This window comes from Enterococcus sp. S22(2020), assembly GCF_020295385.1.
In the GTDB taxonomy this organism is placed as follows: Bacteria; Bacillota; Bacilli; order Lactobacillales; family Enterococcaceae; genus Enterococcus_L; species Enterococcus_L dunnyi.
In genome coordinates this window covers 57,672-115,342 of the sequence record NZ_JACFUD010000003.1, presented here as the reverse complement: position 1 = coordinate 115,342, position 57,671 = coordinate 57,672, and the positions used below count along the sequence as shown (strand labels likewise).

At 37.0% G+C, this 57,671-nt stretch carries 58 protein-coding genes, 1 other RNA gene, 1 riboswitch and 1 other annotated feature (2 of these 61 cut by a window edge); of the genes, 15 read left to right on the top strand and 44 right to left on the bottom strand.

The window, feature by feature from the left end; translation table 11 throughout:
* The 6 genes in view from purM to purC are tightly spaced (at most 34 nt apart) and all read right to left on the bottom strand, a layout consistent with a single transcriptional unit that may run on beyond the window.
* A protein-coding gene (gene purM, locus H3T55_RS06335; protein WP_225533816.1) for a phosphoribosylformylglycinamidine cyclo-ligase crosses the window boundary here: on the bottom strand, positions 1–268 show its 5' portion. The gene continues 773 nt to the left of window position 1, outside the view; the window shows 268 of its 1,041 coding nt (coding positions 1–268); it begins with the start codon at positions 266–268; its stop codon lies off the left edge, out of view.
* A gap of 34 nt (positions 269–302) precedes the next feature.
* Positions 303–1,742 (bottom strand): amidophosphoribosyltransferase, encoded by a 1,440-nt coding sequence (purF, locus tag H3T55_RS06330; protein WP_225533815.1) that lies wholly within the window; start codon positions 1,740–1,742, stop codon positions 303–305.
* A complete protein-coding gene (gene purL / locus H3T55_RS06325; RefSeq protein WP_225533814.1) occupies positions 1,727–3,949 on the bottom strand; it encodes a phosphoribosylformylglycinamidine synthase subunit PurL in 2,223 nt (740 codons plus the stop codon). Before purL ends, purF begins: the two co-directional genes overlap by 16 nt.
* A complete protein-coding gene (purQ, locus tag H3T55_RS06320; RefSeq protein ID WP_318652965.1) occupies positions 3,946–4,653 on the bottom strand; it encodes a phosphoribosylformylglycinamidine synthase subunit PurQ in 708 nt (235 codons plus the stop codon). Before purQ ends, purL begins: the two co-directional genes overlap by 4 nt.
* The gene (gene purS / locus H3T55_RS06315) at positions 4,631–4,882 is read right to left on the bottom strand and encodes a phosphoribosylformylglycinamidine synthase subunit PurS (protein WP_087640277.1); all 252 of its coding nucleotides are present in this window, start codon (positions 4,880–4,882) and stop codon (positions 4,631–4,633) included. The genes purQ and purS overlap by 23 nt, the downstream gene beginning before the upstream one ends.
* Positions 4,883–4,904: 22 nt before the next feature.
* A complete protein-coding gene (gene purC / locus H3T55_RS06310) occupies positions 4,905–5,618 on the bottom strand; it encodes a phosphoribosylaminoimidazolesuccinocarboxamide synthase (RefSeq protein WP_225533812.1) in 714 nt (237 codons plus the stop codon).
* A gap of 301 nt (positions 5,619–5,919) precedes the next feature.
* Between purC and H3T55_RS06305 the strand changes: the two genes are divergently transcribed.
* A complete protein-coding gene (locus H3T55_RS06305) occupies positions 5,920–6,306 on the top strand; it encodes a hypothetical protein (protein WP_087640279.1) in 387 nt (128 codons plus the stop codon).
* 58 nt (positions 6,307–6,364) lie between these two features.
* The gene (locus tag H3T55_RS06300; RefSeq protein WP_225533811.1) at positions 6,365–6,688 is read left to right on the top strand and encodes an inorganic pyrophosphatase; all 324 of its coding nucleotides are present in this window, start codon (positions 6,365–6,367) and stop codon (positions 6,686–6,688) included.
* A gap of 61 nt (positions 6,689–6,749) precedes the next feature.
* Here the strand turns inward: H3T55_RS06300 and purB are convergent, their stop codons facing one another.
* The 10 genes from purB to H3T55_RS06245 all read right to left on the bottom strand — a co-directional run bounded on the left by purB (position 6,750) and on the right by H3T55_RS06245 (position 15,388).
* Positions 6,750–8,045 (bottom strand): adenylosuccinate lyase, encoded by a 1,296-nt coding sequence (purB, locus tag H3T55_RS06295; protein ID WP_225533810.1) that lies wholly within the window; start codon positions 8,043–8,045, stop codon positions 6,750–6,752.
* 18 nt (positions 8,046–8,063) lie between these two features.
* Positions 8,064–9,185: a 5-(carboxyamino)imidazole ribonucleotide synthase gene (purK, locus tag H3T55_RS06290; protein WP_225534140.1), complete on the bottom strand. Its 1,122-nt coding sequence runs from the start codon at positions 9,183–9,185 to the stop codon at positions 8,064–8,066.
* The gene (gene purE, locus H3T55_RS06285) at positions 9,178–9,666 is read right to left on the bottom strand and encodes a 5-(carboxyamino)imidazole ribonucleotide mutase (protein ID WP_225533809.1); all 489 of its coding nucleotides are present in this window, start codon (positions 9,664–9,666) and stop codon (positions 9,178–9,180) included. Before purE ends, purK begins: the two co-directional genes overlap by 8 nt.
* 163 nt (positions 9,667–9,829) lie before the next feature.
* Positions 9,830–11,143 (bottom strand): nucleobase:cation symporter-2 family protein, encoded by a 1,314-nt coding sequence (locus tag H3T55_RS06280; protein ID WP_225533808.1) that lies wholly within the window; start codon positions 11,141–11,143, stop codon positions 9,830–9,832.
* Positions 11,144–11,145: 2 nt separating this feature from the next.
* The gene (locus tag H3T55_RS06275; protein WP_087640284.1) at positions 11,146–11,727 is read right to left on the bottom strand and encodes a xanthine phosphoribosyltransferase; all 582 of its coding nucleotides are present in this window, start codon (positions 11,725–11,727) and stop codon (positions 11,146–11,148) included.
* A gap of 72 nt (positions 11,728–11,799) precedes the next feature.
* Positions 11,800–11,897, bottom strand: a riboswitch (purine riboswitch).
* A 90-nt stretch (positions 11,898–11,987) separates the two neighbouring features.
* Positions 11,988–13,046: an NlpC/P60 family protein gene (locus H3T55_RS16755; RefSeq protein ID WP_412523565.1), complete on the bottom strand. Its 1,059-nt coding sequence runs from the start codon at positions 13,044–13,046 to the stop codon at positions 11,988–11,990.
* 196 nt (positions 13,047–13,242) lie between these two features.
* Positions 13,243–13,926, bottom strand: a complete 684-nt coding sequence (locus H3T55_RS06260) for a hydrolase (protein WP_087640286.1) — start codon at positions 13,924–13,926, stop codon at positions 13,243–13,245.
* 17 nt (positions 13,927–13,943) lie between these two features.
* Entirely contained in the window at positions 13,944–14,564 is a 621-nt protein-coding gene (locus tag H3T55_RS06255; RefSeq protein ID WP_087640287.1) for a glycoside hydrolase family 73 protein, read from the bottom strand.
* A gap of 82 nt (positions 14,565–14,646) precedes the next feature.
* A complete protein-coding gene (locus H3T55_RS06250) occupies positions 14,647–14,847 on the bottom strand; it encodes a hypothetical protein (RefSeq protein ID WP_087640288.1) in 201 nt (66 codons plus the stop codon).
* A 19-nt stretch (positions 14,848–14,866) separates the two neighbouring features.
* Entirely contained in the window at positions 14,867–15,388 is a 522-nt protein-coding gene (locus H3T55_RS06245; RefSeq protein WP_225533807.1) for a hypothetical protein, read from the bottom strand.
* Positions 15,389–15,587: 199 nt separating this feature from the next.
* Here H3T55_RS06245 and H3T55_RS06240 point away from each other — a divergent pair, with 199 nt between their 5' ends.
* Positions 15,588–16,541 (top strand): Gfo/Idh/MocA family protein, encoded by a 954-nt coding sequence (locus H3T55_RS06240; protein ID WP_225533806.1) that lies wholly within the window; start codon positions 15,588–15,590, stop codon positions 16,539–16,541.
* A 76-nt stretch (positions 16,542–16,617) separates the two neighbouring features.
* Here the strand turns inward: H3T55_RS06240 and argS are convergent, their stop codons facing one another.
* The 7 genes from argS to H3T55_RS06210 all read right to left on the bottom strand — a co-directional run bounded on the left by argS (position 16,618) and on the right by H3T55_RS06210 (position 24,132).
* Positions 16,618–18,309 carry an arginine--tRNA ligase gene (gene argS / locus H3T55_RS06235; RefSeq protein WP_225533805.1) on the bottom strand — a complete coding sequence of 564 codons (1,692 nt, stop codon included), beginning with the start codon at positions 18,307–18,309 and terminating at the stop codon, positions 16,618–16,620.
* Between the two features lie 183 nt (positions 18,310–18,492).
* Entirely contained in the window at positions 18,493–18,621 is a 129-nt protein-coding gene (locus H3T55_RS16620; protein WP_263866778.1) for a hypothetical protein, read from the bottom strand.
* A 41-nt stretch (positions 18,622–18,662) separates the two neighbouring features.
* Positions 18,663–18,863, bottom strand: a binding site (T-box leader).
* A gap of 51 nt (positions 18,864–18,914) precedes the next feature.
* Positions 18,915–19,955: a tRNA (adenosine(37)-N6)-threonylcarbamoyltransferase complex transferase subunit TsaD gene (gene tsaD / locus H3T55_RS06230; RefSeq protein WP_225533804.1), complete on the bottom strand. Its 1,041-nt coding sequence runs from the start codon at positions 19,953–19,955 to the stop codon at positions 18,915–18,917.
* Positions 19,952–20,416, bottom strand: a complete 465-nt coding sequence (gene rimI, locus H3T55_RS06225) for a ribosomal protein S18-alanine N-acetyltransferase (protein WP_225533803.1) — start codon at positions 20,414–20,416, stop codon at positions 19,952–19,954. The genes tsaD and rimI (H3T55_RS06225) overlap by 4 nt, the downstream gene beginning before the upstream one ends.
* Positions 20,417–20,420: 4 nt before the next feature.
* A complete protein-coding gene (gene rimI / locus H3T55_RS06220; RefSeq protein WP_225533802.1) occupies positions 20,421–20,969 on the bottom strand; it encodes a ribosomal protein S18-alanine N-acetyltransferase in 549 nt (182 codons plus the stop codon).
* Positions 20,953–21,672, bottom strand: coding sequence for a tRNA (adenosine(37)-N6)-threonylcarbamoyltransferase complex dimerization subunit type 1 TsaB (gene tsaB / locus H3T55_RS06215; RefSeq protein WP_225533801.1), 720 nt, complete (start codon positions 21,670–21,672; stop codon positions 20,953–20,955). Before tsaB ends, rimI (H3T55_RS06220) begins: the two co-directional genes overlap by 17 nt.
* Positions 21,673–22,095: 423 nt before the next feature.
* Positions 22,096–24,132: a penicillin-binding transpeptidase domain-containing protein gene (locus H3T55_RS06210; RefSeq protein ID WP_225533800.1), complete on the bottom strand. Its 2,037-nt coding sequence runs from the start codon at positions 24,130–24,132 to the stop codon at positions 22,096–22,098.
* A gap of 190 nt (positions 24,133–24,322) precedes the next feature.
* Here H3T55_RS06210 and H3T55_RS06205 point away from each other — a divergent pair, with 190 nt between their 5' ends.
* The 4 genes from H3T55_RS06205 to H3T55_RS06190 all read left to right on the top strand — a co-directional run bounded on the left by H3T55_RS06205 (position 24,323) and on the right by H3T55_RS06190 (position 28,373).
* Positions 24,323–25,555, top strand: a complete 1,233-nt coding sequence (locus H3T55_RS06205; protein WP_087640295.1) for an SPFH domain-containing protein — start codon at positions 24,323–24,325, stop codon at positions 25,553–25,555.
* A gap of 126 nt (positions 25,556–25,681) precedes the next feature.
* Positions 25,682–26,824: a TFIIB-type zinc ribbon-containing protein gene (locus H3T55_RS06200; RefSeq protein WP_225533799.1), complete on the top strand. Its 1,143-nt coding sequence runs from the start codon at positions 25,682–25,684 to the stop codon at positions 26,822–26,824.
* Positions 26,824–27,630 carry a TPM domain-containing protein gene (locus H3T55_RS06195; RefSeq protein ID WP_225534138.1) on the top strand — a complete coding sequence of 269 codons (807 nt, stop codon included), beginning with the start codon at positions 26,824–26,826 and terminating at the stop codon, positions 27,628–27,630. The genes H3T55_RS06200 and H3T55_RS06195 overlap by 1 nt, the downstream gene beginning before the upstream one ends.
* A gap of 200 nt (positions 27,631–27,830) precedes the next feature.
* Positions 27,831–28,373, top strand: a complete 543-nt coding sequence (locus H3T55_RS06190) for a DUF5067 domain-containing protein (RefSeq protein ID WP_225533798.1) — start codon at positions 27,831–27,833, stop codon at positions 28,371–28,373.
* Positions 28,374–28,469: 96 nt separating this feature from the next.
* On the opposite strand, the gene H3T55_RS06185 is transcribed toward H3T55_RS06190, so the two are convergent.
* From H3T55_RS06185 to tadA, 3 genes are all read right to left on the bottom strand, one after another.
* Positions 28,470–29,462 (bottom strand): hypothetical protein, encoded by a 993-nt coding sequence (locus tag H3T55_RS06185; protein WP_225533797.1) that lies wholly within the window; start codon positions 29,460–29,462, stop codon positions 28,470–28,472.
* Positions 29,463–29,682: 220 nt separating this feature from the next.
* Positions 29,683–29,767, bottom strand: an RNA gene (gene ffs, locus H3T55_RS06180) — signal recognition particle sRNA small type.
* A 40-nt stretch (positions 29,768–29,807) separates the two neighbouring features.
* Complete coding sequence (tadA, locus tag H3T55_RS06175) at positions 29,808–30,320, bottom strand: tRNA adenosine(34) deaminase TadA (protein WP_225533796.1); 513 nt, start codon at positions 30,318–30,320, stop codon at positions 29,808–29,810.
* An 80-nt stretch (positions 30,321–30,400) separates the two neighbouring features.
* On the opposite strand from tadA, the gene H3T55_RS06170 reads away from it, so the two are divergent.
* Positions 30,401–31,255 (top strand): helix-turn-helix domain-containing protein, encoded by an 855-nt coding sequence (locus tag H3T55_RS06170; RefSeq protein WP_225533795.1) that lies wholly within the window; start codon positions 30,401–30,403, stop codon positions 31,253–31,255.
* Between the two features lie 144 nt (positions 31,256–31,399).
* On the opposite strand, the gene H3T55_RS06165 is transcribed toward H3T55_RS06170, so the two are convergent.
* Complete coding sequence (locus H3T55_RS06165) at positions 31,400–31,735, bottom strand: hypothetical protein (RefSeq protein WP_087640302.1); 336 nt, start codon at positions 31,733–31,735, stop codon at positions 31,400–31,402.
* 74 nt (positions 31,736–31,809) lie between these two features.
* Positions 31,810–32,514, bottom strand: coding sequence for a zinc metallopeptidase (locus H3T55_RS06160; protein WP_087640303.1), 705 nt, complete (start codon positions 32,512–32,514; stop codon positions 31,810–31,812).
* Between the two features lie 182 nt (positions 32,515–32,696).
* Here H3T55_RS06160 and H3T55_RS06155 point away from each other — a divergent pair, with 182 nt between their 5' ends.
* Positions 32,697–33,053, top strand: coding sequence for a YxeA family protein (locus H3T55_RS06155; protein ID WP_087640304.1), 357 nt, complete (start codon positions 32,697–32,699; stop codon positions 33,051–33,053).
* Positions 33,054–33,118: 65 nt separating this feature from the next.
* On the opposite strand, the gene H3T55_RS06150 is transcribed toward H3T55_RS06155, so the two are convergent.
* Positions 33,119–34,123: a nucleoid-associated protein gene (locus H3T55_RS06150; RefSeq protein WP_225533794.1), complete on the bottom strand. Its 1,005-nt coding sequence runs from the start codon at positions 34,121–34,123 to the stop codon at positions 33,119–33,121.
* 160 nt (positions 34,124–34,283) lie between these two features.
* Positions 34,284–35,753 carry a PTS system trehalose-specific EIIBC component gene (gene treP, locus H3T55_RS06145; RefSeq protein ID WP_225533793.1) on the bottom strand — a complete coding sequence of 490 codons (1,470 nt, stop codon included), beginning with the start codon at positions 35,751–35,753 and terminating at the stop codon, positions 34,284–34,286.
* Between the two features lie 256 nt (positions 35,754–36,009).
* On the opposite strand from treP, the gene H3T55_RS06140 reads away from it, so the two are divergent.
* Positions 36,010–37,374, top strand: coding sequence for a TrkH family potassium uptake protein (locus tag H3T55_RS06140; protein WP_225533792.1), 1,365 nt, complete (start codon positions 36,010–36,012; stop codon positions 37,372–37,374).
* Between the two features lie 581 nt (positions 37,375–37,955).
* Here the strand turns inward: H3T55_RS06140 and H3T55_RS06135 are convergent.
* The 3 genes from H3T55_RS06135 to H3T55_RS06125 form a co-directional block, all read right to left on the bottom strand.
* Positions 37,956–38,606 (bottom strand): DUF1266 domain-containing protein, encoded by a 651-nt coding sequence (locus H3T55_RS06135; protein WP_225533791.1) that lies wholly within the window; start codon positions 38,604–38,606, stop codon positions 37,956–37,958.
* Between the two features lie 144 nt (positions 38,607–38,750).
* Positions 38,751–39,254: an LURP-one-related/scramblase family protein gene (locus H3T55_RS06130; protein WP_225533789.1), complete on the bottom strand. Its 504-nt coding sequence runs from the start codon at positions 39,252–39,254 to the stop codon at positions 38,751–38,753.
* A 27-nt stretch (positions 39,255–39,281) separates the two neighbouring features.
* Positions 39,282–40,166 carry a DUF5067 domain-containing protein gene (locus tag H3T55_RS06125; protein ID WP_225533788.1) on the bottom strand — a complete coding sequence of 295 codons (885 nt, stop codon included), beginning with the start codon at positions 40,164–40,166 and terminating at the stop codon, positions 39,282–39,284.
* A 191-nt stretch (positions 40,167–40,357) separates the two neighbouring features.
* On the opposite strand from H3T55_RS06125, the gene H3T55_RS06120 reads away from it, so the two are divergent.
* Together H3T55_RS06120 and H3T55_RS06115 are read left to right on the top strand one after the other, a co-directional pair.
* Positions 40,358–40,732 carry a BlaI/MecI/CopY family transcriptional regulator gene (locus tag H3T55_RS06120; RefSeq protein WP_225533787.1) on the top strand — a complete coding sequence of 125 codons (375 nt, stop codon included), beginning with the start codon at positions 40,358–40,360 and terminating at the stop codon, positions 40,730–40,732.
* Positions 40,729–41,850, top strand: coding sequence for a M56 family metallopeptidase (locus H3T55_RS06115; protein WP_225533786.1), 1,122 nt, complete (start codon positions 40,729–40,731; stop codon positions 41,848–41,850). Before H3T55_RS06120 ends, H3T55_RS06115 begins: the two co-directional genes overlap by 4 nt.
* A gap of 24 nt (positions 41,851–41,874) precedes the next feature.
* On the opposite strand, the gene H3T55_RS06110 is transcribed toward H3T55_RS06115, so the two are convergent.
* The 4 genes from H3T55_RS06110 to H3T55_RS06095 form a co-directional block, all read right to left on the bottom strand.
* Entirely contained in the window at positions 41,875–42,204 is a 330-nt protein-coding gene (locus tag H3T55_RS06110; RefSeq protein WP_225533785.1) for a hypothetical protein, read from the bottom strand.
* Between the two features lie 33 nt (positions 42,205–42,237).
* Positions 42,238–42,903, bottom strand: coding sequence for a hypothetical protein (locus tag H3T55_RS06105; RefSeq protein ID WP_225533783.1), 666 nt, complete (start codon positions 42,901–42,903; stop codon positions 42,238–42,240).
* 107 nt (positions 42,904–43,010) lie between these two features.
* The gene (locus tag H3T55_RS06100) at positions 43,011–43,526 is read right to left on the bottom strand and encodes a hypothetical protein (RefSeq protein WP_225533782.1); all 516 of its coding nucleotides are present in this window, start codon (positions 43,524–43,526) and stop codon (positions 43,011–43,013) included.
* A gap of 2 nt (positions 43,527–43,528) precedes the next feature.
* Positions 43,529–46,240: a BspA family leucine-rich repeat surface protein gene (locus tag H3T55_RS06095; RefSeq protein ID WP_225533781.1), complete on the bottom strand. Its 2,712-nt coding sequence runs from the start codon at positions 46,238–46,240 to the stop codon at positions 43,529–43,531.
* A 392-nt stretch (positions 46,241–46,632) separates the two neighbouring features.
* Between H3T55_RS06095 and H3T55_RS06090 the strand changes: the two genes are divergently transcribed.
* Positions 46,633–48,078, top strand: coding sequence for a helix-turn-helix domain-containing protein (locus tag H3T55_RS06090; protein ID WP_225550128.1), 1,446 nt, complete (start codon positions 46,633–46,635; stop codon positions 48,076–48,078).
* A gap of 258 nt (positions 48,079–48,336) precedes the next feature.
* Here H3T55_RS06090 and H3T55_RS06085 read toward each other — a convergent pair whose 3' ends face one another.
* Both H3T55_RS06085 and H3T55_RS06080 read right to left on the bottom strand, forming a co-directional pair.
* Entirely contained in the window at positions 48,337–48,741 is a 405-nt protein-coding gene (locus tag H3T55_RS06085) for a DUF7006 family protein (RefSeq protein ID WP_225533779.1), read from the bottom strand.
* 221 nt (positions 48,742–48,962) lie between these two features.
* On the bottom strand, positions 48,963–51,899 hold the full coding sequence (locus tag H3T55_RS06080; RefSeq protein ID WP_225533778.1) for a bacterial Ig-like domain-containing protein: 2,937 nt from the start codon (positions 51,897–51,899) through the stop codon (positions 48,963–48,965).
* 368 nt (positions 51,900–52,267) lie between these two features.
* On the opposite strand from H3T55_RS06080, the gene H3T55_RS06075 reads away from it, so the two are divergent.
* Both H3T55_RS06075 and H3T55_RS06070 read left to right on the top strand, forming a co-directional pair.
* Entirely contained in the window at positions 52,268–52,876 is a 609-nt protein-coding gene (locus H3T55_RS06075; protein ID WP_225533777.1) for a TetR/AcrR family transcriptional regulator, read from the top strand.
* Positions 52,877–53,154: 278 nt separating this feature from the next.
* Positions 53,155–54,033, top strand: coding sequence for a helix-turn-helix domain-containing protein (locus H3T55_RS06070; protein WP_225533776.1), 879 nt, complete (start codon positions 53,155–53,157; stop codon positions 54,031–54,033).
* A gap of 168 nt (positions 54,034–54,201) precedes the next feature.
* On the opposite strand, the gene rplS is transcribed toward H3T55_RS06070, so the two are convergent.
* From rplS to H3T55_RS06045, 5 genes are all read right to left on the bottom strand, one after another.
* On the bottom strand, positions 54,202–54,549 hold the full coding sequence (gene rplS, locus H3T55_RS06065) for a 50S ribosomal protein L19 (protein WP_010772344.1): 348 nt from the start codon (positions 54,547–54,549) through the stop codon (positions 54,202–54,204).
* A gap of 138 nt (positions 54,550–54,687) precedes the next feature.
* Positions 54,688–55,335 (bottom strand): chloramphenicol acetyltransferase, encoded by a 648-nt coding sequence (locus tag H3T55_RS06060; RefSeq protein ID WP_225533775.1) that lies wholly within the window; start codon positions 55,333–55,335, stop codon positions 54,688–54,690.
* A 20-nt stretch (positions 55,336–55,355) separates the two neighbouring features.
* Entirely contained in the window at positions 55,356–56,093 is a 738-nt protein-coding gene (trmD, locus tag H3T55_RS06055) for a tRNA (guanosine(37)-N1)-methyltransferase TrmD (RefSeq protein WP_176372805.1), read from the bottom strand.
* Positions 56,083–56,607 (bottom strand): ribosome maturation factor RimM, encoded by a 525-nt coding sequence (rimM, locus tag H3T55_RS06050; RefSeq protein WP_225533774.1) that lies wholly within the window; start codon positions 56,605–56,607, stop codon positions 56,083–56,085. The genes trmD and rimM overlap by 11 nt, the downstream gene beginning before the upstream one ends.
* Positions 56,608–56,701: 94 nt before the next feature.
* Positions 56,702–57,671 carry the 3' portion of an Nramp family divalent metal transporter gene (locus H3T55_RS06045; protein ID WP_087640319.1) on the bottom strand. The gene runs 398 nt beyond the window's last position, so only the last 970 of its 1,368 coding nucleotides appear in the window; its start codon lies off the right edge, out of view; its stop codon occupies positions 56,702–56,704.

Here is a 57,671-nt window from a genome sequence, read left to right as displayed (position 1 = left end):
TCACGCACATTGCCACACAATCGATCCCGATCGTATCATGTCGATCCGCCTCAAGTGCGACCATCAACTTTGTTCCTACCCCGTCTGTTCCCGAAATCAAGACAGGCTCCTTCACATCCACCATACTCAAGTCAAAACATCCGCCAAAGCCTCCAAGAGCACCCATCACACCAGCGCGTTCGGTTCGTTTCACATGTTTTTTTATTCTTTCAACTACTTCATAACCAGCCTCAACATCTACACCAGCTTTTGCATAGGCATTTGCCATCTGTGTTCCTCCTGTCATTTGAGTTACAGTTGCTTTAAACAAAACTAATTTTGTCCTTTAAAGATTTTCGATAAGTCGTTTCATAATCATATAAAGGCGTTGGATAATCACCATTGAAATAAGCCATGCACAGTCCTGAATACGGTGCATCATAGTTTAAACCGATTGCATCGATCAAGCCCTGTTCACTCAAAAAACTCAAAGAATCTGCAGTGATCAATTGTTCGATTTCAGAGACTGAATGATTGGCTGCAATCAATTCTTTTCTTGTTTGTATATCTATCCCATAAAAACAAGGGAATTTTAACGGCGGTGATGCAATTCGAACATGAACTTCTTTTGCCCCTGCATCTTTTAATAGTTGAACGATACGGCGGCTCGTCGTTCCTCTCACGATCGAATCATCGACCATCACTACCCGCTTTCCTTCGACCACGCCTCTTACAGCCGAAAGCTTCATCCGAACACCCTGTTCTCTTAATTCCTGAGTCGGTTGAATAAATGTTCGTGCAATATATTGATTTTTGACTAAACCCATTTCATAAGGAATCCCGCTGGCTTCTGCATAGCCGCTCGCTGCAGAAAGCGATGAATTAGGAACACCGACGACCATATCTGCTGCAACTGGTGCTTCGATCGCTAAACGTTTTCCCATATTTTTTCTCGCTGTATGAACGTTCACACCGGCAATATTAGAATCCGGTCGGGCAAAGTAAATATACTCCATTGAACAAATCGAATATTGAGTGTCATCTGTATATGTCTCAACTTTATACCCGTTGTCATCAATGATGATCACTTCTCCTGGACCAACATCTCTGATAAAAGCAGCACCAATCACTTCTAATGCACAGGTCTCACTGGCGATCACATATGCACCGTTTTTCATTTGACCGATCGATAATGGTCGAAACGCATTTGGATCAAGTGCTGCAATCATTGCCGTTTCAGTCATCAGTAAGTAAGCAAAACCACCTTTGACTGTTCTCAGACCTTCTTTTAGCTGTTCGATAAACGTTTCTTTTTTACTACGACGAATCAGATGCATCAAAATTTCAGTATCTGAGTTAGAATGAAAAATCGCACCATCTTTTTCTAATTCTTTTCGCAAACTCTTGGCGTTGGTTAGATTTCCATTATGAGCAAGACCACACGAGCTATCGTAAAATTTGAATAAAAATGGCTGAATATTATCTACACTGCCATTTCCAGCAGTTGCATAGCGGACATGACCAATCGCAGATTCGCCACTCAATGCAGTTAGCGAGCGGTCATCTTTGAACACTTCAGATAATAGCCCCAACCCGCGATAACCATTTAATTTCCCCTCATGATTAGAAACGATGCCTGCACCTTCTTGTCCGCGATGCTGCAAACTATGAAGACCAAAATACGTTACTCGAGCAGCATCTGGATGTCCCCAAATCCCAAAAACTCCGCATTCTTCATTTAGACTTTTTACTTCATAAGACATGGAATAGCTTCCTCCCAGACTTCTCTCGCCTTTTGTGTCATCACTTCGATTTTTTGATCAGCAGTTTTAATCTTGAGCAATCCATTATTAGTAACTACACCGATTTTTTTAGCCGAATCTTTTACTAGTTGTTCAAAAGCAAATTGATTTTCAGGTTTCACTGAGACAACAAAACGGGATTGTGTTTCAGAAAACAATAGCGCAGTATCCATTGCTGTATCCACATCTATACCAACATTCTGTTTAAATGCAGATTCTGCTAAGGCGATTGCTAAACCGCCTTCTGAACAATCATGAGCACTTGCAACCAAGCCTGCTTCAATCGCTTTCGAAACTAACTGTTGATGTTCTTTTTCAATCATTAAATCAAAGTCCATCAATTTTCCTTCGATTCGACCTAAGTGCATTTTTTGGATTTCAGTACCATTAAAATCTGCATTTGTTTCCCCTATAACATAAATCAAATCGTTTGCTGCTTTAAAGTCTTGTGTCGTTATATTCTTCAAATCACTGATCAATCCAACCATACCAATAACAGGTGTAGGATAGATTGCTTTACCATCAGTCTCGTTATATAAAGAAACATTTCCGGAAATTACTGGCGTCTCTAAAACTTCACATGCTCTTGCTATTCCATCAGCAGATGTCCACAGCTCCCAAAATCCTTCCGGTTTATCCGGTGAGCCATAATTTAAGCAGTCAGTGATCGCTAAAGGCTGACCGCCGCTGGCAACAATATTTCTTGCAGCTTCTGCCACTGCTATTTGTCCGCCAACTTCCGGATCCAAATAAAGATAACGCGCATTACAATCTGTCGTCATCGCTAGCGCTTTATTCGTTCCCCGAACGCGTAAAACAGCTGCATCACTACCAGGTAATACGACCGTATTCGTTCGCACTTGGGCGTCGTAGGTTTCATAAATGACTTTCTTAGAAGCGATAGTCGGCTGTTGCAGCAAAGCAAGCAATGTTTGAGTTCCGTCGATTACTTCCGGATAGAAATCATCCATTGAAGCAAAAGCACTGATTCTAGCTGGCTCTTGTTTTTCCTTTTGATACACTGGTGCATCTTCTGCCAATGCATCCACAGGTAAATTAGCAACTTCTATGCCGTTATGATTCAAACGATAAAGCCCATCATCTGTCACTTTCCCAATCGTCACAGCGTCCAAATCATATTTTTGAAACAAGTCAATCACTGTTTGTTCATGTCCTTTTTCAACACAGATCAACATACGTTCCTGCGATTCAGATAACATCATCTCATAAGGTGTCATGCCTATTTCACGCTGCGGTACATCATCTAGATCTAAAATCAAACCAGAACCAGCTTTTGAAGCCATTTCAGCACTAGAAGAAACCAAACCAGCTGCTCCCATATCTTGAATGCCCACCAAAATATCTGAGTGGTTCAAGATCAATTCTAAACAAGCTTCCAGTAAAAGTTTTTCCATAAAAGGATCACCAACCTGAACAGCAGAACGCTGCTGTTCTTCACCCTCAACAAATTCTTCAGAAGCAAATGTCGCACCATGAATGCCGTCGCGTCCTGTTTTCGCTCCGACATACATGATGGCATTCCCGACTCCTTTGGCTTGTCCTTTTTGAATATCTTTATGATCGATCAAACCGACACACATCGCATTTACTAAAGGATTGCCTTCGTAGCAAGGATCAAAAGCAACTTCACCGCCGACAGTTGGGATTCCAATACAATTTCCGTAGCCGCTAATACCAGCAACCACTTCTTCTAAAAGATATTTTGTCCGATCATTTGTCAGCTCACCAAACCGTAAAGAATCCAACAATGCAATTGGTCTTGCTCCCATACTGAAAATATCTCTAATGATCCCACCAACACCGGTTGCTGCACCTTCATATGGTTCAACCGCTGAGGGATGATTATGACTTTCCGCTTTGAATACCACTGCTTGACCATCACCGATATCGACGATCCCCGCACCTTCACCTGGTCCTTGTAATACTTGCGGTCCTGAGGTAGGAAATTTTCGTAAAACTGGCTTCGAATTTTTATACGAACAATGCTCGCTCCACATCACTGAGAATAAACCTGTTTCTGTGTAATTCGGCATCCGGCCTAAAATATCCTCTTCGATCATTCGATACTCTTCATCTGTTAAGCCCCAGTCAGAATAGATTCGTTGGTTTTTGATGTCTTCTGGCGTTGGTTCCGTTACTTTCATCATACGTTTATCCGTTCCTTTTCATAGTTTTTAACAATCGATTTAAAAAAGCGCAGACCATCATCAGAGCCTAAAAGACTTTCTACAGCTCGTTCCGGATGCGGCATCATACCTAAAACATTCCCTTTTTCATTGATGATCCCAGCAATATTTTCAATACTTCCATTAGGATTTTCATCTGCATACGTAAAAACGATTTGCTGGTTTTTTTTCAGTGTTTCGAGCGTTTCTTCATCACAATAATAATTTCCCTCGCCGTGTGCTACCGGTATTCGAATGCATTCTCCAGCTTTGTACTCGGAAGTGAAATTCGTTTGATTATTCACCACTTTCAACGACACAGTTTTACAAACAAAATGAAGCGATTCATTGCGAATCAACGCTCCCGGCAACAACCCAGCTTCTGTCAAAATCTGAAAGCCATTACAGGTGCCAAAAACTGGTTTTCCTTCATCCGCAAACCGAACAACTTCATCAATGATTTTAGAAAAACGGGCAATCGCCCCGCATCTAAGGTAATCACCATATGAAAAGCCGCCAGGTATCAATATCCCATCAAATCCTTCTAAACTCTCTGCATCATGGCGAACGTATTCTGCCTCTTCACCTAAAATGTCTCTAACAGCCCATAAAAGATCCATATCACAATTCGATCCGGGAAAAACAATGACCGCAAATTTCATTTTAGAGCTCCTCCGTGATTTCATAACGATAGGTTTCCATATTGACATTTGCTAGTAATTTATCACAAATTTCTTCGATCACAGTTTCAACAGTCCGATCACTTTGTGCCACTTTGATTTCAAAGTATTTTCCTATCCGAATTTCTTCGATTTCATTGAATCCTAAGCGATGAACCGCTCCTTTGACCGCTTCTCCTTGAGGATCTAATACAGAATCTTTGTACGTAACATAGACTTTTGCTAAGTAATTCATTGACTATTCTCCTTTTTTATCGTTAATTGAATCTTTTTTCCAAACGAGTTAATACTTCTTGATACACAGGTACGATTTCACCTAAATTTTTACGATAGACATCTTTATCTAGAGGTTGATTCGTTTTAAAATCCCATAAACGGCACGTATCAGGGGTAATTTCATCAGCTAATAAAATCGTTCCGTCAGAGCATCTGCCAAATTCGATTTTAAAATCAACTAATCGTAGATCGATTTCTCTGAAAATCTCAATCAACAGTTGATTTATTTTATGCGCTTCGTCTTTGATTTTTTTGATTTCCTCTTCATTTGCAATTCCAAGAACCTTGACATGGTCATCATTGATCAATGGATCATCCAATGAATCTTCTTTAAAGTAAAATTCCAAAATCGGCTGTGCTAATTCTACTCCTTCTTCAAAAGCTAATCGCTTAGCAAAACTGCCAGCAGAAATGTTTCTGATCACAACTTCTAAAGGTATGATCGCTAAAGGACGCACTAATTGTTCGTGTTTTGATATTTTTTTGATAAAATGGCTCGACATTCCTTTTTGTGCGAGCTGCTCAAAAATCAATGCAGTTATTTGATTGTTGAGCATTCCTTTCCCCTGAACGATATCTTTCCTAGCTCCATTCAAAGCAGTTGCCTGATCTAAGTATTCCACTCGCAATTGCTCAGGATCATCTGTTTTAAATAGTTTTTTTGCTTTCCCTTCATATAACAACATATCTTCCATCGCAGTCCAGCACTCTCTTTCCGTACGTTTTTTATTATAGAAACGAATATCATTCGTATAATATCTTTGTTTACATTTTAACAAGCATTATTCTGGGCGTCAACAAAATCATTAACGATAATAAAACATTTATCATAATCGTTCGTGTTTATCAAAATGATACTTTTTCTTCATTCCTCAAACAACAGAAAAACAGCTGTAAGCATTTACAATAGATAGTAAAAATGGTATGCTAATAAAAAATAACTTGCTTAACGTGTTCACTATTCTTTAGTGATGATTTTTAGGAGGGACCTCAAGAATGACTAGCGATTATGACCATTTGACTCAGGAATTTTTGGCAGGATTAGTGCTTGAAGAACGAACGAAATTGTATAATGACTTATTAGCCTTAGAAGAAGTTCATAAGTTGAATCAGCACAGCTCTTACTACACATTTAGAAATTTGAAGCGTATTTTTCAACGACATTCTGAACGAAGAAAGCGTACGTTTCGTTATATAAATAGCCATAACAACGAACTGTTGATCCATCAGATTCACGAACAACATTTCTGTAAAAATAAATATTGTATTCAGATTTACTTTAATTCAAAAGAGTGCAATTATTTGTTTATCGATCAACTACTTACTGCGCTAAAAGCGCCTTCTACTTCACCATTAAGAAACTTAAGAGAAATAGCCATTTAAAAGACAGAAACTCTTAGAGATACAGCTAAGAGTTTTTTTGGTCACTTGAGGAGAGATTATGGAAAAACTAAAAGTTAAAGTAACAGTCGATCGTCCTGTTGGTTATCTAGATTCCTTTAATAATCGTTACCCAGTAAATTATGGTTACATCGAAGGAGTGATAGGCGGAGACGGCGAAGAACAAGATGCATATATTTTAAATGTACCAGCAAAAAAGTTAGATACATTTATTGGCATCGTCACAGCCGTGATCCATCGAAATGACGATATCGAAACGAAGTGGATCGTTATACCAGAAGGTTCAACGATCTCAGTGGATGAAATCACAAAACAAACTTATTTTATTGAACAACACTTTGATAGTCATATTGAACTTCTTTAGATAAGAAGAGAGTATCAACCAAAAGTAACGATTTCTTTTGGTTGATACTCTCTTTTTTCTATTACGCTAGTCCGACACGCTCAAAAATAATGTCAACATTTTTTAAATGATAATTATAATCAAATGCATCATCAAGCTCTTCTTTAGATAACACCGAGGTGATCTTTTCGTCAGCTTCAAGTAATGGTCTGAACGCCGTTTGATGATCCCAAGCATAAGCCGTTTTCGGCTGAACTAAATCGTAAGCTGCCTCTCTTGTCATACCGTGATCGATCAATTTTAATAATACTCGCTGGCTATATATCAGTCCAAAGGTTGCCTCCATATTGCGTTTCATATTCTCTGGAAAAACAGTTAGATTTTTCACGATCGTCGAGAAGCGATTCAACATATAATTCAATAAAATCGTTGTATCTGGAATAATGATTCGTTCTGCTGATGAGTGGGAAATATCTCTTTCATGCCATAAAGTGACATTTTCATAGGCTGTCACCATATGTCCGCGAATCACACGAGCAAGCCCCGTCATATTTTCCGAACCAATTGGGTTTCGTTTATGCGGCATCGCAGATGAACCTTTTTGACCTTTTGCAAAAAACTCTTCCACTTCTCGTGTTTCAGATTTTTGCAGTCCGCGAATCTCTGTTGCAAATTTTTCGATACTTGTTGCAATCAGCGCCATTGCAGAAACGTATTCAGCATGCAGATCCCGCGGTAAAACTTGAGTAGAAATTTCCTGCGCTCTGATGCCTAAATGCTCACAAACATATTCTTCAACAAAAGGAGGAATATTCGCGAATGTTCCAACCGCACCACTGATCTTCCCAGCCTCTACGCCTTTAGCTGCATGATCAAAACGCTCAATATTTCGTTTCATTTCTGAATACCATAAAGCTAGCTTCAACCCAAAAGTAGTTGGTTCAGCATGAACACCATGTGTACGACCCATCATGACTGTATCTTTATGTTCTTTAGCTTTTTCACCAACGATTTCTGTAAAACGTGCGAGATCTGCTCTTAAAATATCATTGGCCTGCTTCAATTGATAGCCATAAGCTGTATCAACGACATCTGTACTCGTCAAACCATAATGTACCCATTTACGTTCTTCACCTAACGTTTCAGATACAGCTCTGGTAAATGCCACAACATCATGACGCGTTTCTTCTTCAATCTCTAAAATTCGAGCAACATCAAATGAAGCATTGTCACGAATTTTCTGCACATCTTCTTTTGGTATTTCACCTAGTTCTGCCCAAGCTTCATCAGCTAAAATCTCAACTTCCAACCAAGCTTTATAGCGATTCTCATCTGTCCAAATAGCACCCATCTCTGGTCGTGTATAACGATCAATCATTCGTTTATCTGCTCCTTTTTAATCCCAAATAGTTGTTTGATAAATTTCTTCTAAGGTTTCGTATATATCCTCTGTCAAAATCGTGATATGCCCCATTTTGCGGCCTTTCTTTGCTTCTGCTTTACCATAATAATGAAAATGCCACTCTGGTTTTTCAGCAATCACATCCATCGTTTCATACATTTCATCACCTAAAATATTGACCATCACCGCTTCTGATAATAGTTCAACTTCGGCCAACGGCCAGCCGCAAATCCCCCGAATGTGGGCATCAAATTGACTCATCGAGCACGCTTCGATCGAATAATGTCCTGAATTGTGCGGTCTTGGTGCCAACTCATTTACATAAATACCACCATCATTGGTCAAAAACATTTCAACAGCTAGTGTTCCAGCTAAATCGACCGATTCGGCAATGACACGAGCGATGCGTTGCGCCTCAGCAACAACGTCATCATTGACTCTAGCTGGCGCAATCGTTTCATGCAAAATATTGTTACGATGAATATTTTCTACGACAGGGAAAACAGTATATTGTCCCTGCCCATTTCCGCTCACTAGGACGGATATCTCTTTTTCATAAGGAATCCAAGCTTCTAAGACACAGGTTCCCTCTCTTAATAGATGCATCGCAGAAGAAACATCGGAAGTACTGTATAAGACAAATTGCCCTTTGCCATCATAACCGCCTCTAGTTGTCTTCAGCACACATGGGTAACCGATACCGTCGATCGCATCTTGAATATCTGTTGGGCTAACGATCGTTGCATATGGCGCAATCACGATATTATTTTCTTCAAGGAACGACTTCTCTAATAAGCGGTCTTGAGTTATCGCTAAAAGATCGGAACCTTGAGGGATCTCTGTCAACTCTTGTACCTGCATCAACGCCTCAACATCGACATTTTCAAATTCGTAAGTCAACACTTGGGAACGACTAGCTAATTCTTTTAGCGCTTCAACATCATCATATTCAGCCAGTAAATGCCAATCAGCCACCTGTGCTGCCGGACAGTCAACAGTCGGATCTAAAACGCCTATACGAAAGCCCATCTCCCTAGCGCTAAGCGCCATCATTCTGCCTAATTGTCCGCCACCAATGATCCCGATCATTTGACCCGGCAATAATGGTTTATTCAAGTTCATCACTACTTTCCATCACTGTTTGTTCAAGAAATTTACGCTCAGCGTCTAATTTCCCTGCTAACTCTACATCATACATGGAAAGCATCTGAACTGCAAGCAATCCTGCATTGACTGCTCCTGCACGACCGATCGCAGTCGTTGCTACAGGGACGCCTCCTGGCATTTGAACGATCGATAACAATGAATCCAATCCATTTAATGCCTTCGACTGAACAGGCACTCCTATCACCGGTAATGTCGTTTTAGCAGCTATCATCCCTGGTAAGTGGGCAGCACCGCCAGCTCCTGCGATAATCACTTTAATGCCACGGGCTCTTGCTTCTTCAGCAAAATTAAACATATAGTCCGGCGTTCGATGAGCAGATACGACTTTTTTTTCATAAGGAACACCAAAAGCTTCTAAACGATCACACGCTTCTTTCATTGTCGGCCAATCCGATGTACTTCCCATTACTACTGAAACCACGACAGACATAAGATTCCCCTTTCTCTATTCCCCTTCATTTTAGCAAGGCTCAAGCAAGGTGTCAAAATAAAATCGAATATTATAGTGATTTTTAATCTTATTGTTCGTATATACAGATAAAATAAAGAAAAACCAAACGAACATTCAGTTTTTCTTTATTTTGTTTATTCAATTATTCCTCTGATTTCAAACCATTGAAAAGTAGATTCAAAATGATAGCAGTCAGACTGCTCATTACAATTCCGTTTCCAGTAAACATACGTAAAGTTTCAGGCATTTGCTGGAATAAAGTCGGCATCATATTGAATCCAAGGCCAAAACCAATTGATATCGCAATGATCAACAAATTCTTATCGTTCGTATAATCGACTTTAGATAACATCCGCATTCCTTGAACAGCTACCATACCAAACATAACCAGCATTCCCCCACCTAAAACAGGTTCAGGAATAATTTGAGCTATAGCACCAACTTTCGGCAATAGTCCTAAAGCGATCAAGAAAAATGCTGAGTAGTAGATCGGGCGGCGGGTTTTGATTCCTGAAAGCTGGACCAAACCGACATTTTGAGAAAAGCCAGTATAAGGGAACGTATTGAAGATTCCACCTAGAATAACTGCCAATCCTTCTGCCCTATATCCTTTTTTAAGCTCTTCTTCTCCGATATGTTTTCCTGTAATATCCCCTAAAGCAAAATAGACACCTGTCGATTCGACCATACTGACAATTGAAATGATCACCATCAAGACGATAGATGAAAGATCAAATGTCGGTGCGCCAAAATAAAAAGGTTGCGGGAAATGGAACCAAGTAGCCTCACCGACGGGAGCTAGATCGACTTGACCTAAGACTGCCGCTAAAGTCGTTCCACCGACTAATCCAACAAGAACCGCAATCGATTTGATAAAGCCTCGACCCCAAACTTGAACAACAATAATCAAAGCGATCGTTATAAATGCTAATAATAAATTCGTGCCATTACCGAAATCTTTTGCAGAAGCCATTCCTCCGCCCATTTTTTCAACAGCTACTGGAATCAAGGTCAATCCAATCACCGTGATCACCGTTCCTGTGACCAATGGAGGAAACAATTTTTTGATTTTCGAAAATATTCCTGAAACTAACACAACAAAAATCCCAGAAGCAATGATCGAACCGTAGATCGCGCCGATCCCCTTATCGTTTCCAATCATGATCAATGGAGCAACGGCTTGAATCGCACATCCTAATACAACAGGCAACCCTATGCCGAAAAATCGATTGACCGTCAATTGTAGTAAAGTAGCTATTCCGCACATAAAAATATCAATAGAAATCAAATAAGTCATCTGTTCTGAATTAAAATTCAGTCCTGTACCGATCAATAATGGAACAGCTACCGCACCAGCATACATTGCTAATAAATGCTGCAACCCTAAAACAGCTGCTTTGCCGTTTTCAGGATTTTGTTGATTCAATTCTTTGTTTTGATTTTCTTCATTTGCCAACTTTATGCATCCCCCTCAAGAAATTCGACTTCACCATTTTGCAGAGAAGCAATTCGAGCTAAAGATACGACTTTCATCCCCATTTCCTCTAACAGCGAGCGACCATCTTGAAACGACTTTTCGATCACGATGCCAATGCCATCCACGTCAGCACCAGCCTGTTGACATAATTCGATCAGTCCTTTTGCTGCTTGACCATTTGCTAAGAAGTCATCAATGATCAATACTTTATCTTCACTGGATAAAAATTTTCTAGAAATTGAAATCTGACTCGTTACTTGTTTCGTAAAAGAGTATACAGAAGAGGTCAATAACTCTTCGTCCATTGTTAAGCTTTTTGCTTTACGAGCAAAAATCATTGGTACGTTCAATTTTTTGGCTGCAAAAAGAGCTGGAGCAATCCCCGAAGCCTCGATCGTAACAACTTTTGTAATTCCCGCATTTGCAAATACCTCTGCAAAACGATAACCGATCGCTTCCATCAAGATAGGATCGACCTGATGGGTAACAAAGCTGTCTACTTTTAATACGCCATCCCCCAAAACTCTCCCGTCTTCTTTGATTCGGTTTACTAGTTCTTCCATTACTTCCGACTCCTTCATCCTATTTTTTATAAAAACAAAAAAAGCCTTCCCCTGCAAAAAGCAAAAAAGGCCCTCAGACTCTTTTTCGCTTATAGACCGACATTTACGGTGTCGGGTAGAGACAGTCATCCATATTATGACCATATATAAGCTCTTGTATTACTATACAATAGTACAAAACTCTGAAAATTTCAATGAAAAGAATAAATTTTCATTGAAATCTTACAGAGCTTTATTTACAACTATTATTTATTTGTTCCTCATTTTTTGATGAATGCGGCTTTTCCGCCTGTAGGTAATGCAGTATTTTTAGGTACCACTCTGATTTCGATTGCTTCCAGACGTTTAGACAATCCTTGTGTTCCCGAAGATTGTCCATTTTTAGTCCACGCTTGCCAGCCATAATCTTGGGAGTGGACTCGGTATTGCACATCATATTGTGTGGCTGCAGTTCCGGTCAATTGGATTTGAATCGCTTCTAACCGTTTCTTTTGTCCTGTGGTTCCACTCAACGCATTATTTGCTTTCCAACCTTGCCAGCCAATATCTTGAATATGTGTTTTGTATTGGATTCCTCCGTTAACAGATGAGTCAAGCTTGATTTGAATACCTTCTAATCGTTTCTTTTGTCCAGTACTTCCACTTGATTGGCCTGCTGCTACATAACCGCCCCAACCAAAATCTTGGACATGCGTACGATAGCTCACTAGATTAGGAATCGCAGGTGCACTATTTTTAATCACTCGTACAGCGAAATCCGGTTTAAAATAGGTAGTCGAATTGATTTTGACCACTTCATTCACATTTGGTGCGTGGATATATTGGTTATTTCCTATTGCAATCGCTACATGATAAGTGTTTCCTTTAGCACCCCAAAAATAAAGATCCCCAGGTTCTGCTTGAGCAGCACTGATTTGCTCGCCTGATTTTTCTTGTGGCACTGTGTAATCACCAATGTTTTTCCCTGTCACTTGTAAGTATACATAACGAGTCAATCCAGAACAGTCAAACACATTCGGACCTTTTCCGCCCCAAGCATAAGGTTTCCCTAGATGTCTTCTGGCTTCGTTTACAATTTGTGTTTTCTGTGAAGCTGCTGCAAATGTAACCGCACTTCTGGCTGCTGGTTGTTCTTCGATCGTTTCTAACGAAAAATCAGGCATCTCCTGAATTTTCTGGATTTGTTCAGCTGTATATCCAGCATCAAGCGCTTCCTGATAGCTTTCATCTCCAAACACCTCTGTCGCTTCCGCCGACTGGGTCGATCCAAGCGCAAAGAGCATCAGAGCAGCCCCAACTATGTAACAATACTTTTTCATTATTTTCCCAACTCCTACTCTCTCATTCGATTTAATTTAATGATAACATAAAAATAAAATAATTATAGACTAGTAAAGCTAGCTTATTTAATTTTTCATCGTTTTGTAATATAACCTGATTTTTGTAATCATCAAAAAAAGTGATCATAAGGAAATTTTTACCCTCATTAATCACTTAGTATGTTGTTCATCGATCCTACTGATCGTTTTCTTTTTCTAAATTTCTATACTTATCCATTTTATGACTAAAAAGCTCACCATTGCTAGGCGGAGTATAGGTAATGGCATTTGCACCAGCTGCGATCGTTTCAGTGATCGATTCATCTGTCGGTCCTCCTGTTGCAATGATCGGCAACGTAGGGTATTTCTTTCTGAAATAGCGAACGGTTTCTGCAGTATTTTTTCCAGCGCTAATGTTAATCATCGTCACTCCAGCAGCTATTTTTTCATCGATTGGCGTATGGATCGATGTCACCGTACTAACGACAGGAATATCGACAACCTCACAAACCATCTCAACTGTTTCAACTGGTGTCGGCCCATTTAATACAACCCCGATCGATCCCTGAGCTTCTGCAAAAAGGCTCATATACGCAGAACGTTGTCCTTGCGTCAAACCTCCGCCCACTCCTGAAAATACAGGAATATCTGCTGCTTCTATAATACTTTTAGTGATTGCTGGATGCGGGGTAAATGGATAAACAGCAATGACTGCATTTGCATCCGTATTCCGAATGATCGCAATATCCGTAGTAAAAATGATCGACTTGATTTTCTTTCCAAAAATTCTGATCCCGCTTGCCTGTGCAATCACCTTCGGCACTTGTACAATATCCTGCTTCAGCGGTGTGACGATTTCCGGTACCCATTTTTCTTCCATCTAACTCCTCCTTTTTCTTAATGATCGTATTTGTTTAAATCATAGCTTTCGATCACATGAATAACTTTTTCAGCATAGGTTGGATCTGTTGCATAGCCTGCATCCTGTAAAGCTTGTGCAGCCTCTTTATAATTTTTCGCCAACAACACATTTTCATATAGACGAGGATTCCAAGTGACACCATTGACAAACAATCGAGTATGGTCATCCATTGATTCTTCCCAAGTATCATAAACTCTGAAATCACCTTGAATCACGATCCACTCTTCATTGATGTATTCCTTCGTTTCAAGATTCACTTTTTTCTGATCACCATACGCTTTGATTCCAAATAAATTATTATATTTAGAGGCAAGCGTGCTTTGCCCCCAGTTTGACTCTAAGATTCCTTGTCCAATAATAATACTAGGTAAAACGCCATAAGAAGACTGCAACTCTTGTGCGTGCGGGCTGATTCTATCGATAAACTCTTCTTTTGACACCTGTTCATTTTTCTGTGCCGTATTTTCTTCAGTTTTAGAACTATCTGATAACACATTGATGGAAAAGATAAATGCAACCCCAACAATCAATAGTCCCGCAAATAATGCCGGTAAGTTTGATTGTCTTCTTTTCTTTTTATACCTTTGACTATTCATACATTCCCTACTTTATCGTGTATTCATTCCGTTAAAAAAACGGACAATGGCTGACTGATTATATCAGTTTTTTTCATTACAATCAATCTACAGCTGTCGTAGTCATGGTTGTCGAAGTTTTCGTTGGTTCCTTAGATGTTGTCGTCATGGTCGTTTGGCTTACTTCTGTTGTTGTTTCAGTTGTGTTTTTTGTCTTGTCTTTTGCTGTATCATGTCCAAAAAATACATAGATCACAGCACCTAACATTATAATGACGGATAATATGCCTAAAATTTGTTTCACAAAAAAACTCCTCACTTACTTATTCACCAACGTAAGTTCCCATTAAATTTTCATTTACCCAATCTAATAGCTCTACTTTCGATCCTTCCAGCTGACCTTGTAAAGTGGCCGGCAAACGAAACGTAACGATATCATCAAAGCCCCATTCACCATACGAAACGGTAACTTTCAAATCGATATATGCTTGCTCTACATGTTCGGCCTTGTTTTTTGAAGGGATCAATTCAGCCACTCCTGCTCCAGACTGCAGCCATTTTTTGGCGATCAAGGTTTTTAATCGCTTATATTCAGACACAGCAACATTTCTTTTTTCTGGAAAAAGAATGGTTTGGCGCAGCACTTTTTGTGTCAGCATCCACTCATAATCAGTAAAAAGATTTTTCACCTTTTGCATTTCTTCGTTAGTCAAGCTAGTATGACCTTTTTTCCAGTTCTCCCAGTTTTCTTTCGACGTTTGGAGATAGTCGGTATAAAACGTCTCTTCTGTTTCAAACTCTTCTATAATTGCATCGATAAGAATATCTATATACATTTGGTGCATGACTTTCGCCTCCTTTCTTTATTTTACTGAAAATATCAAAAAAAAGCATCTCTTTGCTCCACTTATTTTCGTTTTTTTAAGAAACATTCACCTTTTTCTCTAATAATTTTTACGTTAACTTCCATTTGCTTAAATTTAACCACGATTTCATACTTCTCATGTATAATAGAAGTGATCTTTTAATTAGGAGGAACAAACAATGGCAAATTATAATTGGGGCATCATCGGACTTGGTGATATTGCAACAAGCTTTACAGAAACATTTCAGCATGAACACAGCAGCATCCATGCAGTTGCTTCACGTACATTGAGTAAGGCAGAGGAATTTGCTAAACAGCATAATATCCCTACTGCATATGGCTCATACGAGGAACTATTGTCAGATGATTCTATCGATATCATCTACGTTGCAGTACCAAACAGACAACATATCGACCACATCTTGAAAGCTCTGCACGCAGGGAAGCATGTTCTTTGCGAAAAAGCGATCACTATGAATAGCGCTGAACTAACTGAAGCGATGAAACTAGCTGAAGAAAAGAATCTAATTTTAGCTGAAGCTATGACGATTTTTAATATGCCTTTATATCATGAGCTAAAAAGCCAAATCGATTCTGGTCGTTTCGGCAAGCTAAAAATGATCCAGGCGCCTTTTGGCAGCTACAAAGAGCCCGATCCAACCAACCGCTTTTTTAATCCCGAATTAGCTGGCGGTGCTCTTTTGGATATTGGAACGTATGCTGTTTCTTTCGCCCGTTGGTTCTTGAGTGCACAGCCTAAAGTAGTCGCTTCTGTGATGCAGCCTTTCTCTACAGGAGTAGATGAACAATCGGCTACTATTTTACAAAACGATGCACAAGAAATAGCCACTGTTTCACTAAGTTTTCAGGCAAAGATGCCCAAACAAGGAGTTGTGGCTTTTGAAAATGCCTATTTGGTGATCAACGACTATCCTCGAGCGGATGAAGCAAAAATTTTCTTCAACGATGGCACAGTTGAAACGGTCGTCTCTGGTGATAGTTCTCAAGCACTGAATTATGAAATCGACAATATGATCCAAATGATCGAAGGAACCTTGTCAAATCGTTCTCTATTTTTGACAAAAGACGTGATCGATGTATTAGATCAAATGCAGCAAGAATGGCAAAAATAATCAAAAATAGTGTAAAAATCAAAAAAGCAGTTGACCCTAAATAAACAGGGACTAACTGCTTTTTTCTTTTTAATTATTACATTTCATTTGGTGCATGAAGACCTAATAAACGTAAATCTTCCTTGATGATCATAGCCATTGCATAAACTAAAGCCAAACGTGATTCTCTCTCAGGATCATCAGCTAAAATTTTCACATGGGCATAATACTTATTGAACGCTTGAGCAACTTGGATCGCATGTTTTGCAATCACTGAAGGCTCATATTTGTCAGCAGCTTGCAAAACGACATCTGGGAATTTTTGAAGTAATTTTACTACTTCCCAGCTTTCTTTATCGTTCAAAGCGTATTCTTTTGTTTCATCGATCGTGAAATCCGCTTTTCTTAAAATACTCATTGCGCGAGCGTGAGTGTATTGAACATACGGTCCTGTCTCACCTTCGAAACGCACAACTTCTTCTAGTACGAAATCAAAATTGTTCAAACGATCATTTTTCAAATCATGGAAAATCACTGAACCGATCCCTACTTGTCTTGCTACTTCTTCGCGATTTGGCAAGTCAGGATTTTTTTCCATGATTTGCTTATTCGCTAGCGAAACTGCTTCATTCAAGACTTCTTCTAGAAGAACGATTTTCCCTTTACGGGTAGATAGCTTCTTACCGCCTTGTGTAATCAATCCAAATGGTACGTGATGCATATCGTCCGACCACTCAAAACCTAATTCTTTCAACACAGCTTTTAGCTGTTTGAAGTGATTCGACTGCTCGTTACCAACGACATATATTGCTTTAGCAAAATCATACGTCCGTTTACGATAAACTGCTGCAGCTAAATCACGGGTGATATATAGTGTTGCCCCGTCTGATTTTTTGATCAACGCAGGGTTTAAATCATACGCAGATAGGTCAACGATTTCAGCACCTTGATTTTCTTGCAGTAGATGCTTTTCTTCCAGCATTGTAACGATTTCAGCCATCTTATCATTATAAAAAGCTTCCCCATTATAAGAATCAAACGACACTTCAAGCATACCATAGATTTTATCAAACTCTTTTAATGACTCTGTACGGAACCATTGCCATAAATCAGTAGCTTCTTGGTCCCCTTCTTCAAGTTTTTTAAACCACGCACGTGCTTCTTCTTCCAATTCAGGTTGTGTTTCCGCCTCTTCATGAAATTGCACATATAGGCGTAGTAATTCTGTAATTGGCGCATTTTTGACGCCTTCTTCTGATCCCCATTTTTTATAAGCAACGATCAGCTTTCCAAATTGAGTGCCCCAATCGCCCAAATGATTGATACGAACAGGCGAATAACCGATTTTTTCAAGAATAAAGGCAATTGAGTTACCAATGACCGTTGAACGTAAATGCCCCATTGAAATTGGTTTTGCAATGTTCGGCGATGACATATCGATCGGTACACTGCCCTTTCCGCCAATAGAACTATCCCCATAATGACCTTTTTCTTTGGCAATCTGAGTGATCACTGCATGACTGACCATCTTTTTATTCATGAAAAAGTTTAAATAAGGGCCAACCACTTCAATTTTTTCAAAATCTGAACCTTCGATTTTTTCGGCTAATTCTGCGGCAATTTGTTGTGGCGCTTTACGGTAGACCTTTGCTAATGAAAAAGCTGGAAAAGCCACATCACCATGGTCAACTGACTTAGGATTTTCTAATAATTGTGTGACTGTCTCTAAAGATAAATCATCTTTCACTACTGCATAAATAGCTTTTGCTACGATTTCTTTGTTATTCATCTTTCTCCTCCTATATATTAGGTTATTCATTTTTAGTTCATTTGCGCTCTCACAGTTAATGTTTCCTTTATTCTTACTCATCGTTACTTTTTACTTAAGAATATGGCTTTCTTTGACTACTGAAAACTTCTCAACAGATATGCAAGTTTCATCAATTGCGGTGTTTCCTTCGCTTTTGGTACTTCACTTCGTCCGTCGCCAACTACTTTTCAACATCTGCTCTGGCTTTGCCAGTCGCAGTGTTTCCTTCGCTTTGATACTTCGCTCCATCCGTCGCCAACTACTTTTCAACATCTGCTCTGGCTTTGCCAATCGCAGTGTTTCAAAGCAAAAAGTCCCTGGTGTTTAAAAACACCAGAGACGAGAATTTCCCGCGGTACCACTCTAATTGTCCATTCTACGATAGACCCACTTAATCTAATAACGGTAGATAGCCGTCTGCTTGTGCAGATCCTCTAAAGTGCGCTTCCTTTACTTGTCATTTTCGGCTTACACCGTCCCGAAATCGCTTGTGATGACCTTAGATAAAGTACTCTCTTTTTCAACGAATCAATATGAAACTGGATTTATTATAGCAAAATTTTACGAATATGCCTAGTCCTTAATTATTGACCGATCGTTTTAAAGCTCAAACTAGGTTCTGCATTTAGATGAGCATCAGCTAAATGGCCTTTTTCTGCTTCGACGAATGCTGCCGCACCAATCATCGCAGCGTTATCTCCACATAGTCTTAACGGAGGCACAATAAAAGTTGTTTCTGGTAATTCGTCAGCGATCTCCTGACTTAATCGTTCTCTTAATCCTTGATTTGCAGCAACTCCGCCGGCCATAACTAATTGTTTCACAGGATATTCTTTACAAGCACGTATTGTTTTGTCGACTAATACGTCGATCACACTCGCTTGAAAGCTAGCCGCCAGATTTTCGATACTAAGTGCTTCCTCCCGTTGTTGTGCATTATGAACAGTGTTGATAAACGAGCTTTTTAACCCGCTAAAACTAAAGTCATAATTATCCTCTTTCATCATCGCTCGTGGAAAATGATACGTATCTTGCCCTAAATGAGCCAGTGTATCAATTTCCTTACCGCTCGGATAACTTAATCCTAACACCCGTCCAACTTTATCGTACGCTTCACCAGCAGCATCATCTCTTGTTTCACCGATTATTTCAAAGGAACCTGTTTCTTTCATATACACTAACTCTGTGTGCCCTCCGCTGACGAGTAACGCCATCAAAGGAAATTGTAACGGCTCTACAAAGTGAGCCGCATAAATATGGCCAGCCATGTGGTTGACTGGAATCAACGGCAGATCATTAGCCCATGCAAAAGCCTTTGCAGCGGAAATTCCAATCAATAATGCGCCGACAAGGCCAGGTCCGTAAGTTACTGCCACTCCACTTAAATCAGCCGGTCCTACCTCAGCTTCCATCAATGCGTCTTCGATACACAGCGTGATTTCCTCCACATGATGACGACTCGCGACTTCCGGCACGACACCGCCAAATCGACGATGACTTTTTACTTGAGAAGCAACTATGTTGGATAAAATTTGATCGCCATTCTCAATTACTGCGACACTCGTTTCATCACAGCTGCTTTCGATCGCCAAGATCAGTTTTCTTTCTTTATAAAAAAAAGTCATTGTTCCACTTCCTTAATTTTTAAACACATTACAATTCCATCTTCTACTGGACGTGTGTAATATTTTTTTCGGCGACTAAGCGTCTCGAATTTTTTTTTCAGATATAACTGCTGAGCCGAATAATTGGATGCTCGGACTTCTAAAAAAACAGTCTTGATTCCCTGCTCTTTAAAAAGCTGAATAGCCTGATCCAACAATTGACTGCCTACGCCCATTCCCTGTAACTTCTTTTGGACAACGATATGAGATATATCGACCTCATCTAAAATTTGCTGGTAACTGATAAATCCCTGCCATTCGTCTTCTTCGATCTTTACAAGGTAATCCGTTACTTCTTGCTGCAGATCAACACTGAATTGCTCCAATGACCACGGAGAACCATGCTCATACGCGTTTTCACATAATTGCCATAACTTTTCAGCAGCAGACTCGATCGGCAGCTCTTCTTTTAAACAATACATTTGATCACTCTTCTTTTAAAGACAACACCATCTCAAGGGCGTCTTCTTTGTTTTCAGTATAGTACTCCGGCTTGATCGTACTTGATGTAAACCCTAATTTTCTATAGACTCTTTGAGCATTCTTATTACTGATCCTCACTTCTAATGAAATTGTTTCGCATTTATTCAAAACAGAAAACTGCTGAATTTCTTTGATCAAAAAACTACCGATCCCTTTTCCTTGATAGGCAGTAGAAACTGCGACATTTGTAATGTGCGCATCTTTCCCAAACAATCGACAACCAATAAAACCGATCGTTTTTCCTTCTTTTTGAATCAACAAATACAAATGAGGGTCTGTTGCCTGCAGCTCCATTAAAAAGGCTGTTTTCGTCCATGGCATTTCACCGGCATAGACTTCCCTTTCGATAGATAATAAATCCTTGATATCCTCAAATTTGATTGCCCGCACGAAATAATCTTCATTAGAAAGCTGAATCGTTTTTGCTTCATAAGGCCGATTTTTAAAAAGTAAGCCTGCAAGCTTATTGAAAGGATTAAATCTTTTCAACATATGTTTCTCCTTCAGGTTTATGTTCTTTTAGCCAATTTTCTTCCGCTTCTACTCGTTTCAGATAATCCGGTAAAAAATGATGAATATCCATTGATGATTCAGCTTTTCTTCCAAGTCCAGCAAGTACGGAAGCATTTGGGATCTGCCATTGAGGAATCGTATTGATCACAGCATCCGGCAAGATTTCTTTTATTTGTTCTTGAAATTTCACAGCATCCTCACCGACAAAATAGACATGTTCAAACTCCTTCAATTGCTTCAACCACTCTTCTAAAGAAATATGTTGATCTGCAATGATCGTCTGTAATTCACCATTTATGTATTCATAGGCCCCTGTATAAACATTATTTCTTCTAGCATCGAACAACGGAACGATCACACCTTTGATCGAAATACAGTTCGCCGCTACCGTTTTCAAACTAGAAATTCCAACTAATTCTTTATTCAGCGTGTATGCTAATGTTTTGGCAGTTGTTACACCTATTCTCAACCCCGTATATGAACCTGGACCTTGCGCAACGACAATTCGATCAAGCTCTTTAGGTTTCAAACCAATATCTTTCATCAATTGTGTGATTGCCGACATCAATGTCAAACTATGATTGCGTTTCACGGTTATAGTATATTGTCCTAAAATTTTTTCCTCATCACAAACTGCGATAGATAATGTCTGATTCGAGGTATCTATTGCTAAAATACGCACAAAAAAATCCCTTTCTTTCATTAGGTAGTTGTTTCATTGTAGCATATTTTTTCGAAGCAGTAAAAAAGTCCAAGTGTTCTTCTAAATAAATATAAAAAGCACAAGAAAACGTAGACTGAGGCAAAAACATTTAGCTCCAAAAAAATTAAGAAGAAGTTGCTTTTTTTTCTCCGTTTATTCGAAATTAATGAGGCTGAGACAAAAGCGTTTAGCTCCGAGAAATAAGAAAGAATTTACGAAAATTGCTTTTCAAATTTTAGTGAATTTCTGCTTATTTCCGAAGGAGCTGCTTTTTTTTCGCCGTTTATTCACGTTTAGAGAGCGAAACAAAACTGATTTTTAGTTTTGTCCCGCTCTCTTAAGGTTTCCTAAATTTTAATAAATTGACAGCTAACTCAAAAATAGCTTGTTTTATCTCTACATTTATTTATAGGTTGCTTCTAAATAATCAATCAACGGTTTACTGATATCTGTCGCTGTATCATTTTTTCTAGAGTCTTCTACCATGATCATCGCAGAGAACTTATTATTGCTGCGATCCATAGCCAGAAGGAAGCTATTTTCCTTGCCAACGGTATCTTGTTTCTCTTTGATTTCAGCTGTTCCTGTTTTAGCAGCCAATGAGAATTCAGGATTGTACATATTATGCACGTAACCATCTGCATCTTCCACACTGCCAAGAAGATCCGTCACGATCGTATTAGCCGCATTTGAACTAATTACATTTTCTTTCGTCTTTGTCTCTTTAGACAACTCGATTTTCGGGTAGACCAGCTTACCTTCATTTTGGAAAACTGTATACATCGCCGCTTGCTGGATCGGTGTAATCAAAAGCTGACCTTGACCATAACCTGTATCTGCCAATAGAATCTCTGATCTGAACGAGTCTTCATTTGAAATTTGAGCTGGATTCATCGGAATGGCCAAGTCTAGTTTTTCACCAAAAATAAATTTATCCAACCCTTTTCTAAAAGTTTCTTCCCCCATACGCAGCGTCTGTTCTGCAAAATAGATATTGTCAGAGTTGACCAAAGCTGTTCGCAAGTTGACAGGACTTGCTTCTTTTACCCGCGTCACAAAATAGTCACCCCAAGAAGCATCCTTCTGCCATTTCAATCCATTGATCGCAAGTTCTTCTTCCGGCTTAAGTGTCCCGGCATCTAAACCAATACCACCTGTGATCGTCTTAAAGGTCGAGCCTGGTGCGTAGCCTGTAGCAAACCTTGCTGTAAATGGTAAATTTTCATTATTAGCATACGCATCGTATTCTGTTTGAGAAATACCATTCGCAAGCTTATTCGGATCAAAAGATGGTGAACTGACAGTCGCTAATAAATCCCCTTGCCGCGGATCCATCACAACGGCACTGCCTGGACGATTTGCAAAAATAGCATAGGCTTGTGACTGTGCATTTTTATCGATCGTCAATTGAATTTTCTGACCATCTTTTTTCTCTACTTTTTGAAGAACACTTTTTTCCTGTCCATTTTCATCAGTAATAGTGATACTTCCACCGTCTTGTCCACGTAATTCTTTATCAAAGGCTTGTTCCAGTCCAACTTTCCCAACGACACCAGTGCTGCTTAGAGAAGGATCTTTTTCAATATCTTCTGCTGTCACTGTTCCAACGTAGCCGATCAATTGTGCAGCTGCTTCTTTTAGTGGATAGTATCGGACAATTTTGTCTTGTGAAGCCGCACCTTGTGGCAAATCAGTGATCGGATCAAAGGATATTTTGATCGGCACGAATGAATCATCTTGGACCCAAGCTTGCTTCAAATGTTGTTCAATTTCATCTACAGGAACATTGAACTGATCACTGAAAGCTTTGATGTTTGCCGTTTTTGCGTCTCCCTCTCCAAGTTTTCCTGGAACAATACCAACCTGATCAAAAGCTTGATTTACAGCAAGCCCCTCTCCGTTACGATCAACGATTTCTCCACGCGCCGCAGTATCTACGCCAATAGAGACTTTATCCTGACCAGACATCTTCGGAAAAATCAAGCTAGGTTGCCAGTTGATTTTGTAGTTGTCTTTTTCTTTATTGATCGTCGTTTTATAGGATAAACCCTTTAAGTTACCTAACGGTGTCGTCATCTCTAGTTGATAGCTAAATGTGAACTTGTCACTAGCTTCTTTTTCAACTTTTACCTGTTTACTCTTGATTCCTTGTGCCTGTATCCCAGTGAAGATCGCTTCATATTTTTCAACTAATTGATTCTTATCATATCCATTGTCTTTGATCGACTCTTCACTCAACACAGTAGGAAGCTGATCAAACTCTTGCTTAGATAAATGTTTTAAAAAAGTTTGCGCTGTTTTCTCCGCTTGCTTTATTTCTTGCTTAGTTTGCCATGCACTATAAGCAAAAACACCACCACCCAAAGCAGCAACAACTATTATCCCGCTAATTACTAAAATTATCGGTTTTTTTGACTTCTTTTGTGTTCTTCTTTCCACTAGCGATTCCCCCATCTCTTCCATTTTAAAATGTCTTCTTTATTATACCTCAATCTTGTCATTTATTCGTTATAAAAAGAGGAAGCTTAGCAAAAAATCAATAAGCTTATTAGACCTTAGCTGTATTTTTACCTTCTTCGTTTATGGTATACTATTTTCACGTACAACTTTTATCAAGGAGGAATTTGGAATGGGAATTATTAAAGCAGCAACAAGTGCGATAGGCGGAGGCTTAGCGGATCAATGGATCGAAGTCATTGAACCTGCTGATATGGGTGATACGACCGTTATGACCAAGGGAATTTTTGTTCGTAAAAATGATAAGCGCGGCTCTAACCGTAAAGGAACAGAGGATGTTTTGACGGATGGTTCTGTTATACATGTGTACCCAAATACGATGATGATTTTAGTCGATGGCGGTAAAATCATTGATTATACTGCTGAAGAAGGTTATTACACAGTGAAAAATGACTCCGCTCCTTCGGCGTTCAATGGTTCATTAAAAGCAGCAATTTCAGAAAGTTTTGACCGTTTTAAATTTGGCGGTGTGACTCCTCAAAAACAACAAGTCTTCTACATCAATTTACAAGAAATCAAAGGGATCAAATTCGGGACTTCTTCTCCCCTTAATTACTTTGATAATTTTTATAATGCAGAATTGTTTTTACGAGCGCATGGGAATTATTCGATCAAGATCACAGACCCATTACTATTTTTCTCAAATGCGATTCCTCGAAATAAAAGCCAAGTAGATATTAATGATATCAACGAACAATATTTAGCAGAATTCTTAACAGCTCTTCAATCTGCGATCAATAAAATGTCTGCAGACGGTGAGCGTATTTCTTATGTACCATCAAAAAGTTTAGAATTAAGCAAATATATGGCACAAGCCTTAGATGACGAATGGCGTGAACTTCGTGGAATGGAAATCGTTTCTGTTGCAGTTGCTAGCATTTCATACACGGATGATTCAACGAAATTGATCAATATGCGTAATCAAGGAGCGATGTTGAGTGATCCAAGCGTCCGTGAAGGCTATGTTCAAGGATCATTGGCCCGTGGAATGGAAGCAGCTGGAAGCAATGAAGGAGGCGCAATGAACGGGTTTATGGGCGTTGGTATGGGCATGAATACTAGCGGAAATTATTTTGCTCAAGCTTCTCAAACCAATCAGCAGCAAATGCAGGAAAAACAAAATCAGCAAAATGCCCAAGGCTCAGCTGATACTTGGACTTGTCCTCAATGTGGAACAGAAAATTCAGGGAAATTCTGCTCTAACTGCGGCACACCGAAGCCAACCAATGAGAAACCAAAATTAGAAATGAAATGCAGTGAATGTAGTGAAGTCGTTGACCTATCTAACGGTATTCCTAAATTCTGCCCGCATTGCGGCAAACCATTTCAAGGAATTCCATTATAAATAGCAACACAGAAAATCCGAGTGCGGAACAAAGCTAAAAAACAGTTTTGTTTCGCACTCTAAAACTAAACAAGCCTATTTAGCGGTCTAAACTAAATCAGATTGCCAAATAAGAAAGGAAACATTATGACGGACACTTTTACACATAAATGCCCCAATTGCGACGGTCCTTTATTGTTTGATCCTAAAGATCAAAAGTTTCATTGTGAATACTGCTTGAATGTTTATACTGAGACAGAAGTCACAGCATATGAACAGTCTCAGCGTGACGCTCATTTAGAAGATCCCACCATTGAAGAGGAGTTGACTTATACCGCAGACGCAAAGGCTGATCGAATGAATTCTGATGAAACAGCTGCGTTTGACGATACTTCCGATAGTAACAAAGACGATATGGAATTATTCAACTGTCCGAGCTGCGGTGCCCAAATCGTCACAGAAGCAACGACAGCTGCCACCTATTGCTATTATTGTCATAACCCAGTTGTTTTATCTGGTCGTTTAAGCGGGACCTTTTTGCCGGAAAAAGTCTTACCTTTTGCGATCGAAAAAGAAGAAGCTGTCGAAACGTTTTTAGCCTGGACCAAGAAAAAATGGTTTATTCCTAAAGATTTTTTCAATAAAGAGCAAATCGATAAATTGACCGGTGTCTATTTTCCTTATTGGGTAGTTGATGCCGATATCAATGGTCAACTGAATGCTATGGGGACCACTTTACGGGTTTGGCGAGTCGGAGATCTGGAATATACAGAAACAAAACAATTCGAGGTTACACGACAAGGAAAAATTTCATTCAAAGAACTGATCAAAAATGCGTTATCTAAAAATACTCAGCAAAAAATGGTTGAAACAGTCCAACCTTTTCCTATCGATAAAGCGCGCTCGTTTAAAAGCCAGTATTTAGCTGGCTTTCAAGCAGAGAAACGAGATATAGAATATGAAGCAATTCAACAGGCTATTCAAAACGAGCTCAAAGATTATTCTGAATCCTTACTACGGGATACAGCTGCTGGCTATACTTCCTTAACAAAATTGCGAACGGATATTTCTCTAGCAGATGAAAAAAATCATTATATGCTTTTACCTATTTGGTTAGTGACCTATAGAAGCAATGAACAATCAAAGAAAGTCTACTACTTCGCAATGAATGGTCAAACAGGAAAAGTGAGCGGGATCCTTCCTGTCAGCTATAAACGTTTAGGACTTTTCACTTTCGGTCTATTCTCTCTCTTATTGGCTCTTTTTTTGATCGGAGGCTGGTTCATATGATGAAAAAAATGCCTTTATGGTTTCTTACATGCTTTGTTCTTCTCTTTGGTTTTAGCGTACAAAGTTATGCTGCAGAAGATTCGATCGATGATCAAGCTGGGCTTTTTACCAGTGAACAAGTTGATCGATTAAAAGAAATGATTGCTCCGATCGAAGCAAAAACGAAAGCACGCATTTTTGTTGTTACCAATACCGACAATGAGATCGATTCTACTCGATTTGCAGATTACTATATGCTTGACCGAATTGGCAAGGATCAAAATGGTGTCACTTTTTATATTGATATGAAACAACGAAAATCAGTGATTTCTACCTCTGGCAATATGATCGATTATTTGACGGATAAACGAAATAGCCAAATGCAGGATAACATCGGTGCTAGTTTGACGAACAGAAATTATATGGAAGCTGCTCAAACATTTCTTGAGGATACTAGCAGATTCTTCGATCAAGGCGTTCCTGGCGGTCATTATCGTGTAGATACAGAAACAGGTAAAATCACACGTTATAAGGTGCTAACGACCACTGAAATTTTGATTGCTTTGATTGCCTCCGTTATTTTAAGCGGCATCTTTTTTGCAATCAGCGTTTCAAAATACCAGTTGAAATTTGGTACTTATTCTTATCCTTTCAGAGAAAAAGCAACGCTGCATTTAACAAGTAAAAATGATCGGCTGATCAATTCTTTCGTTACCACGCGGCGGATCCCTAGAAACAATTCAAATGGCGGAGGCTCTGGTGGTGGTGGCAGCAGCACACACTCTACAGGCCGAGGGACTTTTGGCGGTAGCAGTCGAGGATTTTAATTAAATAAATACTTATATTTTTATCATTTTTTTAGCATTTTAGGTGGTCCTTCTTTCATTTTCAGAAGGATCATTTTCTTTTTTTTATCTCAAAGTTATCTTGTTATTTCTTCTGTTTCAAGGTAGTATAGAGTTAATCGATTCATGCTGGATAATCATTGACAGCTAGTCTAAAAATGAGAAAAGTGAGGATATACGTAGTGAAAAAAATTCTGGGTTTCGGCATATTGACATTGTGCGGATTGACTTTGGTTGCATGCAGCGGCAACGACAATACAACAAAAAAAAGTAGTGCAGACTCTTCGACATCTCAAAAAAAAGAAGGCAGTGCGTATTTTAAAGATGATACTTTAAAAATCGATATGGCTACAGTGAAAATTCTTTCTACAGAAGTGTTACCTGCTGATACAGCTCTTTATAGAGAAAAACCACAATTAGCATTGACTTATGAAGTGACAAATGACAGTAAAGAACCTCTGTCTGCTTCTACTGTCTGGATCGCTTGTATGGAATTAACACAGGAGGGTGAAAATACGATCAATCGGTTGAATGTTGGTATGACACCACAAGATGAACGCTTTGCAGAATACACAGAACATCAATCAGATGATATCAAACCAGGCGGTACAGTCAAAGCAATTATTTCTTATGATTTAGACGATACTGAAACACCGGTTGTTTTAAAGGCAACACAGGGAATGGCTGGAAAAGAACTTGGCGAGAAGAAAATTGACTTAAAATAAAAGAAAAGAGCAGTTTGCCGAATATTTGGCTCACTGCTCTTTTTGTTATTTCATTCAAAAAAGTCACTATCTAACAAAACCAATGCTTCTGATCGTCTATTCTTTCACAGGTACCAGTAGTTGACTCGTTCCAATGGCATTGGCTTGGGCAGTCACATGAACCTCGATACTCTCCCCAGAATAATCGATCGTTCCGACTGCTTCAGAGTAGTTTTTACTGGTCGATAAATCCTCAAAACGAAAAGTTGTACTATTGATGTACTGAATATTTCTCCATTTAATATCATTGACTTTAAATTCCGGTGCTTCTGGTGATGTTTCTAAAATGGTGGCAAAGCTATTTTCCTGTGAGATCTGAATCGCTAATTTAAGTCCCTTCAATGAGTCATCTTCTCTCACCCAAACGCGATTCATGAATGCATCAAACTTGTTTTTTTCATTTGCAGAAAGAGTCTCTCCAATAAAGTCTGAGAGCTTTTTCAAACTATTTTTTTCTTCCTTATTCAGGAGAGCCGCTAATTTCTCCAAACTATAAAAATTATTGATATCAGATTCCTTGACCTTATCATTGATTTGCTCTTCGATCACTTTATTTAATTTATCCATATTTTCTTCGTTTAATACGTTTTGAGCCGCTAATAACTGCTCGTATGTTCCTTCTGCATCATTGTTCATTAGACGAGTTGAAATTTCTGGAAAATATAATTCATAATAACTTATTTGCCTGATTTCCTCAGCTTCTTTTGTCTCTGATCCTTGAAGTGAATCAACAGCCGCTTTATACTTTTTTTTCTTTAGATTCACTTGAGCGCTTGAAATTTGATAAGCATCTTTTACTTTATTATCCAGTTTTTTGTCAGCAAGCAAGTCAACTACTTCTTGATATTGTTCTTTTTCAAAAGCCAACTGAGCTTTTGAAAATAAATAGATACTTTCACTTTGTTCAGACTTCTCCTTGTTTTCCTCTAATAACGTAACAACTTCTTGATAATTTCCTTCTTTATAAGCCGATTCTGCCTTCTCTTCTTTGCTTGTACAACCTGACAACACGGCAAAAAGAACAATAATTATAACAAAACTTTTTCTCATGTTTTACTCCCCTTTCCTTACAACAACTTAATTATATAATAATAAAATCTCATCTGACAATCTCTCAAATCACCTTAACATTATTTCTTATATTTCAGTCGTTAAAAGCGCACTGATCGAGATCATTCTGCTAAAAAAGACTGACACATCTAATTTTAGTTAGAAGTACCAGTCTTTTTATATAAACAAAAAAAGCCTTCTCGGCTTTGATCAATCAACAATTCAATCAGACACATGGCGGCACTCACTTAGTGCTGCTTCCTTCCGGATCTGACACGCTTCGTAAGCCCACCATTGTCCTAGCCTTTCGGCAAGATTTAGTATACCGCATTTTCGATTGCTTGGCTAGTCTTTCTTTTGTTTTTTTAAAAGTTTCTTTTTTTCACGTAACTTCCGAAAAAAAGTAGTCAATAACATGCCGCATTCTTCTTCTAAAATACCGGACTCTACGTATGCAACATGATTGAAACGATCATCGTCCAATAAATTCATCAATGTTCCAGCAGTCCCCCCTTTTGGATCTTTAGCGCCATAATAGACTTCTTCCACACGAGAAAGAAGCATTGCACCGCTGCACATCGGACAAGGTTCTAATGTAACAAAAAGCTGTGCGCGCTCCAAGCGCCAGTTCTGGATATTCTTACAAGCTTCTTTGATCGCAAACATTTCTGCATGTGCCGTTGCATCTAAACTATCTTCTCGAAGATTATGCCCCCGCCCAACGATTTCACCATCGATCACAACAACCGCACCGATCGGCACTTCATTTAGCGTTTCTGCCTTTTTTGCTTCTTTGATTGCTTCAAGCATAAATTGTTCTTTTGCTTCTTGTGTTAGATGACTTGTCTTTTCATTCAAGTAATTTCCGCCTTTCACAAACTAGAATAATTAAACGATTCAACCCTATTCATGGTACAATAAACAAGTGAGGTGTGTCTATGACTATCGAAGAATTAATGAAATTATACCCTGAAGGAAAACTTCAAAAAGAAAAAGCAAACGACAGCAAGCTTTCATTACCGATCAATGGCGATTATTTTGTCATTGCTAAAGACATATTAAGTGAAAAAGAGTTATATTTACTACAAAAATTATTTTTATCCAACAATTTTTCTGTGGATCCCAAAAAGCATCCTTGGTTTGATTATCTCTTTAATCAGGCAAATGTTGAAGCGAGCGGATCGTTTCGTATTATACAATTTCAACTCAAAAAGCCGAAAGCTTTTTTACAGAAAGAATGGGAGCAAAGCATGAAAGAGATTTTTCCTGCTTTTGTAGATTTCTTTTTCACCGATGAAAATAACGGGCTTTTGATTGAACAATACACTAAAAATCACTATCATTTGACGGATATTCAGAGCATTTTCTTAACACTTGATGCTGATTTTGACTCTTCTACCAATGCATTCGTGGGAAATTTTTACCCAGCTGACGACCATCTATCAGCTCTCTTTCATGAGGAACAGCAAATTTTCTTAGAGGAATCCAGTCACTTAAAAGCGCAGTCTGTTTTTTCTTTAAGTGATGTTGCGATCCATCATTATACTAAAAAGAGTATGAAAGAAAGCCGAATAATCCAAGCCTATTCAAAACAGCTTGTTTTTTCTCCTGAATTCAAACAAATTATTTTGACCCTTTGGCATCATCAGGGAAATATTAGCTCTACTGCTAAAGACTTATATATGCATCGAAACACGTTACACTATCGTATCGAAAAATTTTATGAGCAAACTGGTCTATCCTTAAAAAAAATGGACGATCTAGTCTTTTGCTATTTACTTATTACAAAATAAAAGGAGTGCGTCGCAAAACTAAACATCCGTTTTGTGACGCACTCTAAATCGTAATAAACAGTGGTCAAAAGTCAGGTCTTTTGTAAGTCCTCGAACCTGACCGACTTTTGTCTCAACACCATCTTTATAACTATTTTGGTCAAATTACATTAATTCATCAATAAAACTAAATAAACGATCTTTGACATTCTCAGTACTATCCTTTAGAGACTCTCCATATGAAGAAATCTTTTTTCCACTGTCCTTCACTTTTCCTAAGACATCCATCATAGAATCCAATTCATCATCAGATAGTTTATCAACGATACTTAATAATTTTTCATTACCGCCAAATTTATCATTCACAAATTTTTTAGCTTTGCAGCGATTGGTTACATGGTAAACTTTTTTTGCGATTTTTTCTGAAGCGATCACTGCTACAGATACACTAGCCACTGCTGCAATACTTAATCCAATACTGATTTTTGTTGATGTTTTCATCTCATTCAGCTCCTTCTTACTCTCTATTATCATGATAACACACTCTTAAAAATTGAGGTAATAAAAAAGCAGGATCAATTCCGTCGATTATTTCCACCAAATAAAATGATCAGGCGAAGTAATTGTAAAAATGTTGCTAGTGCGGCTGCTACATATGTTAAAGCAGCTGCAAACAAAACTTTTCTGGCCATTGGAACTTCTTCTGCTGTTAGAATATTGCCGTCAGACAAAATTTTTAATGCTCGTCTTGATGCATTGAATTCAACAGGAAGTGTTACCAATTGAAAAAGCAAAGCCAAAGAAAATGCCAGTATACCAATATTGATCAAGGTTTGATTCCAGCTAAAAAGCACACCGATCAATATGATCGGAAATGACAATGATGAACCGATATTCGCTACTGGAACGATTGCCGCCCGAATTTTTAAAGGACTATATCCTGTATGATCCTGAACCGCATGACCGCATTCATGTGCAGCAACACCAATTGCCGCAACAGACATCGATTGTGCTGTTGCTTCTGATAAGCTAAGCATCTTATTACCTGAATTATAGTTATCAGTCAAATTTCCTGAGATTTGTTGTACCCCGACATCATTGATGTGTTCTTCTTGTAAAATATATTGAGCCGCTTTAGTTCCTGTAATATTATTTCGACTCTGAATTTTGTCGTATTTTCGAAATGTGCTATTTACATATGCGGACGCAGCCATTGAAATCAAAAGGCCTACGATAACCAAAATATATGTCGGATCAAAAATTGCATAAAATGGTACCATTTTTTATTCCCCCTATTCTTTTCTCCATTGTATCATGTCTTTCTTAAAAAAGTGTATCCAGAACTTGACGATTTTATGAAGGCTGAACTAGATTCCTCTAACAAAACTGTCACTTTTTTTTAAGTCATTTCAATGGATTCCTTTGCCAAAAACAGGCATACTACCATTAAGAGGTGAAGAGAATGAAAAAACTATTACTTTTTATCCTGCCATTCTTACTATTAACAGGTGCAGCTTGGTTTGGATACAATTACTATTATGGCGGAAAAGCCTATTATACCCAAGTTGGAACACCCACAGAAATAAAAGACGGAAAGTTTTCAACTGGCGAAACATATACTCAATATGACTATACGCAAGATGCCTACGATAAAAATGGTGAAAAAAGCGTCCAAAAGATGAGTGAAATCAGAGACAAACCCTTACGTATCAATGCTTATTTAAAATTGAAAGTCAATGCCAGAAAAGGCGTGATCAGCTGGGAAGAAGTCAAAGAAAACGAAGTTCCTCCAAAAGCTTTAGCTCACATGAGCGAATAAAGAAAGAAGATGTTTAAAAAGCGCACAAGTAAAATCGCTGTGCGCTTTTTTCATATTCAATAATCCTATAATTGATTACTGATTTTTTCAATATTTTTTAACACAATAGATACGGTACCGTCAGGATTATTTACAAATTCGATCAAGTCTCCATTACGATATACATCGATTGGGACGATCAATTCGATCCCGTTACTCATTTTTAGCTTTTGCTTCCCAAATTTTTTCTCGGAAATTTCTCTCGCTTCTCTTACCGGAGGCGTTTTATCAACAAATTTTGATTCATTGACTTCTTCTTGATATGCCATACGAGCTGAAATATTTTCTTTAAAGACTAACTCAGCGACTTGTTCGTTATCGATCGTGCCTGTTTCTTCGATACTTTCATATACAGCTTCTTTAACAGAAGCAATCAATTCGAACTCATCTTCATTGAATTTTTTTCCGATACGTTTGACTGCTTTTTTGATTTCCTTCATGTTTTCTTCTATTGAAGGAGCTGGTTCTGATTCAATGACTTTTTCAGAGAAGTACCAAACTTTTTCTCCTGAAAATTCATAACGTTTTTCAAGCAACTCATAGGCTAATGAATCAAGATTAACGGTCATTCCTTCATCTGGCTTTTGTGATTTTGAAGGTAAGATCGCCCGATTGATGATCAGCTTATTGTAAACCGCATCCTCTTCATAATCTACATAGTGAGTGTAGCTCTCTTTATAATTCAATTTGATCATAGCCAAGTGCATGATCGTATCCAACTCATATAGAACAAACAAAACATCCGCACTTGGTGCATCTTCACTGCCTGAATAAACATCGTACCAATGCTGAGCTAGATCCTGACTCTTTTGAATAAAATCATTAGGTATCCCGCGCATCTTTTCAACAAACTTACTCTCTTGTGCCAAAATCCCTGTTTTTGTTTGAGCAGTCGAAAGTTTTGTGATCTTACTCGTTAAATAAACACGAATATATTCCGTCGTTAAATCCAATTCCTTTTGTGAAAAAACCGGCGTTCCTGTCTCACGATCAATAATATGCAGGATCGCACTTTTTAAATAAATATCCATCTATCCTTCTCCCTTTTCTTAAACCTTATTTAGTCTACCTGAAAGAATGGAAAAAGCCAACTATTTTCTAGGAAATATCTTCTATAACCATATCAAAGTAAAAAAGTCACGAACCAGTGGCTCGCGACTTGATAGAATATAGTTTTGCTAAAAATTATTTTTATGCGTTTTCTTCAACATATAACTTGCCAGTCGCTTCATCTACAGGATCAAGCTTATTGAAAATTCCTTTTGTTCTGAAGATATATGTCAAAATGAATGGTACAACGACTGCGATCACCATCGCACCAAAGAAGACTAGATAGTATTGCGGAACGATCGATAAAATCCCTGGAAGTCCGCCAACACCAATACTGATCGCTTTTACATCAAATAATGTAGAGAATAATCCTGCACAAGCTGAACCAATCATGCCCGCGACAAAAGGATACACATACTTCAAGTTGATCCCAAACATCGCTGGTTCAGTGACACCTAAATAACATGAGATCATCGCTGGAATCGATACTTGTTCTTCTTCCTTGTTTCCTTTGTGCATGAAAATGACAGCAAGTACAGCTGAACCTTGAGCAATATTGGAAAGTGCGATCATCGGCCATAAGTTAGTTGCTTGGAAATCGGCAATCAATTGTAGGTCGATCGCATTCGTCATATGATGTAGACCAGTGATAACTAAAGGCGCATACAAGAATCCAAACAACGCACCAAACAACCAGTTTATTGAAGACGTCAATCCTGCATTTACAATATCAGAAACCCAGCTGCCGATTGCCCAACCTACTGGACCTAAAACTAAATGAGCAGCTAAGACTGTTGGTACCAAAGCAAACAATGGAACGAAGATCATCGATACTGCCTGAGGGATAACTTTTCTGAAAAAGATTTCCAAATAGGCTAATAGGAAACCTGCCAGCATTGCAGGAATCACCTGTGCTTGATAACCGATCATGTTCACGTGAGCAAAGCCAAAATCCCAAAATGGAATGTCCGCTGCTGCTGTCGTTGCAACTGCATAAGCATTTAATAATTGTGGAGAGACTAATGTTATCCCTAGTACAATACCAAGAATTTGAGTAGTCCCCATTTTTTTCGTAATACTCCAAGTGATACCAACAGGTAAAAATTGGAAAATCGCTTCACCGATCAGCCATAGGAATGAATTCACACCGCTCCAAAATTGTGAAACTTCAACAATTTTTTGTCCATCTAAAAAGCCAAATGGAATTCCTTCTAAAACATTACGGAAGCCCAAGATCAGCCCACCGATTACCAAAGCTGGAATCAATGGTGTAAAGATTTCTGCTAATACAGAAATTGCCCGCTGTACCGGATTTAGATTTTGTTTTGCGGCTGCTTTCCCTTGTTCTTTGGAAACGCCTTCAAGTCCTGAAACAGAAGAAAAATCATTATAAAATTGCGCTACCTCATTACCAATAATAACTTGAAATTGTCCAGCATTCGTAAATGTTCCTTTGACTGAAGGGATTTTCTCGATTGCCGCGGTATCAGCTTTAGCCGCATCATTCAATACAAAGCGCATCCGAGTTGCACAATGTGAAACCGCTGCAATATTTTCTTTTCCTCCAACATCTTCTAACAGTTTTTTTGCATCTTCTTGAAATTTACCCATTTCTTTGCTCCTTTCCGTTAACTTGTATGTACAAGTTCCCTGTATTTGTATAATACTGCATTATTTCATTTTTTACAAGCGTTTTCTTTTTAAAAAATAAAAAAATTTCGTTCTACTTATTTATACGCGTTATTACAATTTCTAAGCACTTCATTTGTATTTCTCAAATCACTGGAATTTATTTCAGAAAATGATACACTTGGATTTATCAAATACAAAAAAGACTGCTGGTGTCAGCGGTTTGATCGAGGGAAAAATGAAAAAAAAATCTATTGTTATCAAACTAAAAAAACGTTTATCTGCTGTACAAGTTCTTGCTTTAGGGTTCATTCTTCTGATTTTTTTAGGAGGCGCTCTACTTACCTTACCAGTCTTTTCTCGAAGTGGTACGTCTACACCGTTTATCGATGCTTTATTTACTTCTGTTTCTGCTGTTTGTGTGACTGGATTGACAACATTGAATACCGCACTTCATTGGAATGCATACGGACAGCTGATTATCATGCTGTTGATTGAAATCGGCGGGCTGGGATTTATGACGATGCCTGTCCTTCTATACTTTATTCTTCGAAAAAAAATTACGCTAAGTACGCGTATTTTATTGCGTGAAGCGCTTAATTTAGATGATATGTCTGGTGCTTTTCGTTTGATGATTTATGTCGTCAAATTGGCAGCTATTATTCAACTGACGGGAGCTATGCTACTTTCCATTCAATTTGTTCCTGAATTTGGCTGGCGCAAAGGGCTATTTTTCGGTCTTTTCCATTCTATTTCAAGTTTTTGTAATGCTGGATTTGATTTGCTTGGAGATAGCTTGACCCCTTATCAAAGTAACCCGTTTGTTTTATTAGTTGTTGGTGCGTTGATCATTTCTGGCGGCTTGGGATTTATTGTTTGGCAAGATCTATTAAGAGCCAAAAAAAAGCAAAAGTTTTCTCTGCATACTAAAATTGCTTTGATCACTACTGTTTCTTTACTTATTGGCGGTTTTATCATCTTTTTCTTAACTGAAAAAAATGCTGGTCAATTAACAGAAGGAACAACTTTTTTCGATCGGTTGATCAATACTTTTTTCATGTCAGTTACGCCTAGGACTGCTGGCTATTATTCGATCGATTATATGCAGATGACAAATGCCGGTCTGATCACAACTATTTTTTTAATGTATATCGGGGGAACCTCAGGATCGACTGCAGGCGGATTGAAGACGACGACGTTCGCTGTTTTAGTGATTCAAATAGTTTCCATCTTCAAAGGACGAACGAGAGCCGAATTTATGGGACGTACGATTCGAAATAGTACTGTTTTCCGTGCCCTTACACTATTTTTTATTACATTGACCTTGTGCGTATTATCTATCATGCTTTTATCTATTACGGAAAATATCCCTGAATCCTCCGGTATTGAGTATATTGCCTTTGAAGTATTTTCGGCATTCGGAACGGTTGGCTTAACAATGGGTCTTACCCCAGAACTGACTTTTATTGGCAAAATCATCATCATGCTGTTGATGTACATTGGACGGGTAGGCATCTACACTGTTGGCTTTTCTTTATTGACAAGAGGACAAAAGCAACAAGCCAAATACAAGTATCCTGATGAGAGCGTGATGATCGGATAATAAAAAGAAAACATAAAATTCAAATATTTTATGTTTTCTTTTTTAATTTAAACTATTTTTTTAGTCAAAAAAATCCCACCTTCTAAGAAGATGGGAAAAGGAGTTTTACTCTTGCGAGTAAAATGAAAAAATAAAAAGGGTTGTTGTTGGTATATTTGTATATTACTATCTTTTCTTATTAATAGCAACTGATAACCCTCAAATGATAATTTATTTTTAATTTCAAAAAATATCAATGATAAACAATATTTTATTTAAATGATAAGTTGTTATTCTATCATTTAAATAAAAAATCCCACCTTCTAAGAAGATGGGAAAAAGGAGTTTTACTCTTGCGAGTAAAATGAAAAAATAAAAAGGGTTGTTGTTGGTATATTTGTATATTACTCGCCTGTTTCTTTTTTTGCAACTAATAACCCTTATTTGTTTTTATTTTTTATAAAATGATCGCTAAAACTTATGTTTATGCGCGTTTTGAGCTTACAATAAATAATAAAAAAATAGCATCCTCTTCAAATATGTATATAAGAGAATGCTTTTTTTATCGTCAATAAAAGTAGGTTTTCCCTTAAAATAATCAATCACTTTAAAGGATATTTATCAAAAATATTTTCTTTTCCTTGTTTTATCGCTAAATAATCTATAATGATGTCTTTATACCAGCTAGTATTCATTGCTTCATTTTCATTGCTATAACTAACAATATATTCTTCCCAGTTTTCATAATGCTCCTGAGCTAATTTATAAAGTATCTCTAAATACCTCCAGGCATCCTGCTCCTTGATAAGATCAAGTGTAAAGCACACACGAATGATATAGCCTAATCGCTCCAAATCAAATGCACCTGAATCACTGATTTTTTCAGAAGCACTCATTAATACTTGTACGTCAGTCTCCTGTTTACGAGCTGCTTTTTGAATTTCTTTTTGCACTTTGCCTTTCGTACCCTCAGAAACCACTGCTGCATAACTATTTTCACTAATCCAGCTTTCGATCAACGCTTTGGCATTCTCCCCCGTTGAAATCCCAAACATCGGCAACCAATACTTAACAATGTTCTTCTTGTATTTTTCTGGAAAATATAGTTTCAAATAATTTGGTTGAATCGCCCTTTTCGCTTCGGCAAACCTGCTAACAGCGGCTCCAATACAAAGTAATTTTTCTTTTTCCGGTGGAAAAACATTGAAATCAATAATTTCCGAAGGTACTTCTATTTTCTTTTTAAACCACATAGCTTTTCTCCTTTGTTTATCTTCTGAAAGTATAAAAACATACTCTCTTTTATTTTGCCATATACCCAACATAGAAAAAAGGTTTAAATAATAACGTTTACAACTCATAACAATGTGTAAATGAATAAGCTAGTTATTTGTTGCTTATCTTTTGGTATAGTAAATACGATCTAGAGCAATCGCTGTTAATAAAAACGTTTTGTGATCCTGAGTATCATCTACTTCAATATGATATTCATCTCCACCTAAAGTCAATTTTCTTTTATCTATATCACAAATAACTTTTTCTTGTAATTTGAACTGATGACTTCCTGTCATCCCATAACCTAAACTTACATCACCAAGCACTGAATTGATTGCAAATTTATAGCTAAAAATATTTAGTGAGCGAGCAATAGATAAAACGGATTCACCATCAACTGAAATGTGATACTTTTTGAAATTGTATCTTAAAAATGAACCGATCATACTCAAAACATTGACATTTGTTTTACACATAGCCAAAGTCTCTCCATCCAAATCAGTAATTTCAAAACTTTCTCGTCCTAAAAAACTTCCTTTTACTTTATATAATGGATTGCCTGAGGCATCTAAAATCTCATACGTAGGCTTTAACGCAACCAACTTTTGTTTCACAATATATTTCATGTACTATCTCCTTATTATCTTTGATTCTTATTTCATTTTTTTGATAGGCATTTCTAACTCATTCAATAATGTATATTCATCATCAAATGTACGAACAATTACTGGTATTTCTTCATTTTTAAGTTTGTAAACTTCATAATAGAGCATTTCTTCCCCTGATTCCAAGCTATCTCTATTGATTGCTTTTGGATCTAATAACTCATTATCCAACGAAATAAAGGTCGGTTCTAATACTTCATTATTTTGGCTAAATTGAAAATATGTTTTGAGTGGCGAGATCGCTGCGTGCTGTTTTTTATTTTTGAAATGATAATAGACGATCATACTAGCTTCATTAAATGAATCTAGAAGACTATCCACTCCATTAAATTCTATCCTATAGGTTTGCGTCTCGATGATTTGTTTTGTCGCTACTTCTTTTTCTGAGTCCACCACTTTTTTGATTTTTTGTGCTTTGATATCAAGTAAATCTAGTCGTTCATTTTGGTAGCTTGTATATAGGTAGCCGATCGGTACCCCATCTACCTTTAGGATCTCCCCGTCTTTTGGCCATTCCTCTTTTTTTATATTAGATACATCTAAATAGATCGGTTTTTTTGGATTTCGCATCATAAACACCGGGATATACCAAACCCCATTTAGCGTTTTATCTTTTGACTCTATTTGGTAAGGTTCTCCTTGTGCTTTAACAACAAATGATATCTTCTTATTAAAGAAGTCGGACATCTTGATCTGTTTGGGAAAACTCACTAAACTTGATAATTCTCCATAAAGTTGCTCCTGAGCTATAGATGAATCCTTTAAGACTTTTGTTTTTCCGTCATCTTGGACATGATTGATCGGTGTTGAACATGCAGTCATACTAAGTAGTTCCAATAAGACAAAGACAGTGAGCAACCACTTATTTTTCACATAATTGTCTCCTTTTTCAATTTTGATATAGATCTGTCAATTCTAGAATTTTATAAAAGTACTTTTTAAACCTACATCATGTAGTTATATTATCATGCACTTTTCTAATTTGTCAATAGTCGTGTTATAATTGAGTTATTCGTCTTATTTGAAACCAAAATAAGATAAACAAAATGAAAAGGAGAGCTTGTATGGCACCTAAAATATCAGATTCAGAATTAGAGATCCTAAGAATTATCTGGGCTCATGATGGACAAATGATGTTTTCTGACATCGTTGACGAGCTGCATAAAAAAGAAGTTAAATGGAAAAACAATACGATTCTGACTTTTTTAGCTCGCTTGACAGAAAAACAAGTTTTAGCTGTTCAAAAAAAGGGGAGACGAAATGAATATATCGCTCTATTAACTGAGAAGGGATATTTAGAACAAGAAACAAAAGACTTTGTGGGGAAAGTTTATGAGGGTGAAGTAAAAGGATTGATTGCAACTTTGGTAGAAAATGAATTGATTTCTGATAGAGAAATTGAGGATCTAAAAGAATATTGGGAAAAAAATAAAGAATGACTAGTGTAAAACTATTGATGCTGCTTGTTTCCCTTAGTCTTTCAGGTACTATTTTATTTGGTATTTGGACACTCTTCAGACGAATCTTGTCAAAAAAAGTCTTACATCGTGTATACTACTATCTTTTATTGATCGTATTATTGCGCTTGATCCTCCCTATCTCTCCAGAACAAAGTATAATCGGAAAATCCTTTTCAACATTTGAGTCCTCCAATATTTATACAACTTTTTTTGGACCAAAGGATCGTAAAAATCCTGCTGTTATCGTTGGAGACAATGTTGTGATCGGTGACAATGTTGTTATGGGAAGTAAAAGCAAAAATATTGCGCCATATGTTTTATATATTTGGCTAGTGATCGGCTTTGGTTTCCTCATTCAAAAAATCACGAAGTATCAAAGTTTTTCGAAGTATATCAAAGCAGACTGGCACCCTGTAGATGATCCCTTGATACTTGACACGCTCAGTACCATCTGTGAAGAAAAAAAGATCCATACCACTGTAGAGCTTTATACATCAGCACTTATTTCGTCCCCACTTTTATTAGGGATCAAAAAAAGCTATATCGTGTTACCTCGTGTATCACTAACTGAGGTGCAGTTATATCATATCCTTTCACATGAACTTACTCATTATAAGAATAAGGATTTGATCTATAAATGGTTTATGCAATTGATTCTTTGTGTTCATTGGTTTAACCCGACTGTATATTTCATTGCAAAGGCTTTGAATCAAGAATGTGAATACGCCTGTGATGAAAGCACGACAAATCATTATACAAAAGAGCAGCAATTCGATTATGGTACAACATTGATAGAAATGGCCAAGATGCCGAATAAATACAATGAAAAAGTAGCTTCTGTCACATTATATGAGAATACAAACGAAATCAAAAAACGATTAGATGTACTTATAAATACTCATAATGATCAACATCTTAAACGACTGACCTCAGTTTTTTCTGCTATGATCCTTATTTTTAGTGCCATTATTTTAGGCGCTTATACGGCACCCCAAAAAACGCTGCCTATTGACAAACCAACTGATGCACCATCAACTAGCGAATCTTCTGATGAAGTGGACGCAACTAAAAAACCCTTAGGACGTCCGTTCTCTTAGTTTATACAAAAAAAGAAGGCCTGTTCATTCGGCCTTCTTTTTGTATAAACGAACATTGATCAAGAGAAATAAAACAAGAACTAGAAAACCTATCATCAGCACTTTCATTGAAAAAACTTCACCTGTCCCTGGTAAATCCTCTTTGATAATCGTTTGTTTATATTCAGGAATCGTTTTATCCTTTGATTTATCTGGTAAGGCAGGACGGAAAGGATTTAGTTCTGTTTCTTTCAATTTGCCTGTGATTTGAATTTCTGCACTTGCAGCATACACTTCACCTTTAACGTCTACCAATAGAGTTAAAAGAATAAGGAGCGTTACTATGAAATAGTTTGAATAGTTCATTCGCTTCATTTAACTTCTCCTTTCGTGATCATTACCCATTCACTATTTAGCAGATGCTTCTTCAACCGTTTGACCATCTAGTCTTAAAGGAGTAAATTTAAATTTCAGTGTTGAATTCAGGTTTTGATTTTCCGTTGTTACTTTTGAATGATCAACTGTACCTAAGAAAGAAAAATTAGTTGTACTGGGTTTTCCTGCCCCATCCATTTCACCTTCACTATTTGCTAAACGAACCATTTCTGTTCCTGTAGTAACAGTAGGTTTCCCGTTTTGCACTAATTGTATCGTTTGATTATTCGATGAACTCTTTATGTTTAATAATGTTAAAGGCTCAACCTCTACATCTGCACCTCCTTCAAATTGATAACTTTCAACATCTACTTTTACCGGGCGAGCAGATTCATTTTTGATCGCAAACGATTCTGGTGAAGTGATCGTATCAGAATTTTCAGTATAAAAAATAACGGTGGTTGGCAACGTTACTTTCACCCAACGGTCATCTCCTTCCGGCAGCTCTGTTCCTGGATCGGTTGGATCAATATCTCCCAATTGTCCACGAGTGATCACGTCACCAGTTGTAGGAGCATTTTTTTCACCCTCAATAGTTTGCGTCTCACCTTCTCCTTCATAAGCTAATACTTGTCCAGCAAAACTAAAACTCGTAACCACTAAAACTAATCCACTTACTACAATTTTTTTCTTTAACATATCCCTACCTCTTTCATTGATTTATTTAAAAGTTTTATTATTGGTCAAATAGTCTTTTTACCATAAAAACTTTTGCAGCTGAATCATCACAGTCATTGTTAGCCTCCTTAGTTTTTTACTTCAACGGTCATTTCAGCCGCCGTTTGGCCTCTATATTTTTTTGTCTTTGGATCAAAAATCGAGACATTCGCAGTACACTTATAGGTACCCTTGCCTAATTTTTTTGATAATTTGCCTTCAGTTATTTCATAACCTGGTTGAATTGCACCTGATTTGTAGATTATTTCCTGTGTTTTATCTTCTACAATTTCTACAGCAATAGGATAAACATTTGTTGGCTCATTACGAATAAACAGTTTTCCCTTGTCATCACTTGTTTCAAATATTGCTTCCGGGTAAATAGACAGTGTAAAATTTGACGCATCGATTTCATGTTCCGCTGCTTTTTTTAATTCTTCCGCATTCATTTCCTTGGCATCTTTTCCTTCTGGTAAAAATGTACCCGCAATAATATTTTTTGGTTCCTTTTTCATATTTTTGTATATGACACCTCCACCAATGATGAAAAAAAGCAAAAGAACAATTAGACCGATCTGTATCTTATTTTTTTTGTTCATATTCATCTTCAAGCTCCTTCAAGTGCTCTAAATCTCAGTTTTAATGTACAACTTGATCGATAGGATCGATTGAAATCACCAAAATAGGTTCCCGAGAAGTTCAGTGTCAGCTTCTCTTCCGGCGATAGTTTAGAAAGTGACTGACTTTCTGTCTGCTGGCTTAAACTGCTAATTTGTACTTTTTTATCTACACTTAAATTCAAACGGGCAGCAGCATCTTCATCGGACGGATCCACTTCTTCTTCTGTTAAAAAATAGACATCCGAATCATTTTCTTCAAACTGATCTAAAATGATCTCAGTATTTATTTTTTTAGAATGATTGATCAACTCAAATGGTTTGGATTGGATTTCTTCCGTTTTATCATAGGTCCCAAACGCCATAACAGTCGGCATAGTAACTTGGATTAAACCATCTGCTTGTTCATAGACATAGATATACGTTGTCTCCTTTGTTGTGCCCTCTGGTTTGTCTGGTTTCAATTCATCATTCATTGACGTTTTCCATCCAACATATCGATAAAGTACACCTTCTATCGTTAAATAGTTTTCCGGTTTTGGATCATAAGAACCATTTAGCTCAAATTCTGTATTTATACTCTCTTTCAATTCATTTTGACTATCATCAACAAATTTTTCTGTAACCACTGGATTAATTGTATAAGTAACGTCGTAATCCAACGAAAAAGTGCCACCTGAAGCTAATTTTTCAGATACTTCAATGATTGCTTTCTTTGAGCTTCCACTCGTATTGGTATTTCCTATATCTTTAAACCTAAAGGACAATTTTTCTGGGTTTATGATATTCGCTGGAATAGTGATAAATTCATTTATTCTTTGGTTCATTTCTTCTAAAGAAATTCCTAATGGGACTCTTACTCCATTTTTTACTTGTAGTTGATTAACTTGAAGTAGACGATACCCTTCATCTTTCGTTAACTCATAGTAGGCTTTTGGGTACCCTCTTGCTTCTCTAGTCAATTTTTCATCTCTTGAAATCCAAGTGTTATTTCCATTTTCATTTTTATTTCCGACAGCGAAATTGAAGACCGTATACTCAGCAACATCTCCGTATTCTAAAACTGCTTTATCAAATCGCTCGTTCCAAATCCCCAGCAAAGCAAGTGGCTTATTACCTACTGTTTGGTACGAAACATTCAAAACTCTATGTGCCAAGTCTCCTCTATAGACATTCATACTTGGTCTAGAAACTAGTCCTGGATAGGTTGATAACCCTGTTGCTTGAGTCGCAACCAAATACGGTCTATCCCCTGCGTTTAATAAACTAGAAGCCACATCCGGTTTATTATTTGCTGCTGAATTGGTTAAAATCGTACTTCCATAAATAATTTTTGCTTGAGCAGTTGTGGACAAAATTTGATTCCATTCATCATTGATTAGCGTGATTTTTAATGCCGTACTTACAGTTTTCATCAGGCTAGTGTCTACTGTATTCTCTAATTCCACTGTATAGTCATTGGGAGATAACATGTGATCACCTATCTTTATTGATTTAATAAACTCATTTTTTTGAATTAAATTTTGACGCGTTCCCGCTGGAATGTTGATTGTATTTACCTCAATAGTAACTTGCTCCCATTTGGCATATGCAACTTCAGAAGAGGTTACTTCTTTTCCAAAATCAAAACGCGTAGTCAATTCTTTATCACTATACCAACCAGCAAATACAAAACCTGTTTTTGTCGGGTGCTCAGGTTCTGTCCATTTTTCACCAGCTACTATCTCTTGAGATGCAATCGTAGTCCCGCCGTTAGTTTCAAAAGTTAAACTAAGCGATGAATCGATGCGATAAGAATTTGTAATCGCTTGGTCATTATGGTAGTCGACTAAATCTTTCGTCGTAGCTAGTTTGATATTATTTTGATCGAGCCACTGGATATCTTCCGACCATAAACGTAGCTGCATATTTTCTGTTAATTCAAATTTCTCATTCAAGCTTAAATTCATGATAGGAGCAACACTTTTAGGAGAATCAGGTATGCCAAATAGATTGTTTGAACCTTCTAGTGTCAATTTCTGAGACGAGGCATTAGATAAATCTACGTTTGTCAAAGAGGTACAGCCGGAAAACATAGCATCCATATCAGTAACATTATTTGTGTTAAAACTAGTTAGATTCAACTCAGTCAAACGAGCACAATCGCTAAACATACGACTCATATTGGTCACATTGCTTGTATCGAAATTACTCAAGTTAAGTGTTTCTAATTTGAAATCCCCTGAAAACATGTCACTTAAATCTGTTAATCCATTAATATTACAAAATTCCAATCCGTCAATTTCAACTAGATTAGGGTATTGATTAAAAACATTCGTTTGTGAACGAATTTCTGTTGGTTCAGTAAACACTATTTTTACAATTTGATCTTTATAGTTTTCCCATGAAGACGTTTGTCCATCTAAATCGGTTCCAATAACCAGTCCACCAAAAATTTCAAGTGTTCCTTCAGTTGTCACCCTCCAATTCTCTCCTGAAGGAACTGTTGCTTGCTGTTCGGCATTTTCTTCTTGTTTTATTTCTGAGACATTATTCTTTGACTGATCATTTCCGTTTGTACTCTCAATCGTATTCTCTACATCCGTATCCTCTAATGTATGTTTGACTTTCTGGTCTTTCTCCTCTACTTTTTGAACACTTAAATCAATTGGTGTAACGACAAATTGAGAAATGATCATCGATAATAAAATGAACTTCTTCAAGTAATTTCCTCCTAACAAATGAATTCATAATTATGCTGCCTTTGGAATGAACATATTTGATTGTTTACTCATTTCTGATTTATATATCTGCTCAGCATTCCTTTTTAAACCAAGGTTTCCTATCGAATAATGATGATTACTTTTAGCCATCAACACACTCAAATAGTCACTTTACAGCCCCAAATTACTCTGTTATCATAGCATGGATTATTGGGAACAAATTTTCCGGATTTGGTTAAAATGAGCCATTTCTGTACACCCAAAATCTATATTAATTTATAAGGAGTTTGATTATGATCGACTTTTTTCTAAAAAAACAGAATAACAAACTGAAAATTTTAATGCTTTTATCCAACGGTAAAAAAAAAGATTTTTCTTCTTTTCTATCTAAAATGAGCATTCCGAGAACAAGCCTAAAAAGAGCTTTGGATGAGTTGAATGCTGATTTTTCAGAAAAAAATATTCCCTGCCAGTTGAAACAAGATGATACTAAAAAATACTATCTGGTCTTTGATAAAGACGATTCTACCTTAACAATCTATCATCGTTTAAAGCTAGTTTATTTGAAAGAATCCTTACATTTCCAGCTACTAAGCCTTCTCCTGACTTCCTCCCCTCAATCTATCCAAAAATTATCATCTAAATTAGTCATTTCACCTTCCTATTGTTACAGAATAATTAGAGAATTGAATCGACAACTTATCCCTTTTAAATTGAACATCTCTCATATGAAAAAGACGGAAAATATGGAAATCCTCGGTCATGAACAAACACTAAGAATTTTCAGTTTTATTCTTTTGAATGAGGCGTATCAAACGATCGAATGGCCTTTTCATCATATTTCGAAAAATGAACTTACTTCATCATTACATTATCAAAAAAAGAGTCACACTAACCTCTCTTCTCCCAGCAAATTGAATCAAGTGTTGTTCTACATGGCGATCACAGACCTTCGCATAAAAAATAAAAAAAGACTTGAAAAGATGGATGATGAACTTATTTCAATGATGAATATCCTTAAAAATAATATTGATTTTTTAGAGTCTAGAAAATACTTTACTCGGAATTACCATTTGAACACTGAAAATTTAACAAATGAGGTCATCTATTTTAATGCCATTTTTAGAATACTTATTGTTCATGCAATTAGCCCCTACCATAAACAAGTGGCTGGGGAGAAAATAGTCGTGTCCCAACTGAATTTTTCTAAAAACATCATAACTATCACCAATAAACTACTTATCGAATTTGATCTTCAAAACACAAAAAGTATTTTTTACGAGTCTGTCTATTTTCTTTCTATCTATAAAATTTTTATAACACTCATCAACATCGATATCGGCAGTCTTTTAAAAGTGAGCTATAATTATCCTGTCTCTTATGAAAGATATAATCATGTGAAACTGGATGCGGTAACATCCTTTTGCGAAGTTTTTCTAAAGAAAAACCCTAGTATTTCTTCCCCCTTATTTAGTAAAAAAAATTATATCTTTACATGTATCATTCTCAACACATTACTGCGAATTTACAGTAGTTCGACCTTAAAAATATATTTTCAATTCTCAAAAGTCTTTTTAGGAGAACGTCTTTTGTCTCAAATGATCGAAAACGTTTTTAATCTTTCAACACTTCAAATCACAACAGATTTTTACCAAGCAGATTTGATTATTTCTGATTCATTAGATACGGTAACTGATTTACAAAATAAGAAATGTTTTTATTTTCATGATGTAAATGATAAAAAGAATTGGATCGAATTATTTCAATTTATTCAGTTAAATTTATTGGCAAGTATAGATACGGATTATGCTGCTATTTGGAAAGAGTATTTTATTTGATCATGGTTGGATAAGTAACATTCATATCCATCATTTTTATAGCAAATAATGGCGTACTAACTGTAATGAGGATTGATTTTACTTGTGTTCTCGACAAAAAATAGACCAAAACATAACTCTTTGGGTTACGTTCTGGTCTATTTAAAAGGAATAACAAAAAAATAGCTATACTTATCTCTTCTATAATAATAGTGACATGGGCGATTTTTCAAATGAATGAAAACTTTCACGAATGTAAACTATTTACACTCTTAAGGATCAATCTCCTACTCCTCTAAATCTCATTTTTGCCTTGCTGTACGTCTTATCTTGATTTGTTTGCTTCATCAAAATCGATACCTCTCCGATCAATTCAGTACAAATTATTTCAGTAGAATAGTTAGCATAGTCTATTTCCATCCTATTTACAATGTCCCCTTCACTCATATCCAAAGAACCCTGTTCTAAATGCTGTAAATAAAATATAAATAATTGCAGCTTTGATTCTAAATGAAAACAATACAATGCAGATTGAATCGCATTCTTCGTTGTATTAGGTATCAAGAGCTTTTCTAGATCACTTCTCAAATTCAAATAATATTTTTCTAAACTTGAATGCCTTTCAATATGATGCTTCTGTACAAATAAATCAAGTTCTTCTAGTATACTTTTCTCATTATTCATAAACACCCTCCTTGAACATCTTTGTATGAAACTATTTCCGCTAGATAATTAGTATAAATTACTGAAGGTTAGTCTCCAATGCGTTCTTTGATTCCTTCTTTTTCTTTATGCAACAGAAAAAGAGGGAATCAACTTAAACGTTTAGCTGTCTATAGTCCCTTCCCTCTTATCATTTTAACCAAGATTCTTTCTAGTTCTGACCTTGCTTTCTTCTATACACATCAAATACATTTATTTTTTCTCTTTTTTACTAAAAATAGCACTGTCGCAAGAATAAGCCCACTTCCAACGAATGTATCGATTCTCCTTGTTGTTTCTCCTGTTTTAGGTAGTTGTTGCTTTTTATTGTCTTTCGTTTTGGTATTTTTTTGATTACGGTATGGTTTGTCTGGTGTCTTTTTGTTGTCCTTCACTGTAATTTTAGCTACAGCACTTATTCCATCATAGCTATATTTTACCTCATAAGTCCCAACTTTTTTTGTATCGACTTTACCTTCTACACTAATCATTCTAAATTCTACTGCATTACCTAAGCGATCAAATGCATGATCAAAATTATCTGAGGCTTTCCAATTGTCCCCCACTTGAATGCTTGAATCATGGACATTTATGATTGGGGCTGCTTCTTTTGCTTCTACAGTTATTTTCGCTATACTTGTTGTTTCCTCATAGCTGTAACTTACTTCATATTTACCTGGCTTAGCTGTATCTACTTCTCCTGTTACTTTGATTTCACTGAAGTCTAATGGATCACCATTTTTATCACATGCACTGATAAAATTATCTGAGGCTTTCCAATTGTCTCCCACTTGAATACTTGAGTCTTGGATATTTATGATTGGGGCTGCTTCTTCTTTTGCTTTTACGGCTATTTTTGCTACGCTTGTTGTTTCTTCATAGCTGTAACTTACCTCGTATTTGCCTTCTTTAGTTGTATCCACTTCTCCTGTTACTTTGATCTCCCTGAAGTCTAACAGCTTTCCATTTTTATCACATGCACTGATAAAATTATCTGCTGCTTTCCAAGTATCTCCCACTTGGATACTTGAGTCTTGAACATTTATGATTGGGACTGCTTCTTTTGCTTCTACAGTTATTTTCGCTATACTTGTTGTTTCTTCATAGCTGTAACTTATTTCGTATTCGCCTTCTTTAGTTGTATCTACGAAGCCTTTAACGGTCACATTTTCGAAATCGACTGAATTTCCATCTTTATCAGTTGCACTGTCAAAGTTATCTGCTGCATTCCAGCTTTCACCTACTTGAATGGTTGAATCATGAACATTAATCCCGCTCAAATCGCTTTCCCATATATATGTATCCGCCATACTTGATCCTTCATAGTTTGTTTGCAATTCCTCAGCTGTAAATACATATTTTCGACTTTGTGAATTAAGGGTTCCATCACCTGTATTCATCCATTTTCCAGTATAAGGTGCTTCAGAAGGTGCCTTTGGAAATGAACTCATTGCTCCTGAAATAAATTTGAAGTTAGGAGCTAAAACTATTTCTCTCAGGCTATTCATTCCCGAAAACATAGACGTGGTACCGCCAGTTATACTACGAGTATCAAAAGTTGAAATGTCTAAAGCAATAAGAGAACTCATTCCTGAAAACATACGGTTCATACTCCTGACATTGCTTGTATCAAAATTTGACAATTTAAGTGTAGTTAGTGAGGTTACACCTGAAAACATTCCAACAAAATTAGTTACATTACTAGTATCAAAATTTGTAATATCAATTTTATTCAATGAATTCATTCCTAAAAACATATAACTCATATCAATCACATTTTGAGTATCCCAATTCACTAAATCTAATTCTAGTAAAGAACTCATTTCTGAAAACATATAACTCATATAAGCCACATTACTAGTATCAAAGGTTGAGACATCTAATTCTGTCAACGAGCTTACCCCCGAAAACATATGATTCATGTTAATTACATTACTGGTATCAAGGGTTGAGACATCTAACTCTGTCAAAGAACTCATAGCTCCAGGATAAAAATTATCTTTTCCTGAGAACATATAGCTCATATTGGTCACATTACTTGTTTCAAAATTCGATAGATCTATTTTTGACATCGAACTCATTCCTGAAAACATATAACTCATATTAGTCACATTTGTAGTTTTAAAGTTCGATAGATCTAATTCTGATATCGAAATCATTCCTGAGAACATGTAACTCATGTCAGTTACTTTACTGTTATCAAAACTTGATAAATTTAGTTTTGTTAGTGAACTCATTCCTGAAAACATACCATTCATACTAGTTACATTGCTTGTATCAAAATTTGATAGATCCAATTCTGTTAACGAACTTGTCCTTGAAAACATACCTCTCATATCAGTTACATTGTTTGTGTTAAGACTTGATACATCCAATTCTAACAACGAACTCATTTCTGAAAACATACCATTCATTCTAGTTACATTATCCGTATTGAAACTTGATACATTCAATTCTAACAACGAACTCATTCCTGAAAACATACCACCCATACTAGTTACATTGCTCGTATCAAAATTTGATAGATCAAGCTCCCGTAACGAACTCATTTCTGAAAACATTTTATCCATAATCTCTACATCGGAAACATCCAGATAAGAAATGTTAACAAAGGATGTCACTAAATTCAATTTAGCAAACAAATGGTATGAGCTTCTATGTGCTTTGACAGGCCCTTCAAATACGATTGTGTTGATTGCATCACTGTACTGTTCCCAAGGACTTTTAAAAATGTTCATCAACGTAGCAAATTCGCCTTCATAAATATGTAATACACCTGCGCTATCAATTCGCCAATCGCTCGTTCCAAAAGTCCCTGTATATAAATCATCACTTAACTCATTTAATTCCGTAGTATTTTGAGTTTCAACATTTCTTTCTTCGGAAATGCTGCTGTTCAACTCATTTCCCTCAAGATCATAGGCATCATCTGATGATTCCACCTGATCTATAGATTCTTCAGCACTTTGGCTACTGGTCTCGGTTGAAACTTCTTCGTTTTGAACCTGTTCTTCTTCACTTCCATAAACCATTGGTTCTTTGATCATTTCTATAGATTCAGCGTACACAGAAACTATTCCAGAAGCATAAGATGCGACTAATACAACTAAACTAAATATCGATAACATTCTTTTTTTCATTTCGATCTCCTCCTATAAATCATAAAAAAACAAATTCAATTTTTCACATGGAAATGCCTATATAAAAACAAATAACTTAGCAAGCTGTTTTTGTCAGTAAAATAGACAACTTTCTTAACGTTCGAAATAATATTCCATTAGTAAAACCCACATTAAATAACATGTCTTTACACCTCTATATTACAAGCTTAGATTTAAATTTCAATTTACAGTCTCTTTCTATCTGTAAAGTATAGACTTTATAATCAACTTTCAATAAATTGTATATGTATGACTATAAATAGGTTATTTATTGAAATTTTTATTTATCCATTGTAGTATTAGGCTGATAAATGAGTTTTTCGTGCTCTTTTAAGGAGTGATAAGAAATGAATGATCTTGAAATGGCCCAACTAATTACCGATTGCACAATTGAATTATTAAAGTCTAAGCACTTTGAAAAAATATCAATAATGGAAATCACAAAAATTGTCGATATTAGCCGCGTTACATTTTATAATTACTTCCAAAATAAAGAAGATGTACTTGATGTACTTATTGAGAATTTGCTCACTAATTTTGATGAGATCCAGAAAAAAAATCTTCCGTTTTTAGAAAGTGTCGACATGGAGAATTCTACTGCAATAAAAGATATCTTATTTCCTAATACCCTAGAAATCATGATTTTTTTCTATGAAAATAGAAAATATATCTCTGCTCTTGTGTCTGAACACAGCCCTGTAGACTTTATGGATATTCTTTACGCCACGTACTACAATCACTTTCTGATTGCCTTACCAGAAATCTTTTCCGTTAAATTTGATAAAGTCACCCTCGCAAGTTATGCAACTTATATGACTACTGGAGTAAAAGCACTCACAGAAGAGTGGTTTTTATCTGGTTTCTGTCAAACACCTGAAAAAATTACAGAACGAATCTTAACTATGCTGGCCCCTTCTCTTATGGAATTGTATACACGAAATGTAGAGTCCTTATGAATAAAAAAGTGTTCCCTTGGCAGGAATAAGTAGTTATATAATTTTTATAAACCAAATTACATCAAATTGAACCGATCAAAAATAAAAAGAACATGTACCTTTTCTAACCCCATTCAATTTAAAGGGGAAATAGGAAAATTTCATGTTCTTTTTTTACTTTTGTAATCTAAAAAATATATAAACGATCGTTAATTTTTAGTGAAGATAATTGTGCAAAAAAAGTCGAGAAAGTTCATTTTATTGTATGTATAATAGCCCTATAAGAAAGAGGTGAAACTATGCAAGAGCAGCTTGAAGCGGTTCAGCGAATGCAAGACTATATCAAAACTCATTTCTCTGAGCAAATCAGTCTTGCAGATTTATCCAACGTATCACTCTTTTCTCCATGGTATTCTCATCGTCTATTTCAGCAATATACTGGAATTTCTCCTGCGAAATATATTCGTAAACTGCGCCTATCAAAGTCTGCTTTAAAGCTAAGAGACTATCCTACTAAAATAGCAGATATTGCATTTGAAATGGGCTTTGGAAGCGTTGATGGGTACCAACGGGCTTTTTTTGAGGAATTTGGATGTAATCCTAGCGAATATGCTTCTAGACCGATTCCTTTGTATTTATTCACCCCATACAGTGTAAACTACAAGCAGACAGAAAGGAGTAATAATACCATGGAAAACTTAAAAACTGTCTTTATACAATTAATAGACAAACCTGCTCGTAAGGTACTCTTAAAACGCGGAATCGCAGCTAAAGATTATTTCTCTTATTGCGAGGAAATTGGTTGTGATGTCTGGGGGCTACTTCAAAGCATTCCTTCTATCTGCGGAGAGCCTATTTGCCTTTGGTTGCCAACTATTTATCGTAAACCAAATACCTCAGAATATGTACAGGGTGTTGAAGTCTCTTTAGACTATGACGGTATTATTCCAGAAGATTTTGACGTGATCGAACTCCCTCCAGCCCAATATCTGATGTTTCAAGGTGAACCATTTGATGAACGCTCTTACGGAAAAGCAATCGAAGAATTACAACTTGCTATTCAAAAATATAATCCGACGATAAGAGGGTATCTATGGGATACTGCTAATCCCCGAATACAACTTGAGCCAATAGGTACAAGAGGCTATATCGAATTGATTGCGGTAAAACCTCTGTAAAAACGACACTTTTTAGTTAGATATTGATAATCCAAGCTATAAAAAAACAGAACTACAAGGAATATTACTCCTATTTTTTGCTTCTTGAATAAAAATGAACAAATAAAAAAGCCCTTGATGTACAAGGGCTTTTCATATTCGAAAATTGTAAGACAGCTCCGTGCCTTCTTATCTTCTGATTTCTTTGATACGAGCTGCTTTTCCGTGTAATGCACGTAAGTAATAAAGTTTCGCACGACGAACTTTACCATAACGAACTACTTCGATTTGGGCAACACGTGGTGTGTGTAATGGGAATGTACGTTCCACACCAACACCATTAGAGATTTTACGTACTGTATAAGTTTCGCTGATACCTGTACCGCGACGGCCGATAACAACTCCTTCAAATAACTGGATACGTTCGCGTGTACCTTCGACAACTTTCGCGTGAACGCGAACAGTGTCCCCAGGACGAAACGCAGGGATATCCGTACGTAATTGTTCTTGTGTTAATTCTTGAATTAATGGATTCATTCTTTTTTCTCCTCATTCCAAACATTCTTATGGCACTGCCACAGCGGAATATCGTAATAGTTGAGCGCTTTACACTCACTGAAATAGTTTAACACAGTATCTATGTTGCTGTAAAGGGATTTTTCTTGATAATCTTACTTAATCTACGGGAAGCTCATCTAAAAAGGCTTGCAGTTGATTGATCAGTTTGCCTAAATGTAGACCATCGACTAAACGATGATTGACTTGAACAGAATATGGCAAAAGTAAGCGATCATCCCTCTTTTCAAATTTTCCCCATGTCACTTTAGGGATCGAGTCATCCCGATCTAAGCTCAATTCATTACCTAGATTTGTGAAAGAAAACCACGGCAGGCAAGAAAACTGGATCATCTCGTCTGGCTGATACTTTGAATCAGGAAAGTAACTCTGCTGTTCTGAACTGACCGTTTTTGCTTTAGCGACAAAGGCGTGCAGCTCTTCTTCTAGATCAAGAGTCACAATATGAAATAATTCACTGTCAGGTTTTAAGTCTGTAAAACTTGGAATTAAACGATCGATCAAAAAAACTTTTTCGCCTCGTATTTTATAACGGAAATTTTCAATTTGGTTCATGATAGTCGTTGTTGCATAAATCATGCTGTAGTAAAAAGATAGCTCGTTTTGTTTCACATACTCATAAAAATGAGTCACATCCAGTTGTGTCGTCACATCATACAAAGGTGAATCTGCAGCTCTTGAAAAAAAGTCAAAATGCTCTTTCCGTTGCCATGTTTTTTGATCGATGACTGTTGCCGTTACGCCCATTTCTGTAACCTCCTGTAAAGCTACTCTATTTCATTACGAAGTTCTTCCAACCATTTTTCCTGTTGAGGTGTTAAATCAACTTTCTCAAGCATATCAGGTCTACGATTTAGTGTTCGTCTTAAAGACTCTTTTTGCTGCCACTCGTCGATCAATTTATGATTGCCGTTTGTCAACACTTCCGGCACTTGCATCCCATTGAATTCCGCTGGACGAGTATATTGAGGATGTTCCAATAACCCAGTTGAATGAGAATCTGTTTGAGCGGACAACTTATTTCCTAAAACATCCGGCAATAGACGAACTGTTGCATCGATCATCACCATCGCCCCTAACTCGCCCCCTGTCAACACATAGTCACCTAAAGAAACTTCATCTGTCACTAAGGATCGAATCCGCTCATCATAACCTTCATAATGACCGCAAATAAAGACAAGATGTTCTTCTTTAGAAAACTCTTCTGCCATTTTTTGATCGAACGGCTTTCCAGCAGGATCTAAAAGAATCACACGTTTTTTCGTTTCTGGCGACAATTCTTCGATACTCTGTAAGTTATCATAGATAGGCTGAACTTTTAACAGCATTCCCGCTCCACCACCATAAGGATAGTCATCTACAGATTGATGTTTGTTATCTGAATAATCACGAAAATTAGAGACATTGATCTCAAGCAAGTTCTTTTCTACCGCTTTACCGATGATCGACTCCCCCATCGGACCTTCAAACATTCTTGGGAACAGTGTCAATACATCAATCTTCATCATCGATCAATCCTTCTGGGATCTCCACACGGACAATACCTTGATCTAAATCGACAGACTTAACAACGGATTCGATATAAGGAATCAATGCATCCTTTTTCTTAGGACGCTGTACTACCCATACATCATTCGCTCCAGGTGATAAAATCTCTTTGATTTTGCCAAGCTCTTTTTCATTCTCATCGATCACAGTCAGTCCAATGATTTCATGATAATAAAATTCATCTTGGGGCAAATCTGTTAATTGCTCTTTTGATACTTTCAAGATACCGTCACGATACTTCTCTACATCATTGATAGATGAATGTCCTTCAAAGGTCACGATATCAAAATTTTTATGTTTACGGTGTGTGTTGATCGTTAGTTCAATTGGTTCTTTCTTCTCTTGAAATAGTGTTAACGTCGTCCCTTTTTTATAGCGAAGCTCTGGAAAATCCGTTTGAGAAATCACTCGTACTTCTCCTTTTAATCCTTGGGTATTAACGATTTTTCCAACATTTAAATATTCAGTCACGAAAAGCCCTCATTTCAAATTTTTGTCTTTTTCATTTTACCATTTCCAGTGACTGAATTCTATCTACATCTATCATTCAATCTTTTTTTATTAACTATGCATTAATACCAGTCAGTGTTCCATAAATCAAGAATAGGTTCAAGGCGGTCAATACAATCGCAATGATCCACGCAAGTACTTTGACCCACATCGGGTTAGCAAATTTTCCCATGATTTTTTTATCACTCGTGTACAATGTCAATGGAATGATCGATACTGGTAAGGCGATACTTAAAAAGACTTGTGTATATAATAGTAAGTCTTCAACCGCTGACTCTCTCCCTCCATAAAGAATCACACAAATGATCACAGGAACGATCGCAAGCAATCGTGTCACGACTCGACGCATCCATAAAGGCATCTTCAGATGAATAAATCCTTCCATCACGATTTGACCGGAAAGTGTACCTGTGATAGTCGAATTTTGCCCAGAAGCAAGTAAGGCGATCGCAAATAAAATACTCAATACCGGGCTGGCAATATTCCCTACGATATCAGGATTTTTTAATGCATCAAATAGATCAACGAATTTCCCTAAATCACTATTTGTTCCATAAAATAATGCTCCACCTAAAATCAACAATAAACAATTTACGATGAAAGCGACCGTTAGTTGGATATTCGAATCCCAAATAGTGAAACGAATGGCTTTAGCTTTTTCCGCATCATCATTACGATCGAATTTTCTCGCTTGAGCGATCGAGGAGTGCAAATACAGATTATGCGGCATCACCGTTGCACCAACGATTCCCAGTGCTAGAAAAAGCATCGATTTATCACTTGCGATTTTAGGATCTGGGATAAATCCACGTAAAACCTCACCGATCATTGGATCAGCTAACGCTACTTCATACGCAAAAACAAAGAAAATGACCGCTATCAAACAGGCTACGATCGCTTCGATTTTTCTAAAACCTAATTTCGTCAGTAATAGTAATAATAATACATCAAACGTTGTGATCAAAACACCGATCAGCAGTGGAAATCCAAATAATAATTGCAATGCTACAGCTCCACCGATGACC

Coding starts and splice junctions, on each gene's coding strand:
- H3T55_RS06195 (WP_225534138.1), top strand. CDS start 26,824: ATGAAAAAAATGCCTTTATGGTTTCTTACATGCTTTGTTCTTCTCTTT.
- H3T55_RS06205 (WP_087640295.1), top strand. CDS start 24,323: ATGGGAATTATTAAAGCAGCAACAAGTGCGATAGGCGGAGGCTTAGCG.
- H3T55_RS06080 (WP_225533778.1), bottom strand. CDS start 51,899: ATGAAAAAAAGAATGTTATCGATATTTAGTTTAGTTGTATTAGTCGCA.
- purE (WP_225533809.1), bottom strand. CDS start 9,666: ATGTCTGTCGTGGTTTCAGTAGTAATGGGAAGTACATCGGATTGGCCG.
- H3T55_RS06130 (WP_225533789.1), bottom strand. CDS start 39,254: ATGAAATATATTGTGAAACAAAAGTTGGTTGCGTTAAAGCCTACGTAT.
- H3T55_RS06160 (WP_087640303.1), bottom strand. CDS start 32,514: ATGGTACCATTTTATGCAATTTTTGATCCGACATATATTTTGGTTATC.
- H3T55_RS06150 (WP_225533794.1), bottom strand. CDS start 34,123: ATGGATATTTATTTAAAAAGTGCGATCCTGCATATTATTGATCGTGAG.
- rimI (WP_225533802.1), bottom strand. CDS start 20,969: ATGTTGAAAAGATTTAATCCTTTCAATAAGCTTGCAGGCTTACTTTTT.
- H3T55_RS06110 (WP_225533785.1), bottom strand. CDS start 42,204: ATGAAGCGAATGAACTATTCAAACTATTTCATAGTAACGCTCCTTATT.
- H3T55_RS06240 (WP_225533806.1), top strand. CDS start 15,588: ATGGCAAATTATAATTGGGGCATCATCGGACTTGGTGATATTGCAACA.
- purQ (WP_318652965.1), bottom strand. CDS start 4,653: ATGAAATCACGGAGGAGCTCTAAAATGAAATTTGCGGTCATTGTTTTT.
- H3T55_RS06100 (WP_225533782.1), bottom strand. CDS start 43,526: ATGAATATGAACAAAAAAAATAAGATACAGATCGGTCTAATTGTTCTT.
- H3T55_RS06305 (WP_087640279.1), top strand. CDS start 5,920: ATGACTAGCGATTATGACCATTTGACTCAGGAATTTTTGGCAGGATTA.
- purB (WP_225533810.1), bottom strand. CDS start 8,045: ATGATTGATCGTTATACACGACCAGAGATGGGTGCTATTTGGACAGAT.
- H3T55_RS06075 (WP_225533777.1), top strand. CDS start 52,268: ATGAATGATCTTGAAATGGCCCAACTAATTACCGATTGCACAATTGAA.
- H3T55_RS06170 (WP_225533795.1), top strand. CDS start 30,401: ATGACTATCGAAGAATTAATGAAATTATACCCTGAAGGAAAACTTCAA.
- treP (WP_225533793.1), bottom strand. CDS start 35,753: ATGGGTAAATTTCAAGAAGATGCAAAAAAACTGTTAGAAGATGTTGGA.
- H3T55_RS06200 (WP_225533799.1), top strand. CDS start 25,682: ATGACGGACACTTTTACACATAAATGCCCCAATTGCGACGGTCCTTTA.
- H3T55_RS06245 (WP_225533807.1), bottom strand. CDS start 15,388: ATGCACCAAATGTATATAGATATTCTTATCGATGCAATTATAGAAGAG.
- rimI (WP_225533803.1), bottom strand. CDS start 20,416: ATGTATTGTTTAAAAGAAGAGCTGCCGATCGAGTCTGCTGCTGAAAAG.
- tsaD (WP_225533804.1), bottom strand. CDS start 19,955: ATGACTTTTTTTTATAAAGAAAGAAAACTGATCTTGGCGATCGAAAGC.
- H3T55_RS06105 (WP_225533783.1), bottom strand. CDS start 42,903: ATGTTAAAGAAAAAAATTGTAGTAAGTGGATTAGTTTTAGTGGTTACG.
- purC (WP_225533812.1), bottom strand. CDS start 5,618: ATGGAAGATATGTTGTTATATGAAGGGAAAGCAAAAAAACTATTTAAA.
- H3T55_RS06255 (WP_087640287.1), bottom strand. CDS start 14,564: ATGAATAGTCAAAGGTATAAAAAGAAAAGAAGACAATCAAACTTACCG.
- H3T55_RS06060 (WP_225533775.1), bottom strand. CDS start 55,335: ATGGGCGTAACGGCAACAGTCATCGATCAAAAAACATGGCAACGGAAA.
- H3T55_RS06140 (WP_225533792.1), top strand. CDS start 36,010: ATGAAAAAAAAATCTATTGTTATCAAACTAAAAAAACGTTTATCTGCT.
- H3T55_RS06155 (WP_087640304.1), top strand. CDS start 32,697: ATGAAAAAACTATTACTTTTTATCCTGCCATTCTTACTATTAACAGGT.
- H3T55_RS06070 (WP_225533776.1), top strand. CDS start 53,155: ATGCAAGAGCAGCTTGAAGCGGTTCAGCGAATGCAAGACTATATCAAA.
- H3T55_RS06085 (WP_225533779.1), bottom strand. CDS start 48,741: ATGAATAATGAGAAAAGTATACTAGAAGAACTTGATTTATTTGTACAG.
- H3T55_RS06120 (WP_225533787.1), top strand. CDS start 40,358: ATGGCACCTAAAATATCAGATTCAGAATTAGAGATCCTAAGAATTATC.
- H3T55_RS06165 (WP_087640302.1), bottom strand. CDS start 31,735: ATGAAAACATCAACAAAAATCAGTATTGGATTAAGTATTGCAGCAGTG.
- H3T55_RS06115 (WP_225533786.1), top strand. CDS start 40,729: ATGACTAGTGTAAAACTATTGATGCTGCTTGTTTCCCTTAGTCTTTCA.
- argS (WP_225533805.1), bottom strand. CDS start 18,309: ATGAATAACAAAGAAATCGTAGCAAAAGCTATTTATGCAGTAGTGAAA.
- rplS (WP_010772344.1), bottom strand. CDS start 54,549: ATGAATCCATTAATTCAAGAATTAACACAAGAACAATTACGTACGGAT.
- H3T55_RS06135 (WP_225533791.1), bottom strand. CDS start 38,606: ATGTGGTTTAAAAAGAAAATAGAAGTACCTTCGGAAATTATTGATTTC.
- purS (WP_087640277.1), bottom strand. CDS start 4,882: ATGAATTACTTAGCAAAAGTCTATGTTACGTACAAAGATTCTGTATTA.
- H3T55_RS06090 (WP_225550128.1), top strand. CDS start 46,633: ATGAGCATTCCGAGAACAAGCCTAAAAAGAGCTTTGGATGAGTTGAAT.
- trmD (WP_176372805.1), bottom strand. CDS start 56,093: ATGAAGATTGATGTATTGACACTGTTCCCAAGAATGTTTGAAGGTCCG.
- purF (WP_225533815.1), bottom strand. CDS start 1,742: ATGTCTTATGAAGTAAAAAGTCTAAATGAAGAATGCGGAGTTTTTGGG.
- H3T55_RS16755 (WP_412523565.1), bottom strand. CDS start 13,046: ATGAAAAAGTATTGTTACATAGTTGGGGCTGCTCTGATGCTCTTTGCG.
- H3T55_RS06275 (WP_087640284.1), bottom strand. CDS start 11,727: ATGGAAGAACTAGTAAACCGAATCAAAGAAGACGGGAGAGTTTTGGGG.
- purL (WP_225533814.1), bottom strand. CDS start 3,949: ATGATGAAAGTAACGGAACCAACGCCAGAAGACATCAAAAACCAACGA.
- H3T55_RS06300 (WP_225533811.1), top strand. CDS start 6,365: ATGGAAAAACTAAAAGTTAAAGTAACAGTCGATCGTCCTGTTGGTTAT.
- H3T55_RS06260 (WP_087640286.1), bottom strand. CDS start 13,926: ATGGAAGAAAAATGGGTACCGGAAATCGTCACACCGCTGAAGCAGGAT.
- H3T55_RS06185 (WP_225533797.1), bottom strand. CDS start 29,462: ATGAGAAAAAGTTTTGTTATAATTATTGTTCTTTTTGCCGTGTTGTCA.